This is a genomic window from Sphingosinicella sp. (assembly GCF_013911755.1).
Classification (GTDB): domain Bacteria; phylum Pseudomonadota; class Alphaproteobacteria; order Sphingomonadales; family Sphingomonadaceae; genus Sphingosinicella.
The window spans coordinates 53,745-110,094 of sequence record NZ_JACESP010000001.1; the positions used below are offsets into that span (position 1 = coordinate 53,745).

Annotated in this window: 54 protein-coding genes (2 of these 54 only partly in view); 30 read left to right on the top strand and 24 right to left on the bottom strand. The window is 66.1% G+C overall.

Annotation, left to right across the window (positions count from 1 at the left end; genetic code table 11):
• From fliR to H2052_RS00360, 5 genes are all read left to right on the top strand, one after another.
• Positions 1–315: the final stretch of a flagellar biosynthetic protein FliR gene (fliR, locus tag H2052_RS00340; RefSeq protein ID WP_293776530.1), read on the top strand. Its footprint begins 465 nt before the window's first position; 315 of the gene's 780 nt are visible here — the last part of the coding sequence; its start codon lies beyond the left edge, outside the window; the stop codon is at positions 313–315.
• A 3-nt stretch (positions 316–318) separates the two neighbouring features.
• Positions 319–1,446 (top strand): flagellar type III secretion system protein FlhB, encoded by a 1,128-nt coding sequence (locus H2052_RS00345; RefSeq protein WP_293776532.1) that lies wholly within the window; start codon positions 319–321, stop codon positions 1,444–1,446.
• Between the two features lie 109 nt (positions 1,447–1,555).
• A complete protein-coding gene (gene fliD / locus H2052_RS00350; protein WP_293776535.1) occupies positions 1,556–3,541 on the top strand; it encodes a flagellar filament capping protein FliD in 1,986 nt (661 codons plus the stop codon).
• Positions 3,541–3,924, top strand: a complete 384-nt coding sequence (gene fliS / locus H2052_RS00355; protein ID WP_293776538.1) for a flagellar export chaperone FliS — start codon at positions 3,541–3,543, stop codon at positions 3,922–3,924. Before fliD ends, fliS begins: the two co-directional genes overlap by 1 nt.
• Entirely contained in the window at positions 3,921–4,238 is a 318-nt protein-coding gene (locus H2052_RS00360; protein ID WP_293776541.1) for a hypothetical protein, read from the top strand. The genes fliS and H2052_RS00360 overlap by 4 nt, the downstream gene beginning before the upstream one ends.
• On the opposite strand, the gene H2052_RS00365 is transcribed toward H2052_RS00360, so the two are convergent.
• From H2052_RS00365 to H2052_RS00380, 4 genes are all read right to left on the bottom strand, one after another.
• Positions 4,235–5,368, bottom strand: a complete 1,134-nt coding sequence (locus H2052_RS00365; protein WP_293776544.1) for a sigma-54 dependent transcriptional regulator — start codon at positions 5,366–5,368, stop codon at positions 4,235–4,237. The genes H2052_RS00360 and H2052_RS00365 overlap by 4 nt on opposite strands.
• A 160-nt stretch (positions 5,369–5,528) precedes the next feature.
• Positions 5,529–6,290 (bottom strand): molybdopterin-binding protein, encoded by a 762-nt coding sequence (locus tag H2052_RS00370; protein ID WP_293776547.1) that lies wholly within the window; start codon positions 6,288–6,290, stop codon positions 5,529–5,531.
• On the bottom strand, positions 6,287–7,078 hold the full coding sequence (locus tag H2052_RS00375; protein ID WP_293776549.1) for a cytochrome b/b6 domain-containing protein: 792 nt from the start codon (positions 7,076–7,078) through the stop codon (positions 6,287–6,289). The genes H2052_RS00370 and H2052_RS00375 overlap by 4 nt, the downstream gene beginning before the upstream one ends.
• Position 7,079: 1 nt before the next feature.
• A complete protein-coding gene (locus tag H2052_RS00380; protein WP_293776552.1) occupies positions 7,080–7,976 on the bottom strand; it encodes a hypothetical protein in 897 nt (298 codons plus the stop codon).
• Positions 7,977–8,056: 80 nt separating this feature from the next.
• Here H2052_RS00380 and H2052_RS00385 point away from each other — a divergent pair, with 80 nt between their 5' ends.
• From H2052_RS00385 to H2052_RS00410, 6 genes are all read left to right on the top strand, one after another.
• Complete coding sequence (locus H2052_RS00385) at positions 8,057–9,244, top strand: toxic anion resistance protein (RefSeq protein ID WP_293776555.1); 1,188 nt, start codon at positions 8,057–8,059, stop codon at positions 9,242–9,244.
• Positions 9,245–9,247: 3 nt separating this feature from the next.
• Positions 9,248–9,961 (top strand): hypothetical protein, encoded by a 714-nt coding sequence (locus H2052_RS00390; RefSeq protein WP_293776557.1) that lies wholly within the window; start codon positions 9,248–9,250, stop codon positions 9,959–9,961.
• A gap of 78 nt (positions 9,962–10,039) precedes the next feature.
• A complete protein-coding gene (locus H2052_RS00395; RefSeq protein WP_293776559.1) occupies positions 10,040–11,332 on the top strand; it encodes an acyl-CoA dehydrogenase family protein in 1,293 nt (430 codons plus the stop codon).
• Positions 11,333–11,827, top strand: coding sequence for an NAD(P)H-dependent oxidoreductase (locus tag H2052_RS00400; RefSeq protein WP_293776561.1), 495 nt, complete (start codon positions 11,333–11,335; stop codon positions 11,825–11,827).
• 9 nt (positions 11,828–11,836) lie between these two features.
• A complete protein-coding gene (locus H2052_RS00405; protein ID WP_366484144.1) occupies positions 11,837–12,610 on the top strand; it encodes an SDR family NAD(P)-dependent oxidoreductase in 774 nt (257 codons plus the stop codon).
• Positions 12,611–12,671: 61 nt separating this feature from the next.
• Positions 12,672–12,962, top strand: a complete 291-nt coding sequence (locus tag H2052_RS00410; RefSeq protein WP_293776568.1) for a hypothetical protein — start codon at positions 12,672–12,674, stop codon at positions 12,960–12,962.
• Here H2052_RS00410 and H2052_RS00415 read toward each other — a convergent pair.
• Entirely contained in the window at positions 12,947–14,815 is a 1,869-nt protein-coding gene (locus H2052_RS00415; protein WP_293776571.1) for an NAD(P)/FAD-dependent oxidoreductase, read from the bottom strand. The genes H2052_RS00410 and H2052_RS00415 overlap by 16 nt on opposite strands.
• Before the next feature lie 147 nt (positions 14,816–14,962).
• Here H2052_RS00415 and H2052_RS00420 point away from each other — a divergent pair, with 147 nt between their 5' ends.
• Positions 14,963–15,904 (top strand): hydroxymethylglutaryl-CoA lyase, encoded by a 942-nt coding sequence (locus tag H2052_RS00420; protein WP_293776574.1) that lies wholly within the window; start codon positions 14,963–14,965, stop codon positions 15,902–15,904.
• On the opposite strand, the gene H2052_RS00425 is transcribed toward H2052_RS00420, so the two are convergent.
• Genes H2052_RS00425 through H2052_RS00435 form a run of 3 tightly spaced genes read right to left on the bottom strand, consistent with a single transcriptional unit; the run spans position 15,892 to position 18,503 of the window.
• Complete coding sequence (locus tag H2052_RS00425) at positions 15,892–17,220, bottom strand: MFS transporter (protein ID WP_293776577.1); 1,329 nt, start codon at positions 17,218–17,220, stop codon at positions 15,892–15,894. The two genes, H2052_RS00420 and H2052_RS00425, sit on opposite strands and share 13 nt — an antisense overlap.
• Positions 17,187–18,059, bottom strand: coding sequence for a DMT family transporter (locus H2052_RS00430; protein WP_293776580.1), 873 nt, complete (start codon positions 18,057–18,059; stop codon positions 17,187–17,189). The genes H2052_RS00425 and H2052_RS00430 overlap by 34 nt, the downstream gene beginning before the upstream one ends.
• A gap of 60 nt (positions 18,060–18,119) precedes the next feature.
• The gene (locus tag H2052_RS00435; protein ID WP_293776583.1) at positions 18,120–18,503 is read right to left on the bottom strand and encodes a hypothetical protein; all 384 of its coding nucleotides are present in this window, start codon (positions 18,501–18,503) and stop codon (positions 18,120–18,122) included.
• 197 nt (positions 18,504–18,700) lie between these two features.
• Here H2052_RS00435 and H2052_RS00440 point away from each other — a divergent pair, with 197 nt between their 5' ends.
• The 4 genes from H2052_RS00440 to H2052_RS00455 all read left to right on the top strand — a co-directional run bounded on the left by H2052_RS00440 (position 18,701) and on the right by H2052_RS00455 (position 23,420).
• Complete coding sequence (locus H2052_RS00440) at positions 18,701–19,285, top strand: urate hydroxylase PuuD (protein WP_293776586.1); 585 nt, start codon at positions 18,701–18,703, stop codon at positions 19,283–19,285.
• 154 nt (positions 19,286–19,439) lie between these two features.
• On the top strand, positions 19,440–21,143 hold the full coding sequence (locus H2052_RS00445) for an EAL domain-containing protein (RefSeq protein ID WP_293776588.1): 1,704 nt from the start codon (positions 19,440–19,442) through the stop codon (positions 21,141–21,143).
• Complete coding sequence (locus tag H2052_RS00450; protein WP_293776590.1) at positions 21,140–22,675, top strand: ATP-binding protein; 1,536 nt, start codon at positions 21,140–21,142, stop codon at positions 22,673–22,675. The genes H2052_RS00445 and H2052_RS00450 overlap by 4 nt, the downstream gene beginning before the upstream one ends.
• A gap of 10 nt (positions 22,676–22,685) precedes the next feature.
• Positions 22,686–23,420, top strand: a complete 735-nt coding sequence (locus H2052_RS00455; RefSeq protein WP_293776592.1) for a response regulator — start codon at positions 22,686–22,688, stop codon at positions 23,418–23,420.
• Here H2052_RS00455 and H2052_RS00460 read toward each other — a convergent pair.
• The 8 genes from H2052_RS00460 to H2052_RS00495 form a co-directional block, all read right to left on the bottom strand.
• Positions 23,417–24,391, bottom strand: coding sequence for a zinc transporter ZntB (locus tag H2052_RS00460; protein ID WP_293776595.1), 975 nt, complete (start codon positions 24,389–24,391; stop codon positions 23,417–23,419). The genes H2052_RS00455 and H2052_RS00460 overlap by 4 nt on opposite strands.
• Positions 24,388–25,164, bottom strand: coding sequence for a siroheme synthase (locus H2052_RS00465; RefSeq protein ID WP_293776597.1), 777 nt, complete (start codon positions 25,162–25,164; stop codon positions 24,388–24,390). Before H2052_RS00465 ends, H2052_RS00460 begins: the two co-directional genes overlap by 4 nt.
• Before the next feature lie 49 nt (positions 25,165–25,213).
• Positions 25,214–25,969, bottom strand: coding sequence for a phosphoadenylyl-sulfate reductase (locus H2052_RS00470; RefSeq protein ID WP_293776600.1), 756 nt, complete (start codon positions 25,967–25,969; stop codon positions 25,214–25,216).
• Positions 25,962–26,387, bottom strand: coding sequence for a DUF934 domain-containing protein (locus tag H2052_RS00475; RefSeq protein ID WP_293776603.1), 426 nt, complete (start codon positions 26,385–26,387; stop codon positions 25,962–25,964). The genes H2052_RS00470 and H2052_RS00475 overlap by 8 nt, the downstream gene beginning before the upstream one ends.
• The gene (locus tag H2052_RS00480) at positions 26,380–28,014 is read right to left on the bottom strand and encodes a nitrite/sulfite reductase (RefSeq protein ID WP_293776606.1); all 1,635 of its coding nucleotides are present in this window, start codon (positions 28,012–28,014) and stop codon (positions 26,380–26,382) included. Before H2052_RS00480 ends, H2052_RS00475 begins: the two co-directional genes overlap by 8 nt.
• A complete protein-coding gene (locus tag H2052_RS00485) occupies positions 28,014–28,310 on the bottom strand; it encodes a DUF2849 domain-containing protein (RefSeq protein WP_293776608.1) in 297 nt (98 codons plus the stop codon). Before H2052_RS00485 ends, H2052_RS00480 begins: the two co-directional genes overlap by 1 nt.
• Positions 28,307–29,053, bottom strand: a complete 747-nt coding sequence (cobA, locus tag H2052_RS00490) for a uroporphyrinogen-III C-methyltransferase (RefSeq protein WP_293776610.1) — start codon at positions 29,051–29,053, stop codon at positions 28,307–28,309. Before cobA ends, H2052_RS00485 begins: the two co-directional genes overlap by 4 nt.
• Positions 29,054–29,143: 90 nt before the next feature.
• A complete protein-coding gene (locus H2052_RS00495; RefSeq protein ID WP_293776613.1) occupies positions 29,144–29,902 on the bottom strand; it encodes an enoyl-CoA hydratase in 759 nt (252 codons plus the stop codon).
• 100 nt (positions 29,903–30,002) lie between these two features.
• Here H2052_RS00495 and H2052_RS00500 point away from each other — a divergent pair, with 100 nt between their 5' ends.
• The 5 genes from H2052_RS00500 to H2052_RS00520 all read left to right on the top strand — a co-directional run bounded on the left by H2052_RS00500 (position 30,003) and on the right by H2052_RS00520 (position 36,675).
• On the top strand, positions 30,003–31,649 hold the full coding sequence (locus tag H2052_RS00500) for a thiamine pyrophosphate-binding protein (protein ID WP_293776616.1): 1,647 nt from the start codon (positions 30,003–30,005) through the stop codon (positions 31,647–31,649).
• Positions 31,646–32,875, top strand: a complete 1,230-nt coding sequence (locus H2052_RS00505) for a hydrolase (RefSeq protein ID WP_293776619.1) — start codon at positions 31,646–31,648, stop codon at positions 32,873–32,875. Before H2052_RS00500 ends, H2052_RS00505 begins: the two co-directional genes overlap by 4 nt.
• An 86-nt stretch (positions 32,876–32,961) precedes the next feature.
• Complete coding sequence (locus tag H2052_RS00510; protein WP_293776622.1) at positions 32,962–33,981, top strand: arginine N-succinyltransferase; 1,020 nt, start codon at positions 32,962–32,964, stop codon at positions 33,979–33,981.
• Positions 33,968–35,401, top strand: a complete 1,434-nt coding sequence (gene astD, locus H2052_RS00515; RefSeq protein ID WP_293776625.1) for a succinylglutamate-semialdehyde dehydrogenase — start codon at positions 33,968–33,970, stop codon at positions 35,399–35,401. The genes H2052_RS00510 and astD overlap by 14 nt, the downstream gene beginning before the upstream one ends.
• Positions 35,398–36,675, top strand: a complete 1,278-nt coding sequence (locus H2052_RS00520) for an N-succinylarginine dihydrolase (protein WP_293776628.1) — start codon at positions 35,398–35,400, stop codon at positions 36,673–36,675. Before astD ends, H2052_RS00520 begins: the two co-directional genes overlap by 4 nt.
• On the opposite strand, the gene H2052_RS00525 is transcribed toward H2052_RS00520, so the two are convergent.
• The 3 genes from H2052_RS00525 to H2052_RS00535 form a co-directional block, all read right to left on the bottom strand.
• Positions 36,654–38,042 carry a protein adenylyltransferase SelO family protein gene (locus H2052_RS00525; protein ID WP_293776630.1) on the bottom strand — a complete coding sequence of 463 codons (1,389 nt, stop codon included), beginning with the start codon at positions 38,040–38,042 and terminating at the stop codon, positions 36,654–36,656. The genes H2052_RS00520 and H2052_RS00525 overlap by 22 nt on opposite strands.
• Complete coding sequence (locus H2052_RS00530) at positions 38,039–38,692, bottom strand: TetR/AcrR family transcriptional regulator (protein ID WP_293776632.1); 654 nt, start codon at positions 38,690–38,692, stop codon at positions 38,039–38,041. Before H2052_RS00530 ends, H2052_RS00525 begins: the two co-directional genes overlap by 4 nt.
• A 71-nt stretch (positions 38,693–38,763) precedes the next feature.
• Entirely contained in the window at positions 38,764–40,506 is a 1,743-nt protein-coding gene (locus H2052_RS00535) for a hypothetical protein (RefSeq protein WP_293776635.1), read from the bottom strand.
• Between the two features lie 110 nt (positions 40,507–40,616).
• Between H2052_RS00535 and H2052_RS00540 the strand changes: the two genes are divergently transcribed.
• Together H2052_RS00540 and H2052_RS00545 are read left to right on the top strand one after the other, a co-directional pair.
• Positions 40,617–41,771 carry a glycosyltransferase family 4 protein gene (locus H2052_RS00540; protein WP_293776637.1) on the top strand — a complete coding sequence of 385 codons (1,155 nt, stop codon included), beginning with the start codon at positions 40,617–40,619 and terminating at the stop codon, positions 41,769–41,771.
• Positions 41,768–42,847 (top strand): potassium channel family protein, encoded by a 1,080-nt coding sequence (locus H2052_RS00545; protein ID WP_293776638.1) that lies wholly within the window; start codon positions 41,768–41,770, stop codon positions 42,845–42,847. The genes H2052_RS00540 and H2052_RS00545 overlap by 4 nt, the downstream gene beginning before the upstream one ends.
• Before the next feature lie 4 nt (positions 42,848–42,851).
• Here H2052_RS00545 and H2052_RS00550 read toward each other — a convergent pair whose 3' ends face one another.
• Positions 42,852–43,139, bottom strand: coding sequence for a PilZ domain-containing protein (locus tag H2052_RS00550; protein ID WP_293776640.1), 288 nt, complete (start codon positions 43,137–43,139; stop codon positions 42,852–42,854).
• A gap of 468 nt (positions 43,140–43,607) precedes the next feature.
• Here H2052_RS00550 and H2052_RS00555 point away from each other — a divergent pair, with 468 nt between their 5' ends.
• On the top strand, positions 43,608–45,230 hold the full coding sequence (locus tag H2052_RS00555; protein ID WP_293776643.1) for a hypothetical protein: 1,623 nt from the start codon (positions 43,608–43,610) through the stop codon (positions 45,228–45,230).
• Between the two features lie 3 nt (positions 45,231–45,233).
• Here the strand turns inward: H2052_RS00555 and H2052_RS00560 are convergent, their stop codons facing one another.
• Entirely contained in the window at positions 45,234–46,985 is a 1,752-nt protein-coding gene (locus tag H2052_RS00560) for a DUF885 family protein (RefSeq protein ID WP_293776646.1), read from the bottom strand.
• Between the two features lie 63 nt (positions 46,986–47,048).
• Here H2052_RS00560 and H2052_RS00565 point away from each other — a divergent pair, with 63 nt between their 5' ends.
• Positions 47,049–48,386: a peptide MFS transporter gene (locus H2052_RS00565; RefSeq protein WP_293776648.1), complete on the top strand. Its 1,338-nt coding sequence runs from the start codon at positions 47,049–47,051 to the stop codon at positions 48,384–48,386.
• Here H2052_RS00565 and H2052_RS00570 read toward each other — a convergent pair.
• Positions 48,383–49,354 carry a GlxA family transcriptional regulator gene (locus H2052_RS00570; protein WP_293776650.1) on the bottom strand — a complete coding sequence of 324 codons (972 nt, stop codon included), beginning with the start codon at positions 49,352–49,354 and terminating at the stop codon, positions 48,383–48,385. The two genes, H2052_RS00565 and H2052_RS00570, sit on opposite strands and share 4 nt — an antisense overlap.
• 114 nt (positions 49,355–49,468) lie before the next feature.
• Between H2052_RS00570 and H2052_RS00575 the strand changes: the two genes are divergently transcribed.
• A complete protein-coding gene (locus H2052_RS00575) occupies positions 49,469–50,296 on the top strand; it encodes an alpha/beta hydrolase (protein WP_293776652.1) in 828 nt (275 codons plus the stop codon).
• A gap of 53 nt (positions 50,297–50,349) precedes the next feature.
• Here H2052_RS00575 and H2052_RS00580 read toward each other — a convergent pair whose 3' ends face one another.
• Complete coding sequence (locus H2052_RS00580; protein ID WP_293776654.1) at positions 50,350–51,033, bottom strand: DJ-1/PfpI family protein; 684 nt, start codon at positions 51,031–51,033, stop codon at positions 50,350–50,352.
• Positions 51,034–51,114: 81 nt separating this feature from the next.
• On the opposite strand from H2052_RS00580, the gene H2052_RS00585 reads away from it, so the two are divergent.
• Positions 51,115–52,080 carry a helix-turn-helix domain-containing protein gene (locus tag H2052_RS00585; RefSeq protein WP_293776657.1) on the top strand — a complete coding sequence of 322 codons (966 nt, stop codon included), beginning with the start codon at positions 51,115–51,117 and terminating at the stop codon, positions 52,078–52,080.
• Here H2052_RS00585 and H2052_RS00590 read toward each other — a convergent pair.
• Positions 52,052–53,122, bottom strand: coding sequence for a beta-N-acetylglucosaminidase domain-containing protein (locus H2052_RS00590; RefSeq protein WP_293776660.1), 1,071 nt, complete (start codon positions 53,120–53,122; stop codon positions 52,052–52,054). The two genes, H2052_RS00585 and H2052_RS00590, sit on opposite strands and share 29 nt — an antisense overlap.
• Before the next feature lie 30 nt (positions 53,123–53,152).
• On the opposite strand from H2052_RS00590, the gene chrA reads away from it, so the two are divergent.
• The 3 genes in view from chrA to scpA are tightly spaced (at most 39 nt apart) and all read left to right on the top strand, a layout consistent with a single transcriptional unit that may run on beyond the window.
• Positions 53,153–54,487: a chromate efflux transporter gene (gene chrA / locus H2052_RS00595; RefSeq protein ID WP_293776662.1), complete on the top strand. Its 1,335-nt coding sequence runs from the start codon at positions 53,153–53,155 to the stop codon at positions 54,485–54,487.
• A 39-nt stretch (positions 54,488–54,526) separates the two neighbouring features.
• The gene (locus tag H2052_RS00600) at positions 54,527–55,225 is read left to right on the top strand and encodes a hypothetical protein (protein WP_293776664.1); all 699 of its coding nucleotides are present in this window, start codon (positions 54,527–54,529) and stop codon (positions 55,223–55,225) included.
• A 29-nt stretch (positions 55,226–55,254) separates the two neighbouring features.
• Positions 55,255–56,350, top strand: the 5' portion of a protein-coding gene (scpA, locus tag H2052_RS00605; protein WP_293776666.1) for a methylmalonyl-CoA mutase. Its footprint extends 1,061 nt past the window's final position; 1,096 of the gene's 2,157 nt are visible here — the first part of the coding sequence; the start codon lies at positions 55,255–55,257; its stop codon lies off the right edge, out of view.

Consider the following 56,350-nt stretch of genomic DNA (forward strand, 5'->3'; position numbering starts at 1 on the left):
GCCTTGATGCCGCTCGGCGGTGATTGGCTGACGCGCGATCATTTCTGGGCGATCGTGAAGTTCGGCGGCTTCGTGTTCGCGGGCGGGCTCGCCATCGCGCTGCCGGTGGGCTTCGCGCTGTTCGCGCTCAACCTGCTCGTGGGTGTGCTGACACGCACGGCGCCGCAGCTCAACATCTTCGCGGTCGGTCTGCCGCTGACGCTGATGACCGGCTTCGTTGTGCTCGCCATTGCGTTCCCGGCGATGAGCGACCTCATGCAATCCGCCGCGAACACGGGCCTCGACGAGGCGCAGACGTGGCTGGGAGGGCGGTAGGCCGTGGCCGATAAACCCGAACAGGACCAGCAAACCGAGGCCCCGACCGAGAAGCGCAAACGCGACGCGGCGGAAAAGGGCGATGTCCTTCGCTCGCGCGAGCTGACCACCGCGCTCGTCATGCTCATCGGCGCAGGCTATCTGGCGCTTGCGGGTGGCTGGATGGTCTCAAGCCTCGAAACCATGCTGAAAACGGGCCTCCTCGGGCTGAAGCACGGCGGCACCAACTTCCAGCCCGCTGCGATGACCTGGGCGCTCGCCAAGGTTGTCGCGTTTCCGCTTGCCGGATTGCTGCTCACCTGCTTCACGGCCGCGCTCGCGAGCCAGGCGCTGCTCGGCACGTTCCAGTTCAACATGTCGCTCATCGCGCCCAAGGCCTCGCGCATGAACCCGATGAACTACGTGAAGCGCACCTTCGGTATGCAGGGCCTCACCGAGCTCGGCAAATCGATCCTGAAAGTCGTGCTCGTCGGCGCGATCGGCTGGTGGATGCTGTCCGATTATGCGCGCGATATGGCCGCGCTCGGCGCGGAAGACGTGATCGGCGCGATCACGCACACCGGGCATCTCGCGATCGCGTTCCTGCTCATCCTGTCGGCCGGACTCGTCTTGGTTGCCGGGGTCGATATTCCGCTGCAGGCGATCCAGCTGATGCGCAAGCTCAAGATGTCGCGGCAGGAGATCAAGGACGAGGTCAAGCAGACCGAAGGTTCGCCCGAGGTGAAGATGCAGATTCGCCGCCGTCAGCGTGAAGCCACACGCAACAACATGCGTGCGGGAATGAGCCAAGCTCACGTCGTGCTGACGAACCCGACGCACTTTGCCGTCGCGCTCCGCTACGACAAGACCCGCGACCTCGCGCCTGTCGTCGTCGCGAAGGGCAAGGATCTTGTCGCCGAGGTGATTCGCGAGCTTGCGGCGGACAATGACGTGCCTGTGCTCAGCTATCCGCTGCTCGCCCGCGCCGTCTTCTTCACCTCGAAAATCGGGCAGGAAATCCGCGACGATCTCTACGTTGCCGTCGCCGGCGTGCTGGCGTTCGTATTCAGCGTGGAGCGCGACCGCCTGACCCAGCCCGAAATCGACGTACCGGAAGGTGCGCGCTTCGACGAGAAGGGGCAGCCGCTATGATCGAGAAACCTGCGAATCTTTACCGATTATTCCCTAAATCCAGCGCAAAACCGGTCGTGAACAGATTGAGCGGATGGCGCGCGTCCGCACGAACGAGAAGGCAGGTCCAATGTCCATTCTGACGGCGCTCGGCAGCGGGTCGGGCATCGATACGCAAAAGCTTATCGCTGATCTCGTCGCCGCGCAGCGCGCAGGCAGCGACAAGGCCCTGACCGCGCGGCAGACGGCGGTTGACGCCAAGATTTCCAGCCTCTCCACGATCAGCTCGGCGCTCAGCGCCTTCTCGACGGCGCTTGGCTCGCTGGTCAGCAGCGGCGCACTCGGCCGCCAGGTGATCAGCAGCGACACATCATCGATCGCGCTTTCGCTCACCGGTTCGTCGAGCCCGCCGTCGCTGTCGCACACGATCGAGGCGACGCAGCTCGCGCAGCGGCAGACGGTCGCGTCGGGAGCGGTTGCCGATCGCAACGCGCCGATCGGCGAGGGCACGCTCACGATTAGTTTCGGCACGCTTACCGGCACGTTCCCCACCCCGGCGGGCTTCACCGCGGGCACGGCCGCGCCCCTTACCATCGCGATCGGGCCGGAAAACAACAGCCTCGTCGGGCTCCAGCAGGCGATCAACGCGTCGAACGCCGGCGTCACTGCCTCGATCGTCGAGGATTCAAGCGGCGCCCGCCTCGTGCTGCGCGGCGAAACCGGCGCGGAGAAGGCGTTCGCGATAGACGGCAGCGCAGGCCTTGAGGCCTTCGAGTTCGGCCCCGGCACCGCGGGGATGACATGGACGGCGCAGGCGAAGAACGCCGTCGTCGTGATCGACGGCATCACCGTCGAGCGGCCGACGAACAGCATCTCGGACCTTGTCTCGGGCCTCAAGCTCGACCTCAAGAAGGTCACCGACGGTCCCGTGACGATTTCCAGCGATTATGATGCGACGACGCTGAAGACGGCGGTCGGCAACTATGTGGATGTCTACAACCAGCTGATCTCGATGCTCGCCGAGGAAACCCGGCCCGGCAAGGAGGGCGGCGCCGCGGGCGCGCTCGCGGGCGACCGCACGACGCGCGATCTGAAGCGTATGCTCGCCGATCTCAGCACGAAGACGCTGCTGACGGACGGCGGCGGCCCGTCGAGCCTCTCGGAGATCGGCATCAAGACCAACCGCGACGGCACGCTCAGCATTGATGATAAGGCGCTCACGAAAGCGGTGACCAATCATCCGGGCCGCGTCCACGACATGTTCGTGCCCGGGCAGACCAGCAGTTCCGCGCTCGTCGAGATCGCAAACAGCCTCGGCGCAGCGAAGCCGGGCACCTATGCCGTCACCGATATCGTCGCGGCGACCTCGGGCAAGCTGAACGGCGCGGCCGCGCCTTCGGCATTCGACGTGCCGGTCGTCATCGATGCGACGAACAAGAGTTTCACGGTCACGCTCGACGGCCGCACCTCGCTCGCCATCAACCTCCCTGAAGGCAGCTATGCGACCGGTGCGGCGCTCGCCGCGGCGTTCCAGACCGCCATCAACGATGATTCGGTACTGAAGTCGTTCGGTCTGTCGCTGACGGCCGCGTGGGACGGATCGGCCTTCACCTTCACCTCGAAAGGCGTGGGCAGCACCTCGGGCGTCACGCTCGTTGGCCTCGACGGCACGCTTGCGGCCACGCTCGGCCTGGACGTGCCGACCGCGACGGCGGGCACGAACGCTTCGGGCAAGATCGACGGCGTCGATGCAATCGGCATCGGCAACCGCCTGATCGCGCCCTCCTCGTCGGCGGCATCCGGCCTTGCCCTCAATATCCTCGGCAGCGCGACGTCGGCGACGATTGTCGTGCGGTCGACGGTTTCCGGGCTGATCTCCGACATGCAGAAGCAGCTTTCCGCGAGCGGAGGCGGCTTCAAGACCACGTCGGAACGCCTGGCGAAGGAAGCCGAGGCGATCGCCGAGGAGCAGGCGCGCGTCGAATCGCGCAGCCTTGCGCTCGAGGAGCGGCTCACGATCCAGTTCGCAGCGATGGAGCGCGCCGTCGCGGCTTTCAAAAGCACGCAGGAATATATGAAACAGCAGATCGACATGTGGACACGGGATCAGGGCTGATGATGCAGGCCCTTCGCGCGCGGCAGCAGTATGCCGCCATCGACACCGCTACCCGCACCGAGCAGGCGAACCCGCACCGCCTGATCGAGATGCTGTACGACGAACTGCTCTCCGCGCTTCGGCAGGCGGGCATCGCGATCGACCGGGGCGATCTCGCTTTGAAGAGCAGCCGCATCAGCCGCGCGCTTTCGATCCTGCACGGTCTCGAATCGAGCCTCGATTTCAATCGCGGCGGCCCGGTCGCGCAATCGCTTTCGTCGGCCTACGGCTATCTCCGCCAGGAGACGATCGCGGCTGGCCGCGACAATGATTCGCGCCGTTTGGCGGCCGCCACGGAGGCCGCTGCCGGCCTTGGAGACGCGTGGCGGCAGATTCGCCCGTGACCGCGATTCCGGCCCTTCTCACCGATCTCGAATCGCTCTCGGGCATGACGGCGCACGCTGCGGCAGGCGGCGACTGGACGGCTGTTGAGCGCTATGAAACGGTTCGCCTCGCACTCGTGCAGACGCTTTCGGGGCTGGCTGCCGATCCTGCGCTGCGGGCAGAGGCGCTCGGCGCGCTGCGTCAGGCCGAATCGCAGGCGGTGACCATCGGCCACGCCATCGATGTCGGTCGCCGTGCGCACGAGCGCAGCGTCCAAGCGCTGCGCCAATCCGGCACAGCGCGCAGACTCTACGGGAAAACGCGTACGGCTTAGGCGACGGCGCGTTCGCCGCGGCCGATCTGGTATTTGCGCATCTTTTCGATGAGCGAGGTGCGCTGGAGGCCAAGGACGCGGGCAGCGTCGGCGACGATGTCGCCGCTCTGTTCCAGCGCCGCGTGAATCAAGGACTGTTCGAGTTTCGCGACGAGCGCGCGCATGTCGCACGTGCCGGCGCCCAGAAGCCCGCGCGGGTCCATGTCGAAGCTGTTGGTGCCATAGGGGCGAAGCGGCACGACAGGGGCAGTTTCCGGCAGGCGCGTGTCGGCTTCCTCCTCGGAAACGCTGGTCGCTTCCCAGAGCGCGGCATCCTCGTTCGCAAGTTCGCGGCGCTCGAGCGTCGCGCCGATCAGCATTTCGACGTCGTCGACGCCGATGTCGCCCTCGCCGAACAGCACGACTGCGCGTTCAACGACGTTGCGCAGCTCGCGGATGTTGCCCGGCCAGCTGTGCTGGCAGAGTGCGCGCAGCGCCGAGGCGTCGAAGCGCAGCTTCGTGCCCGACTGCTTCAGGAAGTGCGCGATCAGCATCGGAATATCTTCGCGGCGATCGGCGAGCGCCGGCAGCTGCAGCGGGAAGATGTTGAGGCGGTAGAAGAGGTCTTCGCGGAAGCGCCCCTCGGCGATCGCTTGCTCCAGGTTCTTGTGCGTGGCGGAGATGACGCGCACGTCAACGGCCATCGTCTTGTTGCTGCCGACGCGCTCGATCTTGCGTTCTTCGAGAACGCGCAGCAGCTTCACCTGCATGTCGGCGGGCATGTCGCCGATCTCGTCGAGGAAAATCGTGCCGCCGTCAGCGGCCTCGAAGCGACCTTTGCGGCTTTGCAGCGCGCCGGTGAAAGCGCCCTTTTCGTGGCCGAAGAGTTCCGATTCGATGAGTTCGCGGGGGATGGCGCCACAGTTCACGGCGACGAATTCGTTGTTCCGACGGGCAGAGGCGAGGTGCAGGCAGCGCGCGACGACCTCCTTGCCGGTGCCGGACGGGCCCGTGACGAGCACGGAAGCCTGCGAACCGGCGAGACGCATGATGAGGTTTCGAACCCTGACGATCGCTTCACTGCGACCGATAAGCAGCGTTTCCAGTTCGGCCATACCGCCGCCCGCTGCAGCCCCCGTTGCAACCGTCATCATGTTCCCCCTCGGCGACACCCCTGCCGCCGTGAAACAGGGTGTAACAGTGAAATGGTTAACGAAATTTATACATGGAATCCTTAATTCTCAATGCATTGTAAATTTCACTGGTTCGTTACGAAAGCGCAGCATTCCGGCCGTTTCTGACGTGTAACGGTTAAATTCCGGCGTACCATTCGTAGCCCACACGGTCTTCCCAATAACCGCCCTTCCCGCTGCCGGTGTTAGCAAAGGTTGACGCGACCTCAACGCGCGTCACGAACTTGGCGTGCTTGTAGCCGAGCTGCCGTTCGACCCTCAGGCGCAGCGGCGCACCGTGGCCGATAGGCAGCGGGGCATCGTTCATACCCCAGGCGAGAATCGTCTGCGGGTGGAAGGCATCGATGAGGTCGATCGATTCATAGTAGCGCGTGCCGCGGAAATCGTCGGCGCAGTGGAAGATCACATAACGCGCGCCGTCCCGAAGCCCGGCGCCGTCGAGCAGCGTTTTCAGCGGCACGCCGGTCCACTTGCCGATCGCGCTCCACCCCTCCACACAATCGTGCCGCGTGATCTGCGTGCGTGCGGGGAGGGCGCGGATCGCGCCCAGCGACAGGGCCAGCGGGCGCTCGACCAGCCCGTCGACAACGAGCCGCCAGTCCGCAAAGCCGTTCGCCGCATGGCGCGCATAGGCTGGGTCAGCGGGCAGCGTGTTGCCGTTCATGCGAAACACGGGTGACATCTCCGCCGCGCTGAACTCGCGTGCGAGCGCCTCACGGCTGCTGATCAGCCTTTGCGCGCGCATTGTAAGCTTTTCGGCGCTGAACAGGGCCTCTCGGAAGCCTTCGCTCTGGCCGAGCCGGTCGCAGCCCGAAACCGCGAGGCCGGCGCCGGCAACGAGACTCCCGACGAGTCCGCGACGGGTAACAAGGTGTTTCATGGCGTATCATCCGGTATGCGGTGGCGGCCGGTGATCATCGACCTGATCCCGTTCAAGGGGCCCGAGAGCAGCACCATCAGCAAATGCACGGCGATGAAGGCGGCGATCAGCGCCGCGCTGATGAAATGCACCGATCGCGCCGATTGCCGCCCGCCGAACAGGTCGACGAGCCAGGGCCACGCCGCGTCCATCGCGGGCGACATGGCAAGACCGCTCAGCACCATCGCGGGCAGCAGGGCGAACAGCGTGCCCGCATAAGCGAGCTTCTGCAGCACGTTGTAGCGGAGCGCCGCCTCGCCGCGCGGGAAGCGAAGCCGGGCGTGGGCCTTGATGTCCTGCCACAGGTGGGCGGGCGCAAGCTCCCGCCTGCCTGGCAGAAGCTCAGCGGCATGGCGGCTGGCGACCGTCCAGACGAGGTACAGGCTCCCCGCGACGGCGAGCAGCCATGCGAACGCGATGTGCCAGCGCCGGGCGAGCGCCAGATTGTAATTGGACGGGATCGTCGCCCAGTGCGGGAAGGCAAGCGCGCGCGAGACGCCGTTCGGGTCGGTCCAGCGCCCGAGCACGCCGGTCGTCTCGACGCGCAGATCGCCGACACGCAGCACGCCGGATGTGCGCGTCGCGTAGATTTCCAGCCAGGCCGGGTCCGGATTGGCGCCGTATGCGCCCCAGTAGAGGCGCGGGTGCGCGTTGAAGATCATCAGGCCGCTCATCAGCAGCACGAACACCGCGATCGCATTCGTCCAGTGCCAGAGCCTGACGGGCAACCTGTGGCGGCGGACGATCACGCTACCAGCCCTTTGCCGCGATCCAGTAAGGACCGGTGCAGGCGCGCGGGATGCCTTCCAGCAGGTAGCCGGGCGGCGGCGGTTCGGTGGTGCCGCCGCCGGAAAGCGACACGGCGCTTCCGACCGCGAGCGTGCGGCCCGCCGCGCCGTCACGCACGACGAGCTTGCCGCCCTCTTCGGAAAGCCGGGCGGAGGAGGGCCAGAGCACGAGGCGGCTCTCGCCGGCTTCGCTGCCGACGCGCAGGCACCCGTCCTTCACGAACAGCGTGCCCGTGAAAAGCGCCCGCATCGCGGCGCCCGAAGGATCGCGCGCCTGCGGGAAATGGGTGACGGCACCCAGCGTCTGCGGGCGCGGGATGCTGTCGTCGCCGACGACATCGAGCACTACCGCTGGCGACAGCTTCAGTCGGCCCGCGGCGATGGCGGCCTTTGCCGCCGCATCGTCGACGACATGGAGGAGGACGCGGTTCGCCTCGATGTCCCGCTCAGTACCGACAAGCGCCAGCCCGGCGGCCTGGAACGCGTCTTTCGCTTCGGTTTCGGCGGCGGTGAGGTCTGCGAGCGAATAGTCGACGCTGCGCGCCACAAAGGCGTCGTCCCCGACGTAGCGTTTCAGCTTTGCGGCGGCATCGCCCTTGAACAGCACAACGGCCTGCGCCTTCGGCTCGTGCTCGAGATAGAGGCCCGCGAAATCCGGGTCGGAGCGCACGCGGAGCTGGAACACGGCGAGTCGGTCCGCAAGCCGCATCCGTGCCTCCGCCTCTTCAAGGCTGATGCCGAGCGTGCGCGACAGGTGCAGCGCGGAATCCGCCGCGCTTGTCGGCTCGGGCTGCTGCGCGGCCGCGCTCGCGGCGAGCAGTGCAAGCGGGGGCAGTGTCAGGCGGTACAGGCTGTTCACGGCGTCCTCTTGTATTATGTGGCTAACACACCCAATATGGTGGTAAGCATAGGACAGGAAACGGATCATTAGGAGCGGTAATGCAAACCGAAACCGAGCTGAAGCTTCAGGCCCCCGATCCCGTGATCGCCGTGGCGCCCGAAAAAGCAGCGGGACTCGTGCCGATCAGCGACGAGAAAAAGACCAAGCTTGAAGCCACAGTCGACAGCTTCGTCGACGATCTGCTGGCGCAGGATGCGAACAGCCCCGCCTTCGGCAAGCTTGTCGATGAGGTGACGGCGCTCGGCCGCCGCGAAATCGCCGAGGCCGCGCAGCAATCGAACCGCTTCCTCGATCGCCCGGTGAAGGCGATCAATGCCGAGGGCAATATCGGCAAGGACCTCGTCGCGCTGCGCCGCACGGTCGAAGACCTCGATCCGGGCACGGACGGCAAGAAACTCGCCCCCCGCAAGATTCTCGGCATCATTCCCTTCGGCAGCCGCGCCAACCGCTATTTCGACAAGTACCGCTCAGCGCAGAGCCACATTTCGGGCATCCTCGACAACCTGTCGAACAGCCGCGAGGAGCTGTTCCGCGACAATGCCGCGATCGACGTCGAGCGCCAGAACCTCTGGAAGACGATGGAGAAGCTCGAGCAGATGATCCACGTCTCGAAGACGCTGGACGCGAAGCTTGAGGCGGCTGCGGCGGAGCTTGAGGTTTCCGACCCGGCGAAGGCCAAGGCGATCCGCGAAAGCGCGCTGTTCTACGCGCGCCAGCGGACGACCGACCTTCTCACGCAGATGGCGGTGAGCGTGCAGGGTTATCTCGCGCTCGATCTCGTCAAGAAGAACAATGTCGAGCTGACGAAAGGCGTCGACCGCGCCTCGACGACGACGGTGTCGGCGCTGCGCACGGCCGTCACGGTCGCGCAGGCGCTGACCAGCCAGCGACTTGTCCTCGACCAGATCACGGCGCTCAATACGACGACGGCGGGCGTGATCGATTCGACGAGCACGATGCTCAGGAACCAGACGGGCGAAATCCACAAGCAGGCCGCGTCCGCGACGATCCCGATCGAAACGCTGAAGCGCGCCTTCGAAAACATCTACGCGACGATGGATTCGATCGACACGTTCAAGATGGAAGCGCTGGCCTCGATGAAGGAAACGGTCGAGACGCTGTCGGGCGAGGTCGAGAAGTCGCGCGGCTACATCGCGCGCGCCGAGGGTGCGTCGCAGGCGCAGATCAAGGGCCCGGCGACGACCTTCAAGGCGATCGAGGGCTGACCCGTGGCGCGTGATGTTTCGCAGATGCTGGGCCGTGCCGACGAGGCACTGAAACGCCTTGGCCAGACGCCGGAGGGCCGCGCCGCCGCGCTCAGGCGCACGCAGCGGCACGCAAAATCAGTGGCGCAACGTATCGCCAATGCGGGCATGGCAGCGGGCGGGATCGCGCTGGCCGCGTTGCTTTTCGCGATGTTCATCGCGCCGCTCGGCATAAACGGCTTCCTGCTGCTCGTGCTCGCGGTGGCGGGCGTCGGCGGCTGGCTTCTGCTGCGTCGCCCGCAGGCGGAGATGCCGACCCCGCAGGCCATGAAAAATACCGATCTTGCTGCGATTCCCCGCCGTGTCGAGGCGTGGCTGGAGCGCCAGCGGCGCAGCCTCCCGGCGCGCGCGTCGAAGCTGATCGACGAGATCCTGCTGCGCCTCGAAGTGCTCGGCGAGCAGCTTGGGCAGGTGCCGGCCGGCCAGCCCATCGCGGGCGACGCGCGCCGCCTCATCGGCGAGCATCTGCCGCGCCTCGTCGACACCTACCTCAAGGTGCCGCAGGCCTATCGCACGCCGGGGAGCGAGCCGGAGCAGCAGCTTCTGGAAGGTCTTGTCACCATAGCCGATGAGCTTCGCCGCCTTTCCGAGCAGCTTGTGCGCGGTGATCTCGATGCGCTTGCCGTCGAAGGCAAGTTCCTCGAACAGCGCTACAAGGAAAACGGCACACTTACGTAGAAGTCTGACGGCCTCTCAATCCCGTGCGGTGGACGCGCGCCCCGGCACATGTCTATCTGGCGGGCGAGGAGAGGACCCATGGATTTCGATCTGCCCGCCGAGCTCATCGCCTACCTCGCCGAACTTGACGCCTTCATCGAAGCGGAGATCAGACCGCTCGAGCGCGCGGCCGATAACATCCGCTACTTCGACCACCGCCGCGAATGGGCACGCACCGATTTCGAGAACGGCGGCCTTCCCCACCCCGAATGGGAAGCGCTGCTCGCCGAAGCCCAGCGCCGCGCCGACGCGGCCGGCCACTGGCGCTTCTCCGCACCGAAAAAGTACGGCGGCAGGGAGGGCTCCAACCTCTGGATGGCGGTGATCCGCGAACACTTCGCCGCCAAGGGCCTCGGCCTCCACAACGATCTTCAGAACGAGCACTCGATCGTCGGCAATTTCCCCTTCGTCGCCATGTTCGAGGAATTCGGCACCGAGGCGCAGAAGCAAGAGTTCATCCTCGGCGGCTTCAACCGCGAGCGCATCGTCGCCTTCGGCCTCACCGAGCCCGACCACGGCTCCGACGCGACGCACATGGAAACGCGCGCTGTACCCGAAACGCGCGGCGGCGTGCCCGGCTGGCGCATCGACGGCGAGAAGATGTGGACCACGGGAATGCACGTCGCCACGCATTGCGCGACCTTCGCGCGTACGGACGGCGCGGATGGCGACGCGCGGGGCATCACGTGCCTCCTCGTGCCGTCCGATACGCCGGGCGTGAAGATCGAGGAATATCTCTGGACCTTCAACATGCCGACGGACCATCCGCGCGTGTCGTTCACGAACGTCTGGGTGCCCGAAACCGCTGTGCTCGGCACGCCGGGCGCGGGGCTCGCGCTCGCGCAGTCGTTCGTCCACCAGAACCGCATCCGGCAGGCGGCCTCGTCGCTCGGCGCGGCGGTGTTCTGCATCGAGGAGAGCGTGACATACGCGCGAACGCGCAAGCCCTTCGGCAAGCCGCTCGCGGAAAACCAGGCGATCCAGTTCCCGCTCGTCGAACTCGCGACGCAGGCCGAGATGCTGCGGCTGCTGATCCGCAAGACCGCGTGGGAGATGGACCGGATGCCGCACAAGGCGATCGAGCGCGCGCTTTCGGACCGCGTTTCCATGTGCAACTATTGGGCGAACCGGCTCGTCTGCGAGGCGGCGGATCGCGCCATGCAGGTGCACGGCGGCATCGGCTATTCGCGGCACAAGCCGTTCGAGCACATTTACCGCCACCACCGCCGCTACCGCATCACAGAAGGGGCCGAAGAAATTCAGATGCGCAAGGTCGCGGCGTTCCTGTTCGGCTACATGGGGCCGCGGAAGGCCGCGTTCGCGGGCGCGTAAATGACGAAGCGGCTCCTCATCGTCTGGCACTCCATGACCGGCGGTACGCGTCAGATGGCCCACGCGGCGGCGCAGGGCGCGCGCCGGGAGGAGGACGTGGCGGTTGTGCTGAAACCGGCCCTCGAGGCCAGCCCCGACGACCTGCTCGCGGCGGACGGTTACATCTTCGCGTGCCCGGAAAACCTCGCCGCGATCGCGGGCGTGATGAAGGCATTCTTCGACCGCTGTTACTATCCCGCGCTCGGCCGCATCGAGGGTCGGCCCTACGTAACGCTCGTCTGCGCAGGCACGGACGGGACGAACGCCATACGCCAGATCGAACGGATCGCAACCGGCTGGCGGCTGAAACCCGCCGCCGATCCGCGCATCGTGCTGACCCATGCCGACACGCCCGAAGCGATCCTCGCACCAAAGGTGATAGGTCCGGACGATCTTGAGGCGTGCCGGGATATGGGCCATGCGCTGGCGGCGGGCCTTGCGATGGGCATAGTGTAGGGGATGGTGATGGCGGGCTTTTCTTTCGATCTCTCGGGGCGCATCGCGCTGGTGACCGGTGCGTCTTCAGGCTTCGGGGCCCGGTTCGCACGGCAGCTCGCGGCAAGCGGCGCCAAGGTCGCGCTCGGCGCGCGGCGCGTCGATATGCTGAGCGCTCTTGCCGATGAGATCGCGGGCGCGGGCGGCGAAGCGCTCGCGGTGGAGATGGATGTCTCGAACGAGGCCTCCGTGATCGCGGCCTACGACCGCATCGAGGGCGTGTTCGGCACGCCGGACAGCATCATCGCCAATGCCGGCATGAACGTCGAAGGCCCGGCGACCGAGCTCGCGGTGGAGAACTTCAATCGCGTGATGGGTGTGAACCTCACCGGCGTGTTCCTCACCGTCCGCGAGGGCGCGCGTCGGCTGATGGCGGCGGGCGCGCGTGAGCGCGGGCACGGCCGCATCGTCATCGTCTCGTCGATCACCGCGAACGCGGTGGAGCCCGGCCTTGCCGCTTACTCCGCTTCGAAGGCTGCCGTGCAGCAGATGGGCAAGGTGCTTGCGCGCGACTGGGTGCGGCAGGGCATCAACGTCAATTCGATCTGCCCCGGCTATGCACGCACCGAGCTCAACAGCGAGTGGTTCGACACCGAACCCGGGCAGAAGCACATCGCCAAGTTTCCCCGCCGCCGCCTGATGGCGGAGGACAGCCTCGACGCGATGCTGCTCTACCTCGCTTCGGACGCAAGCGCGGCGATCACCGGTTCCAGCTTCACTCTCGATGATGGCCAGTCGCTGTAGGGGCTGAACCTTCGGGCCGCGCGTTCGTTTCAGCGTGGGGGCACCGCGAAGGAGAAGTCCCGTGCCGCTCGAAGTCTTTCCCCTGGCGCTCCTCGCCGCGATCCTCATCACATTCGCGGCGGGCACCTATCTGCTGATCCACTTCCGCGCGCTCGCGCGCCTTTTGCCGAGCCGTCATCTGGTGCCGGGGCCGAAAACCTCGCGAGCGCCGCCGCAATCGCGGGGCCTGGTGATTGCCGCGCTCATCGCCTTCAATGTCGGCTGGATCGCCAGCGTCGCGATCTGGAGCTTTACCGCGTCAGGCGAAGCGAATGACGCCGTGGTTTCTGTGCACGGTCAGGCAAGTTCGTAGTCTGACGGATCCGGCCTCAGTGTCGCCGCCCAGTAGTCGACAAGCGCGAACGGCCAGTTCTGGCTGACACGGCCGGTGGCATTCTTGTACCAGCTCGAAACCCCCGGTTGGCCCCATGCCATCCGCGCGTTCCCTGCATCGACGCGGGTATTGAACACATCGTGCACGTCTTCGCGCACATCGAGCGTTCTCGCGCCTACTTCACCGAGCATCCCCAGCGCGCGAACGACGTACCGCACCGAACATTCCGAAAAGAAGATGATGCTGCCGTTGACGACGATGTTGGTGTTCGGCCCGTAGAGCATGAAGAAGTTCGGGAAGCCCGGCACGGTCATGCCGAGATAGGCGCGCGCGTCGCCCTGCCAGCGCTCGTGGAGCTCGATCCCGTCCCGGCCCACAACCTTGAACGTCGACAGGAAGTCGCTCGCCTTGAAGCCGGTGCCGTAGATGATCACGTCGTATTCGTGGGTTTTCCCGTCCGCCGTCTCGATGCCCGTCTCGGTGATACGCGCGATCGGGGTTTGTTCGAGCTGCACGTTGTCGCGGCGCAGCGCGGCGATCCACACGCCATTGTCGCGAAGACTGCGTTTGCCGCCGATCGGATAGTCCGGGATCACGGCGGAGAGGAGATCGGGCCGCCCCTCACACTGCAGGCCGATCTGCTGCACCAGCGCATTCCGGAGTTCGAGATTCATCGCGCCGATCGTGCCCGGCGGGCCGTTCCATGCGTCATCCGCCTTCACGAACGGCAGGATGCCGTCGGTCATCATCCAGAACAGCCAGAATCTGTACCACTTCTCGTAGAAGGGCACGTTTTCGAGCAGCCACTGGACATTGTCGGTGACGGGATCGTGGTAGTTGGGTGTCGGCCCGCCCCACGGCGGCGTGCGCTGGAACACCGTGAGGTTGCCCACATCCGCCGCGATTTCCGGCACGAACTGATACGCGCTCGCGCCCGTGCCGATCACCGCGACGCGTTTGCCTTTGAGGTCGACGTCATGCCGCCAGCGCGCACTGTGGAATGCCGGGCCCTTGAACGTGCCGACGCCGGGAATGTCGGGAAGGCGCGGCTGGTTGAGCTGCCCCACGGCGCTGATCAGCGCATCGGCTTCGATGCTGCCTGCGTGCTGCCCGGAGAGCGTAAGGCGCCATAGCGCGGCGGCTTCGTCCCACTCCGCGGCGTCCACGCTCGTCCCGAAGCGGATCAGCGGGCGCAGGTCATATTTGTCGGCGATGTCGCGGAAATAGGCGAGCAGGGTCGGCTGCGTTGAATAGTGGGCGGGCCAGTGGTGGTTTGCCTCGAAGGAATAGGAATAGAGGTGGCTCGGGTTGTCGACGCGGCAGCCGGGGTAGGTGTTTTCCAGCCACGTGCCGCCGACGTCCGCGTTCTTTTCGACGATCACCACGTCATGCCCGGCTTGCCGCAGGCGGATCGCGGCGAGAAGTCCCGACATGCCCGCGCCGACGATCGCGACGCGCTTCTTCACCGGCGCAGGCTCGGGCCGCTTGGGATCGGCGCTTTCGAGGCCGAGTTCCTCCATCAGGAAGGGCACGTAGTGCTTCGGGATGTCGGCCCCGGCGATGAAATCCATCATCCGGCGCACGGTCGCGGCATCCGGCGGCGGGGGCAGGGGGGTGCCCGCGAGATGCGCACCGATCGCGTCGGCCGCGCGCTGCCGCACCGCATCCTGCAGAGCGGGCGGCAGGTTGCCTTGCCCGTCGCCGAAGAAATCGTAGGTCGGGCAATTTTCGGGCGTCAGCATGCTTGCATCCCCGGTCAGATGCACGAGCGCGCACATCAGCGACGGGATATGCGCTTCATTAAGCGCGGCTTCGATTCGGCCTCTCGTCATGGCGGTCTCTCCCCAGAGCCGCGCCATCATCGCGCCAAACGATTTTCGGTACAGGCCCCCCAACTTGAGAGCGTGTCGCTTTTGAGAGGGATTGACCTTGCCGACGAAATGCCCAAGTCGGACACTGCGGTTTGCAGGAGAGACGGCATGGCGGACGTGACGATCGTTGAGGTGGGCGCGCGCGACGGCCTTCAGAACGAGCCGGAGATCGTTTCCACTGCCGACAAGCTCGGCCTCATCACGCGCATGATCGATGCAGGCGTGCGGCGCCTCGAAGTCGCGAGCTTCGTCAATCCCAAGCGCGTGCCGCAGATGGCGGACGCTGAAGCTGTGATCGCGGGCCTGCCTGACCGCCGCGATGTCTCCTACATCGGACTTTGCCTCAACAAACGCGGCGTGCTGCGCGCCATCGAAAGCCGCGACGGCAACAAGCGCGGCGTGGACGAGGCGGGCTGCGTACTCGTTGCCTCGAACACGTTCGGCGAGCGCAACCAGGGCCAGACGATCGATCAGGGAATCGCCGAAAATCGCGAGATGCTGCGGCTTGCCCGCGAAAACGGTCTTGTCGCGCAGGTCACGATCTCGGCGTCCTTCGGCTGCCCGTTCGAAGGCTACGTGCCGCCCGAAACCGTTGTGCGCTGCGCCGAGGCGATGGCCGAGGCGGGCGCCGAGGAAATTGCTCTGGCCGACACGATTGGCGTCGGCGTGCCCGCGCAGGTGACGGACCTGTTTGGCCGCGTGCGCGCCGCCGTGGGAGACAGCGTGCGGCTGCGCGCGCACTTCCACAACACGCGCGGCACGGGCATCGCCAACGCCTGGGCCGCCTATTCGGCCGGCGTGAACGTGCTCGATTCCTCGCTCGGCGGCCTCGGCGGCTGCCCATTCGCGCCGAAGGCGACCGGCAATATCTCGACCGAAGACCTGTTGTTCATGCTCGATGGCTCAGGTGTTTCGACCGGTGTCGATCTCGCGGCTGCGATCGCCGTGAACCACTGGTTCGAAACCGTGATGGGTCGGCCGCTGCCCTCGATGGTCGCGAAGGCGGGGCCGGCGCCCGGCGCTTACCCCGCAGCCAACTACTGCGTCTGAACCTCGTCGCGGTCGAGGTCTGAGCCCAGCAGCGGGTTCTTCAGCGAATAGAGCAGCATCGCGAGCAGCAGTACGGCGCTCAGGAGGTATGGCAGAGGCTGCCAGACCTGATAGAGCGCGATGCCGATCGTCGGCGCGATGATGAACGCCGCGCCGTTCACCGCGGTGATCGCGCCCGCCGCGCCGCCCTGATCCTCAAGCCCCACGGCGAGTGACGCGCCCGCGCTGAACCCCGGCCGCGCGAAGCCGTAGCCAAGCGAGGCGATCGCGAACGATAGCACGATTCCGTAGAAATCGGTCGAAACCGCGAGCAGGATCGAGCCCGCGGCGGCAAGGCCAGCCCCCCAGCGCAGCAGCAGCTTCGGCCCGAGGTGAAACATCGGGATCAGCGCCCATTGCGCGAGCAGCGTCGCGGCGGCAGCGGCCATCAGCGCGATGCCGATGAAGGTTTGCGCTTCGATCGGCGGCAGACCGAGCCGGTCGATGATGAAGAAGCCGAGCGACTGGCCGCTCGCCGCTTGCGCGTTGCCGATGGCGAGCCCGTAGATCGAAAACGGCAGGATGCGCGGATCGCGCCACGACAGGCCGCGGTGTGTCCGTGTCCGCGCGCCGTGGGTGCTGCGCGGGCCGGTCGCGACGGTCGGCTCGAGGTTGGCGATCGGCCGTTCCTCGCCTGCGCTCGGCGCATCGGCGGGAAGGCGGCGGGAGACGATGATGAGCGTGATCAGCGCGAACGCCGCGAAAGCGAACATCGGCCCCGAAAGCGTGACAACCGGCAGCACGAAGAACGGCGCCACCGCCGGTCCCACGATCGTGCCCAGCCCGAATGCGGAGGCCAGCACGGAAAGCGCGCGCGTGCGCTCCGAGGGCGTGGTCCGCGAGGCGACATAAGCCTGCGCCGCCGGATTGGACGCCGAACCGAACAGACCGAACAGCGAACGCGCCGCGGCGAATATGATGAACACGGCAATCGGCGCGATCAGGTGCTTGAGGCCGGCGAGAATCACGAACGCGCAGATCAGCTTGGAGATGAAATAGCCGCCGAGCCCCAGTAAAATCAGTGCTTTGCGGCCGTAGCGGTCCGAGGCGTCGGCCCAGCGCGGCGCGGCGAAGGTCCACATCAGCGCCGAAAACGAGAAGATTGTCGCAACGAGCAGGTCGGGGATGCCGAGTTCGCGCCCAATGGTGGGCAGTACCGATTGCAACGCGGTGTTGCCGGCAGCCACCACGAACAGCACGAGGAACAGCAGCGCGAAATCGCTGCGAAGGCCGCCCGACGGGTTCATGCGGCGATCGCCTTCCGCCGGCCCGACCATGCTGTCATCAGGCAGGCGCCCGCCACGATCGCACCGCCGAGCACGACCTGCGCGCGCACGTGTTCGTCGAACAGCCACCAGCCGAACAGCGCCCCCCAGCCGAGCGCGGTATATTCGAGGACCACCAGTTTCTGCGCTTCGGCGCGCGCGTAAGCAAAAGCGAGGAGCAGGGTGCCGCCCGTACCGAGCGCGCCCATCAGCGCGAACAGCGGGAGCGCGCCGGGGGCAGGCAGCGGCGCTGCGAACAGCGCGAAGGGCGCTGTGTAGAGCGCCGGAAAGGCGGCGGCGAGGACGCTGATGACCTGCGGATCGTCGCGCGTTGCCCGCTGCCTGAGCAGAACGATGGAGAGCGCGTAGAGCACTGCCGACACGAACACGGCTGCGACCCCTTCGGTGCGGTTGGGCATCGGCACAGGGACATGGCTGGTTACCGTCACCAGAACGCCGCCAAACCCCACGAGACACGCCGCCACACTCATCGCGCGCATCCGCTCGCCGAGCAGAACGCGGGCGATGAGTGGCACCAGCAAGGGCGCGATGAAGGAGATCGCGATCGCCTCGGCGATCGGGATCGCCCAGAGGCCGTAGAAGAACAGGTATGCTGCGGCGGCGATCACGAGCCCGCGCACGGCATGGCCCTGCAAGGTCTCGCGCGAGAACGCGACCTTGCCGAGGCGCAGCAACGGCAGCGCGATGAGCGTGCCTGCGACGTAACGCATGAAGGTGACGGTGATGATGGCATGCGTCTGTGCGCCGAGCTTGATCGCACCGTCCATGGCGCACAGCAGTGCGATGGCCAGAAAGGCGAGCAGCATCGGCGGGGCGGAGGATGGGCGCATGTTCTCGCTGCTTGCCGAGGCGCGGCGGGTGATGTCAATCCGCGCGAAGTGCGAGGGCGGCTATTTCCGGGGCTTCGGCGGGCAGCGCGTCTTGTCGCCGTTCACGCAGGCCTGCCAGTCGGCGATTTCGCGCTGACGCTGGTCATAGGCGGCCCGCGCGGCCTCGTACTCCGCCTGCGCCTGTGCCGTACGCGCGGTCGCGGCCTGATGCTCGCGCATCTGTGCCTGGTACGCGGCCTGCGCGGCGGCATACCCGGCATCGCTGGCATCCGTGCGCGCCTTCACCTCCGCGTTCAGCCGCTTGCGGGCGCTGATTGCGGCGGCTTCGTCGGGCGCGGCGGTTTCATCGGCAGCCCGGGGCGGAGCGGCAGGCGCCGGTTCGGGCACAGCCACGGGCTGCAGCACCTGCGCGGCCATCAGGAGCGCGACATGGAGCAGGATCATCAGTCTTCCTTTCGGATCAGCGGCACCCCGTCCGTTCGGCCAGTGTTGCCGGAAAAGCCGTTTATCATCACCTGAACGCTTCTACCTTCAACAATTTCAGCGTAGTTATGTTTCTCAATCACACTGTGGGACGGACCTCTGCTGCGATCGCGGCGCGCATCAGGGTCGAAACAGGGAACGCCGCGGGGGAACTGCTGATGGGCAAAATTCTTGAAAATCTGCATCTTACGCTGGGTCTGGGGCTGGTCCTGGCGATCGCCCTGATCTTCGGGCTGCATGGCGATTTCGCCGCCAACGGTGCGCTTTTCGGGCAGACCGTGCTGCGCTGGCTGCACGTGTTCGCGGGCATCACGTGGATCGGGCTGCTCTACTATTTCAACTTCGTCCAGATCCCGACGATGCCGGCGATCCCGGCCGAACAGAAGCCGGCGGTGAGCAAGCACATCGCCCCCAAGGCGCTGTTCTTCTTCCGCTGGGGCGCGGCGTTCACGGTGCTGTTCGGCCTGCTTCTGGCCGGTCACCTCGGTTACCTCGTCGAGGCGCTGACGCTGCAACCGTCGTTTCAGCTGATCGGCATCGGCATGTGGCTGGCGCTCATCATGGCGTTCAACGTCTGGTTCATCATCTGGCCGAACCAGAAGAAGGCGCTGGGCATCGTGCCTGCGGAAGACGCGGCAAAGGCGAAGGCCGCACGCGTCGCGATGCTGACCAGCCGCATCAACACGCTGCTGTCGATCCCGATGCTCTATGCGATGGCGGCCTACCAGTCCTGGCCGATCTGAGCCGGGCACGCGGCGCATGGCCACGTAAGAGGGGGCGGTCCTTTGGGACCGCCCTTTTCGTTCAGGCAGCGTGGCTTAGAGAATGTTTACCTTATCCTGCGAGTGTCTCCTGAGCCTCGCGCACAGGTCCGCGCGGGGGCACGGAGTATTCGGATTGTTCGAAACACAGCTGCGCATCCGTTCGCTTGTCTATGCCGGCGCGGCCTCCGCCGTGATCGCCTTGCTCGTGTTCGCCTACAGCCTTGGCTGGCCGCCGAGCCTGCCGTCGGCGGGCTCGCTCGTCGTTCTCGCCGGTGTCGTGATCGCCAGTGCCGCGGTTGTCTTCGCGGCGGTGCATTATACGCTGGCGCCGGTCGTGATCGCGGTCGAGAAGATCACCGATTTCGTGCGTCCCCGCCGCGATGGCGACGTTCCGCCGCCGATCCCGCGCACAGTGCGCCGCACGCTCCCCAAGCTGACCGCGGCGATCGAGCTGTTCAAGAAGCGCATCCAGACCAATATCGATACGATCCAGCAGACCGCCCTGCAGGATCCCGTCACCGATCTTCCCAATCGCCTGAGCTTCCGCCGCACCGTCGAGCGCCACCTGCGCAGCATGGCGCGCCGGGAAGGTGCGAAAAGCGCGATCCTGTTCATCGATCTCGATCGCTTCAAGTCGGTGAACGACAGCCTCGGCCACGCGCAGGGCGATGTGCTGCTGGCGATGTTCGCGGCGCGGATGCGCGTGCTGCTTTCCGCCGAATCGAACCGCCGCGGCCCGGGCTGCGGAGAGGCTGTGCTGGCGCGTCTTGCCGGCGACGAATTCACCGTTCTTCTCCCCGATGCGGCGGGGCCTGCCGATGCCACAAAGCTCGCGCGGCAGATCCTGCGCGCCATGCAGGAGCCGTTCGAGTTCGCGGGCCAGTCGATCGTGATCGGCGCCAGCATCGGCATCTGCATCGCGCCCGACGACGGCGAGACTTACGAAACGCTCACCCGCAACGCCGACACGGCGATGTATTACGCGAAGGACAGCGGACGGAATCAGTATCACCTGTTCGAAGCCGCGATGCACGAGCGCGTGCGCGACCGGCTGCAGCTCGAATCGATGCTGCGCGCGGCGATCGCGGGCGGGCAGTTCGAACTGCACATGCAGCCGCAGATCAATGCGGAAAGCGGCGAGCTCGTCTCGGCGGAGGCGCTCATCCGCTGGCGCCACCCGGACAAGACACTGCGCGCGCCCGCGTCGTTCATCGATATCGCCGAGGATAGCGGCCTCATCGTCGACGTCGGCCGCTGGGTGATCGCGGAAGCCGCGCGGATCGTCGGCGAATGGCACGCCCGCGGCGACAAGCTCAAGCTCAGCGTCAATGTCTCGCCGCAGCAGGTGGAGCGCACCGATTTCGTGCGCCATGTCCGCGCGTGCATCGAAGCCTCGTCGGCGCCGCCCGAGATGCTCGAAATCGAGATTACCGAATCGACCGTGATGTCGTCCGATCCTGTGATCGTCGATCGCCTCGCCGAAGTGCGCGCGCTCGGCATCAGCATCGCCATCGACGATTTCGGCACGGGCTATTCGAACCTCGCGCGCCTCAAGGATCTGCCGATCGATCGGCTGAAAATCGATCGCTCGCTCGTGAAGGATGTCGCCACCAGCGCGGATTCTCGCACGATCATTCAGGCGATCGTCAGCCTTGCCGGCGGGCTTGGCTACGAGTGCGTTGCCGAAGGCGTCGAAAGCGAGATTCAGGCCGATATCCTCAGCGTCATCGGCTGTGAAATCCTGCAGGGCTACTGGATTTCGAAGCCGATCCCGCTCGCCGAATTCGAAACCTGGCGCGAGGCGCATGAGCCGGAGCATCTCGGAGCAGCGCTTTGACGAATGCGAAGGTGCGCTCGGGCTTCAGGGCACGGCTTGAGCGTCTGCCCTTCCGCGTCAAGCTTGCCGCGGCGGTTCTGTTCGCGTGTACGGTGGCGCTCGCGCTCGCCAGTTCGGTGTTCGCCTATCTCCAGTATCAAACCGTCGTCGCGGCCACCTACAAGATCCAGGAACTGACCACGCAGGGCGTCGCCAGCATCGCGGCGGGGCCGATCCTCGCCGGCGATACGGAGGAGACGCTGCGCGTGCTGCGCCAGCTCGATTCGGTGGAGGTGATCCGGCAGGTGCGCGTGCGCGACGTTTCGGGCAAGGATATCATCACGCTGAAGCGTACTGCGCCCGCTCCCAAGGGGCGAAGGGCAGTCTCTTCGGCGCCGATCGTGGCGAAGGGCAAGATGCTCGGCTCGATCGAAATCACCACGGTCCAGAAGTTCGAGACCAAGCCTTCGTTCGCCTATCTGTTCGCCGTCATAGGGATCATCGCTGTCGCGTTCCTCGTCTCGCTCTTCTTCGCGGCGGGGATCAGCGTGCTGCTGTTCCGACCGCTCAAGGTGATGACGCTCGCCATGGAACGCATTCGCGACAGCGGCGACTATAGCCAGCGCGTCGAGCGGTTGGGCGACGACGAGACGCGCCGCGTCATCGATTCGCTGAACGCCATGCTCGACGAGGTGGAACGCCGCGACCACGAGCTGGCATCGGCCGCGAAGGAGCTTGCCGAAGCGCGCGACGTCGCGCAGCACGCGAACGAGGCGAAATCGCAGTTCCTTGCCAACATGAGCCACGAGCTGCGCACGCCGCTCAACGCGATCATCGGCTATGCCGACGTGCTACATCAGGATCTTGCCGAACAGGGCCAGACGCAGCTGTCGGAGGATGCGCGCTGGATCGACGGTTCGGCACGGCACCTCCTCAGCATGATCAACGAGCTGCTCGACATGGCGAAGATCGAGGCGGGCCGCATGGAGATCGATGTGCACGAGTTCAGTGTGCAGGGGCTCCTCGAAGAGGTCCGCTCGACGCTGGAGCCGCTCGCACAGCAGCAGGGCAACCGTCTTGAGCTGCGCATCGCGCCCGATATCGGCATCGCCGAGCACGATTCCATGAAGCTGCGGCAGTGCCTGATCAACCTCGGCGGCAATGCCTGCAAGTTCACGAAACAGGGCCATGTCATCCTGTCGGCGCGTGCGCTTACCATTGCGCGGCGCGACTGGATCGAAATCAGCGTTTCGGATTCGGGGATCGGCATGACGCCGGAGCAGATCGACAAGCTGTTCAAGCCCTTCGTGCAGGCGGACGCCTCGACGACGCGCCGTTTCGGCGGCACAGGCCTTGGCCTTGCCATCACCGCGCGGCTTGCCGAGCTGATGGGCGCGCGGCTTACGGTGGATAGCCTCCCCGGCGTCGGCTCCACATTCAACCTGCGCCTGCCGCGCAAGCATCAGGAATCCCTGCGCGAATGGGACGATGCGACGGGCTCGCAAAAAGGGTCAATTAATAATCAACCAAATTCTGAGACCATGGCGGCATAAAGAACAAGACATGGGCGTATCAATGACAGTGAATGCGGGAGACCGGAACGGTTGTCGAATCCTCGTGGTGGATGACGTGGAGGCGAACCGTTCGGTGGTGTGCAGGCGGCTTGAACGCCTGAATTATACGGTGGTCTCCGCGGAAAGCGGTGAAGCGGCGCTGCAGCTCATCGAGAAATCGCCGCCCGATCTCGTGCTGCTCGACTACATGATGCCCAACATGAACGGTATCGATGTGCTGCGCGAGCTGCGCACCAATTCGCGCGTCAGCGAGGTGCCAGTCATCATGCTCACCGCGCGCGCCGACGCGCAGACCGTCGTCGCCTCGCTCGAAGCGGGTGCCGACGACTATGTCTCGAAGCCGATCGATTTCGACGTGCTTGCCGCGCGCATCGAAGCACAGCTCCAGCGTCGTCAGCACGCCGCCAACCTGAAGCTCGCCAACGCCAAGCTCGACGAGCGGGTCACGCGCCGTGCGATCGAACTTTCGGAACTCGAGGAACAGCTCGAACTCGAAAGCGAACAGCGCCGCGTTCTGCAGAGCGAGGTCGAACGCCTGATCGCGGACCGCAAGGCCGTGCTCACCGGGGGCATCAACCCCGATCTGATCGAGCCGCCGCTGCAGCGCATCGCGCAGATCGCGGCGAGCCTTGCGGATCCCGGCCGCGCCGACATGCCGGTGAACCCGGCGGCGATCGCGGAAATCGCCGCGCTCGCGCGTCAGGCGCTGGGCGCCGTCCGCTAGCGGAACCAGCCCTTTACGCGCAGCCAGGCGAGAACCCCGACGCCGAGCGCCACGTTGAAGCCGACAATGGCATAGAAAGCCCACGCTTTGTCGGCGTAGGGGATGCCCGCGACGTTCATGCCGATAAGGCCCGTGATGAACGTGAGTGGCAGGAATACCGCCGAGACGATGGACAGCACGAGCGTGCGGTTTCCGACCGCTTCCTGCCGAAGATCGGAGAGCTGGTCGGAAAGCACCGCCGCCTGATCGCGCACGGCGTCGATCTCCTCGATGATCCGCGAAACACTGTTCGCCGCCGCCGAAAGATTGATGCGGTCGCTCTCATCAAAGAATGCGAAGGGTCCGCTTGCGAGCTGCGTGAGCGCGTCGCGCTGGGGGGAAATGAAGCGGCGCAGGCCGATCGCCGTGCGGCGCACCTTGCCGATGCGCGGACGCAGATGTCGACGCCGTTCGTCGATCACGTCTTCTTCGAGCAAGTCGAGGCTCTGCGAAAGATCGTCGAGCGTGTGGTCGAGCCGCCGGATCAGCACGTCGGCAAGCTCCACGATGAAATCGCCGGCATCGCGCACCGCGCGGTCGCGCAGCACATGTTCCATGTCGGCGATGGCGAGCAGCGGACGAAAATTGATGCTGAGAACTTCGCCTGCCGTCACCCAAAGGCGGATCGAGACGAGATCGTCGGGATCGGCGTCGGGGTTCTCGTTGACGCCGCGCAGGATCACGAGTGCGCCTTCGGCGATCTTGGCGGTGCGGGGCCGGGTTTCGAGTTCCAGCAGCGACCAGACTGCCGCTTCGGGGACGCCGGATCGCTTTTCCAGCCATTCGCGGCACGCCGTGTCGTTGCCGTCGATATGGCGCCATAGCAGCGCGCAGCTTGGAGCCTCGCTGGCGTCCGGCGGCGCATCGAGGCGTGTCGCCGTGCCGTCCGGCATGATCGTGTAAGCGAAACTGCCGTTCTCGTCCGCGCTCACGATGCTCTCCGCAGGATGATGGTAAGGCCTGGCCTGTCTCCGATGACGTCTTCGGTCAGCCGGACCGCGTCGCGTCGGCTCCTGTCGAGGATCGCTGTCGGCACATCGTTCCCATGGACGATCGTGTCGGCACGGGAGAGAAGCCGGAGCTGCCGGAGCGTCAGGTCGTCGGGGTCGTCGCTTGCAAGCACGATCTCGTGGCGTTCGGCGTCGCGCGTGTCACTGAGCGCGAGCGCAGCGTCAATCCGCGCGTCCGGATCGGGAACATCGCGCAAGGGGTCGAGCGCGCCGCCCGATGCGAGCAGCCGGTCCCAGAACCGTCGCCGCCCCGATGGTGTCGGCCGCGCGTCCGCCACGCGCGCGCGCGCGGCGCGGATGCTCCGGGCAAGATCGCCGAGCGCGGCGGGGAGCATTGCTTCCAGCCGTTCGCGCAGCGCCTTGGCAAGCGTCGCCGAGGCCCCGCCCGTGCCGATCGCGACGATCACGGGCGAGCGGTCGATGATCGCGGGCACGGTGAAGTCGCAAAGGTCGGGGCGGTCGACGACGTTCACCAGCAGCCCCTGCGCGTGCAGCACAGCGACGTCGGCGGGCCCGGCGTCCGCCGCAATGAAGGCGATGCGCGCGGCATCGGGGTCGCTGGTAATGACGCCGCCCGCCGCTTCGATCAGGCGCCGTTTTGCCTCCGCCGCTTCGCCGTCGCCGACGAGGAGCACGGACATGCCCTTCAGGTTCAGGAAAACGGGAAGCTGGTCCATCGGCGGCAGGAATGCCACGCCTTCGCGGGGCTGGGAAGCCTTTGGGGCTATGCGTCCCTTCGCCCTCCTAGAAGCTCGGCAGTTCGCTCACGTTGTCGGTGTGGATGCCGCACTCGGTCTTGTCCCAGCCGCGCCAGCGCCCCGCGCGCGGGTCTTCGCCCGGCTTCACGACGCTCGTGCACGGCTGGCAGCCGATCGAGAGGTAGCCTTCGGCCTCCAGCGGATGGCGCGGCAGGTCGCGCTCCGCGAAGTACGCCTCAAGGTCGGCCTTCACCCAGTCGCCGAGCGGGTTCAGCTTCAGGCGTCCATCCTCGATCTCGAAGCGGGGAATGTTGGCGCGCGTCTGTGACTGGAACGCCTTGCGGCCGGAAATCCAGCTGTCGAGGCCCTGTTTGGCGCGCGCGAGCGGCTCCACCTTGCGGATCGCGCAGCAGCCGTCCGGGTCGTAGGACCAGCGCAGGCCGGTCGCGTCCTTCGCTTCGAGCACGGCGGCATCGGGCGTCACGACGTCGCGATGGGTCATCCCCAGCCGGTCGAGCAGCTGCACGCGGTAGCGCTCGGTTTCCGGGAACATCTTGAGCGTGTCGACGAACACAACGGGCACAGTGGGATCGACGCGTGCGATGAGATCCAGAAGCACCGCGCTTTCCGTGCCGAACGAGGAAACGACCGCCGTCTTGCCGAGCAGCTTTTCCTCGAACACCGTGCGCAGCATTTCGAGCGTGTCGACACCCGCGAAGCGTGCGTTCAGAGCGTCGGCGTCTTCCTGCGTGTAGGCAGGACGCACGTCGATGGTATCGAGCTTGCGGGCCGCATCAGCCATGACGAAGAGCCCATACCGGCGAACGTCCGTCCGCCGCCTTCTGATAGACGTTCTCGTAGCGCGACAGCGCGCGGCCGAGTGCATCGGTGTCGATGTCGGCTTCGGGCGCGAAGCTGTCGAAGCCGCAGCGGTGCATGAACGGGATCTGGTCGACGAGCACGTCGCCCGCCGCCCGCAGTTCCCCCGTGTACCCGGCTTCGCGCAGGATACGCGCCGCCGAATAGCCCCGCCCGTCGCGGAACTTGGGGAACGCGATTTCGATCAGGGCAAGCTGACCGAGATGCGGGATGAGCTTGCGCGCATCTTCGTCCGATTCCAGTCGTACGGCCGTGGCGTTGGACTGGCCGAGGAAAGCGTCCAGCGTCACCGCCGGTTCCTCGTGCGCGGCGTCGTCGCGGAAGCGCAGTGCGTTATCCATAGATCGCCTCCTTGAACGGGTCCATGCCGACGCGGCGGTAGGTATCGAGGAAGCGTTCGCCCTCGGTGCGGAGCGTGCGGTATTTCTCCACCGTGCGCTCGATCGCATCGACGATACCGTCCTCGTCGAAGCCGGGGCCGGTGATGCGGCCGAGGCTCGCGTCTTCCGCGCCCGATCCGCCAAGCAGCAGCTGATAATTCTCCGTGCCCTTGCGGTCGACGCCGAGGATGCCGATGTGCCCGGCGTGATGATGCCCGCAGGCATTGATGCAGCCCGAAATTTTGAGCTTCAATTCGCCGAGATCGCGCTGCCGGTCGAGGCCCTCGAAACGCTTCGCGATCTTCTGCGCGACCGGGATCGAACGCGCGTTCGCAAGGCTGCAATAATCAAGACCGGGGCAGGCGATGATGTCGCTGATGAGATCGAGGTTCGCGCTCGCGAGATCGGCCGCAACCAGCTTCTGCCAGATCGTGTAGAGATCGGCCTTCTTCACATGCGGCAGCACGATATTCTGCGCGTGCGTGACGCGAAGCTCGTCGAAGCTGTAGGTTTCCGCGAGGTCCGCCATCAGGTCGATCTGCGCGGACGACGCATCGCCCGGAATGCCGCCGACCGGCTTCAGGCTGATATTGACGATCGCATAGCCCGGTTGCTTGTGCGCCTTCACGTTCTGGTCGAGCCACACCGCGAAATCGGGATCGGAGCGATCGACCGTATCGCCAATGCCGGTTTCGAACGCCGGCGGCGCGAACTGCGCGGCGATGCGCTCGAACTCCCCGGCGGGCGGATCGAGGCCGAGCGTTTTCACATGCGCCCATTCCTCTTCCACCTGACGCGCGTATTCCGCCGCGCCGAGTTCGTGGACGAGGATCTTGATGCGCGCCTTGTAGATGTTGTCGCGGCGCCCGTAGCGATTGTAGACGCGCAGGCACGCCTCCAGATAGCTGAGGAAATCGCCCGTCGGCAGGAATTCGCGGATCACCGGCGCGACCATCGGCGTGCGGCCCATGCCGCCGCCCACGAACACGCGGAAGCCGAGCTCGCCCGCATCATTGTTGTAAAGCTGCAGCCCGATGTCGTGCAGCTTGATCGCCGCGCGGTCTTCGTCCGCCGCGACGATCGCGATCTTGAACTTGCGCGGCAGATAGCTGAATTCCGGGTGGAACGTCGACCACTGACGCAGCAGCTCCGCCCACGGGCGCGGGTCCGTCACCTCGTCGGCGGCGGCGCCGGCGAACTGGTCCGACGTCGTGTTGCGGATGCAGTTGCCGCTCGTCTGGATCGCGTGCATCTCGACGCTCGCAAGGTCGGCGAGAATGTCGGGCGCGTCTTCCAGCTTGATCCAGTTGTACTGAATGTTCTGGCGCGTGGTGAAATGGCCGTAGTCGCGGTCGTACTTGCGCGCGATGTGCGCGAGCATCCGCATCTGGCGGCTGTCCATCGTGCCATAAGGGATCGCAACGCGCAGCATGTAGGCATGAAGCTGCAGGTAAAGCCCGTTCATCAGCCGCAGCGGCTTGAACTGGTCCTCGCTGATCTCGCCCGCAAGACGCCGCTGCACCTGGTCGCGGAACTCCTCGACGCGGGCATCGACGATCGACTGATCAAATTCGTCGTACTTGTACATCAGATCACCCAGCTTCCCGCCTTCGGATCGGCGGGCTTGATATTGAGGTCGAGCCGCACGGTGGGGCCGAGCGCGCGAATACGGTCCTTGATGTGGCCGGGGCGGGGGCCTTCGGGCGTTTGCTCGCCGTCGATCACATAAGGCGCGTTCACGCGGCGCGCGGCTTCCTCGGCGGCGGCGATCGCCTCGCCGTGGCCATCCACATCGACCGCCTCGGCGACATGGCGCGACCAGTCGCTGCCCGTCCACCAGACGACATCGCCGGTCTTGAGATCGTTTCCGGTAAGCAGCTTCACGCCTGCATCTCCAGTTTTCTGATGTCCACGTCCGCACCAAGCGCGGCGACCGCGCCCACGACGATGAGCGCCGGGCTCTTTACCGCATTCCGCGTTACCGTCCCTTCGAGATCGGCGAGGATGCTGCGAATGACGCGCGCACCCGGCAATGTCCCGCGTTCCAAGATCGCGACCGGCACGTCCGGCGTCAGCCCATCCCCCATCAGTTTCTCGGCGATGGCGGCAGCGGTGGCGACGCCCATGTAGATCACCAGCGTGCGGCCCTTGCCCGCAAGCCCCGCCCAATTCTGTTCGGTGAGGCCCTTGCACTGCCCGGCGACGAAACTCACGATCGAGGCGTGATCGCGGTGCGTGAGCGGCATCAGCGCTTCGGCCGCCGCGCCGAGCGGCGAGGAAATGCCGGGGACGACCTCCACGGGCACGCCCGCGGCGCGCGCGGCTTCCACTTCCTCGCCGCCGCGCCCGAAGATGAACGGATCGCCGCCCTTCAGGCGCACGACGGTGTTTCCGGCCTTCGCCTCGGCGACGAGCAGCGCGTTGATGTCGTCCTGCGCCATCGTGTGGCGCGCGCGCCGCTTGGCGACGCTGATGCGGCGGGCGTCATGCGGCGCCAGGGCAAGCACGCGCGCATCGACAAGCCCGTCGTGCACGACGACATCGGCAAGGCCGAGCGCCCGCGCAGCGCGCAGCGTCAGCAGGTCCGGATCACCCGGCCCGGCGCCGACAAGAATGAGTTTGCCCATGGTCATGGCCGCTAGATGGTCTGCCCGCGCGCGAAGGCCAAGCAAGGCTTTCTTTGGGTGCGCCAAGCGGGGCTTGGCAGCGCGCGGAAATCAGCCGAAATTCGGCGGACGCTTCTGCATGAAGGCGGTGGCGGCTTCCATGAACTCCGGCGATTTCAGCCGCTCGGTGAAAAGCTCGCTCTCCAGGAGCAGGCGCGCGGCGGTTTCGTCGCGATTCCGGCGCAGCAGGCCCTTGGTCAGCCGAACCGCCTCGGGCGCCTTCGCGGCGATGCCCTGCGCGATGCGCCGCGCTTCGGTTTCAAGCTCCGCGTGGGGGGCGAGACGGGCGGCAAGGCCGATCTTCACCGCCTCTTCGCCGGAAATCCGCCGTCCGGTCAGGAACATGTCGCTCGCCAGCGCCGTGCCGACGACCTGGGGCAGCAGTAGCGACGATCCCGCTTCCGGTACCAGCGCGAGGTCCACGAAGGGCGTCTGCAACATGGCGTTTTCGGACACCACGACGAGGTCGCAGTGCAGCAGCATCGTCGTGCCGACGCCGACGGCAACGCCGCCCACCGCCGCCATCAGCGGCTTTTCCGCGTTCAGGATCGATCGCAGGAAGCGCGCGACCGGCGTGTCCGTCCCGCGCGGCGGATTCGACTGGAAATCGACGAGGTCGTTGCCCGATGTGAACGCCTCGCCCGCGCCGGTCAGCAGCACCACGCGGATGCCGTCGTCGGTTTGCGCGCCGTCGATCGCGTCCGCCATCGCCGCGTACATGGCGTGCGTCAGCGCGTTCTTCTTCTCCGGGCGGTTCATGGTGACGACGAGGACGCGGCCGTCGCGTTCGATGCGGATATGATCGGTCATGCCGGGCTCAATGCCGGAAACGCGCGGCAGTTGATAGCTACGAGAGGGGAGAGGCTTCGCACGGCTTGACTTCGCTCCCCCACACGGGCACCGATCCCCCATGCCGAGCGTGGCCGCAACCATCGCCGAAACTCTCGTCCATCAGGGCGTCAGCCACGTATTCTGCGTTCCGGGCGAATCCTACCTCGCCGTGCTCGACGCGCTGCACGACGTGCAGGACAGGATCGCGCTCATCACCTGCCGCCACGAAGCTGCCGCCGCCAACATGGCGGAAGCCTACGGCAAGCTGAACGGCAGGCCCGGCGTCGCGATGGTGACGCGCGGGCCGGGCGCGACGCACGCCTCGATCGGCGTGCACACGGCATTTCAGGATTCGACGCCGATGCTGCTGTTCGTCGGCGACGTCGGCACCGACATGATCGGGCGCGAGGCGTTTCAGGAGGTTGATTACCGCCGCATGTTCGGCGCGCTCGCCAAGGGTGTGTTCGTGCTCGACCGCGCCGACCGCGCGCACGAAATCGTCGCCTCGGCCTATGCGCTCAGCCTGTCGGGGCGGCCCGGCCCGGTGGTGGTTGCGCTGCCGGAGGATGTTCTCGTCGAGGAGGCGCAGGCGGCCGTCACCGCGCGCATCGAGCCGCCGCAGGCCTCGCCCGATGCGTCTGCCATTGCGGCGCTCGCCAACATGCTCGACGCCGCAGAACGCCCGCTGCTCTGGCTCGGCGGGCCGGGCTGGACCGCCGAGGATGTGGCCGCTGTGCAGAGCTTCGCTGAAAGCGCGAATCTTCCCGTCATCACCTCATGGCGCCGCAAGGACCGTTTCGACAACGCGCACCCGATCTACGTGGGCGAACTGGGGCTCGGTTCGAACCCCAAGCTCATCGAGCGCGTCAAATCCGCCGATCTCATCATCGCGCTCGGCACGCGGCTCGGCGAGGTGGCGAGCCAGGGCTACACGTTGCCCGCAGTGCCGACCCCCGCACAGAGCCTCGTCCATATCCATCCCGATGCCGATACGCTGGGGCGCGTCCGCCGTCCGGCGCTTGCGATCCAGTCGTCGATCCGGCTCGCCTGCGCGGCGCTCGGCGAACTCGGCTTCGCGATCGATGGTTCGCGCTGGGCGGATTGGACCCGCGCCGCGCGCGCCGATTATGAGGCATGGGTGCAACCGACGTCCGTTGTAAACGGTGTTAACATGGCCGAAGTAATCGGCCATCTCGATGCCACGCTCGGCGCCGACACGATCTATTGCAACGGCGCGGGCAACTTCGCCGGGTGGCTGCACCGCTTCCATCAGCATCGCCGCATCGGCACGCAGCTTGCGCCAACATCGGGCGCGATGGGCTACGGCGTTCCCGCCGGGATCGCCGCGAAGCTGCTCCAGCCGGAGCGCGAGGTCGTGGTGCTCGCGGGCGACGGCGACTTCCTGATGTCGGGCAATGAGCTCATCACCGCCGCGCGCTACGGCGCCAATGTGCTGTTCATTGTCGTCGACAATGGCCAGTATGGCACGATCCGGATGCATCAGGCGCGCGATTATCCGGGGCGGCAATCGGGCACCGCGCTCGTGAACCCCGATTTCGCCGCCTTCGCGCGCAGCTTCGGCTGTCACGGTGAAACCGTCGATCGCACCGAAGACTTCCCCGCCGCGCTCGTCCGCGCCCGCGTAAGCGGCGTCCCTGCGCTCATCGCGGTGAAGACCGACCCGCGTGAGATCGCCCCCGGAAGACGGCTGGGCGACGACGCATGACCCGGCTCACGGATGCCGAAGCGGGGGCGCTCGCGTTCCTCGACGATGCCCACGCGCCCATGCTCGCGGCGATTGAAAGCTGGGCGGCGATCAACACCGGCAGTCGCAATCTTGCGGGCCTCGCGCACTATGCCGATGTGCTCGCCGAAGCCTTCGCGCCGCTCGGCGGCGAGATCCGCCGCGTGCCGCCCGCGCCCGTCGAGGCGGTGGACGCCGCGGGCCGCACCTATGCGCTTGCGCACGGCGACAACCTCCACATCGTCATGGACCGCCCGGCGAACAAGCGCGTGCTGCTGACCGGGCACATGGACACGGTGTTTCCTGTCGATCACCCGTTTCAGGCGCTGCGCTGGCTGGCCGACGGCGTGTTGAACGGGCCGGGCGTCGCCGACATGAAGGGCGGTATCGCCGTCATGCTCTGGGCGCTCCGCTGCTTCGAAGCGTCGCCCTTCGCCCGTCAGCTCGGCTGGGAAATCATCCTCAACAGCGACGAGGAGGTGTCCTCGCTCGGCTCTGCGCCGCTGCTCGCCGAAACCGGACGGCGCTGCCAGATCGGCCTCACCTTCGAGCCGTCCTCGCTCCCTGACGGCACGCTCGCGGGCGCGCGCAAAGGCAGCGGCAACTTCTCCGCAGCCATTGCGGGTAGGGCCGCGCACGCGGGCCGCAATCCCGAAGAGGGCCGCAACGCCATCATCGCCGCCGCCGACCTCGCGCTCCGGCTTGATGCCATGAAGGGCCCGACGCTCTCCGTGAACGTCGCCAAGCTGGACGGCGGCGGCCCCAACAACGTCGTGCCCGATACCGCCGTGCTGCGCTGGAACATGCGTCCCTCGACCTTCGAGGATCAGCACCGCGCTTCGCACGCCGTCGCCGATGCGATCAGTGCGGTGGCTGCCGCGCACGACGTTTCGATCCGGCTTTCGGGCAGCTTCGCGCGCCCGCCCAAACCGATGGACGCGCACCAGCAGAAGCTCTTCGATCTCGTTCGCGCCTGCGGCCTCGATCTTGGTCTCGACATCGGCTGGCGCGACACCGGCGGCGTCTGCGACGGCAATAATCTCGCCGCGGCGGGGCTTGCGGTCGTCGATACGCTTGGAGTACGAGGTGGCTCGATCCATTCGGATCAAGAGTATCTGCTTACCGCGTCCCTTGTTGAAAGGGCGCGGCTGTCGGCACTGATCCTGATGCGTCTCGCGCAGGGTGCCTGGGACGGCCACGGGGCCTGATCGGCACCGGCGCCGATCGCCGGAACGATATCGTCCCCGATACACGACCACACGTGTTAAGGCGCGCCCGCGCCGGGGGAGTATATATGGTCTGGTTCATTCGGCCCGCGCGCGCGGACGATGTCGATGCCCTGCTCGTGCTTGCCGAGCAGACAGGCGGAGGCTTCACCAACCTGCCGCCGGACCGGGACGCGCTTGCGCGCCGCATCGGCTGGAGCTGCGAGAGCTTCGCGCGGGACGGTGCGCTTCCGCAGGACGAGCTCTACATGCTGCTGATGGAGGAGGCCGAGACGGGCCGCATCGGCGGCAGCGCGATGATCTTCTCGCGCCTCGGCGGCGAATGGCCGTTTTACACCTACAAGATCGCCACCGTGAACCAGACCTCGAAGGAACTGGGGCGCAACATCACGATGGAGGTGCTGCACCTCACCAACGACTTCAACGGCGCTGCCGAAGTCGGCGGCCTCTTCCTGCTGCCGGAGCTTCGCGCCGAGGGACTCGGTCGCCTTCTCGCGCGCAGCCGCTACCTCTTCATGGCGCGCCACCGCGAGCGCTTCCCGACCCGCGTCGTCGCCGAGCTTCGCGGCTGGCACCACCCGGACGGCAGTTCGCCGTTCTGGGACGGGCTCGGCCGCAAGTTCTTCGAAATGCCGTTTCAGGAGGCTGACCGCTTCAATTCGCTCCACGGCAACCAGTTCATCGCCGACCTGATGCCTCGATATCCGATCTACACCGCGCTCCTCTCCGAAGAGGCGCGCGCGGTGATCGGAAAGCCGCACGACACCGGCGTCCCGGCGCTGAAGCTGCTCGAAAAAGAGGGCTTCATCTACGAAGGCTATATAGACATCTTCGACGGCGGTCCCACCGTCTTCGCCTACATTGACAACATCCGCACCGTGCAGCAGTGCCGCTCGCTCCCGGTCGCCGATCCCGCGCCCGGCGAGAACGGCCCGGTAAGCGCGCTCCTCGCAAAAGGCACGCTGCAGGACTTCCGCGCCTGGCAGAGCCGCGCCGCCGAAACACCGCAGGGCCTTTCGCTCACAGCAGACGAAATCCGGCTGCACGGCCTTCGCCCCGGAGAAATGATCAGCCATGTCCCAGCCTGAACTCGTCTCGACCGATCCGTCCACCGGCGAGGTCGTGTGGCGCGGGCCGGTCGCCAGCCTTGAGGATGTGAACCGCGCCGTCGTGTCGGCGCGCGCCGCGCAGCCGGGGTGGGAGGCGGTGCGCCTCTCGGAGCGCGTCGAGCTGATGCGCAAGTACCAGAACATCGTGCGCGATCGCGGCGAAGATCTCGCGGCGATGATTGCGCGCGAGACCGGCAAGCCGCTGTGGGAAACGAAGACAGAGGTGCAGAGCGTCATCGGCAAGGTCGATATCTCGCTCAGCGCCTATCAGGAGCGCACGGGCAACCGGAAGAAGGAGGGCGAGGGCTTCACACAGCAGCTTCGTCACCGCCCGCACGGTGTGCTCGCGGTGCTCGGCCCCTACAATTTCCCCGCGCATTTGCCGAACGGCCACATCGTGCCTGCGCTGCTCGCGGGCAATGCCGTGGTGTTGAAACCGTCGGAGCTGACCCCCGGCACAGCGGCACTGATGCGCGAATGCTGGATGCAGGCGGGGCTGCCCGAAGGCGCGCTGGAGATCGTGCAGGGCGGCGGCGATGTCGGCCGCGCGCTCGCTGGGCACGAAGGCATCGACGGGCTGCTGTTCACGGGAAGCGCCACGACAGGCCATGCGCTCGCCCGCCAGTTCGCCGAAACGCCGCACAGAATCCTCGCGCTCGAAATGGGCGGCAATAACCCGCTTATCGTGTGGGACGTGCGCGATACGGACCTTCCCGCCGCCGCTGCGCTTATCGTGCAGTCCGCGTTTCTCTCCGCCGGGCAGCGCTGCACCTGCGCGCGCCGCCTGATCGTGGAGGAGGGCAAGCACGAGGCGCTCATCGAGCAGGTGACGGCGCTCATGGACAAGCTCATCGTCGGCGCGCCGTTCGATGAACCGCAGCCGTTCATGGGGCCGGTGGGTGACAATCGCGCTGCTGATCGGCTTCTGGATCAGGTCGCGGGGCTCAAGGCGGGTGGCGCGGTCGCCATCCGCCCGCTGACGCGAATGACACCGGACCGGCCATTCCTTACCCCTGCGTTTCTTGACGTGACCGATGTGCCCCACCGCCCCGACGAGGAAATGTTCGGCCCCGTGCTGCAGCTGATCCGGGTGCCGGATTTCTCCGCCGCGATGATGGAGGCGAATGCCACGCGCTTCGGCCTGTCCGCCGGACTTATCGGCGGCGATCAGGCACTTTACGACCGCTTCTGGTCGGGCGCCCGCGCGGGCATCGTCAACTGGAACCGGCCGACGAACGGCGCGGCGTCGAACGCCCCGTTCGGCGGCGTTGGGGCGAGCGGAAACCATCGGCCGAGCGCATATTACGCGGCGGACTACTGCGCGTTTCCGGTCGCCAGCCTTGAGGAAGCCAAGGTGCGCGGCGCGATCACGACGGGTTTGAAGGCTGACGACGAATGAACACGGTCGAAGTGAATTTCGACGGGCTGATCGGCCCGACGCACAATTACGCCGGGCTCAGCTTCGGCAATATCGCCAGCGCGAAGAACGCCGGCGGCACGTCGCGGCCGCGCGCAGCCGCGTTGCAGAGCCTCGGCAAGATGCGCTTCCTGATGTCGCTCGGCCTGCGGCAGGGCTTCCTGTTGCCGCACGACCGTCCGAACGCGCCGTGGCTGCGCACGCTCGGCTTTGCGGGCAGCGACGCGGAGGTTTGCGCGGCGGCGTTCGCGGCGGACCCAGTGCTGTTCCGCAATGCCATGTCCGCTTCGGCGACCTGGACCGCGAACGCCGGAACGGTGTCGCCCGCGCCTGATACGGCGGACGGGCGCGTCCATATCACGGCCGCCAACCTCTCCACGATGGCGCATCGCAGCATCGAACACACCGAAACGCACCGGCAGCTCGCCATCGCGTTCGCGGACACGCGGCACTTCGCCGTCCACGCCGCCGTGCCCGGCAGGTTTGGGGACGAAGGTGCGGCGAACTTCATGCGCCTGTGCCCGTCCCATGGTGAGAAGGGCGTCGAGGTGTTCATCTATGGCGAAGACCGGCAGGGCCGCTTTCCGTCACGGCAGGATCGGCGCGCTTCGGAGGCGGTCGCGCGACTGAACGGCGTTCATGGCGCGATCTTCTGGCCGCAGTCCGACGCGGCGATCCAGGCCGGCGCGTTCCATAACGATGTCGTCGCGGTTGCGAACGAGCGCGTGCTGTTCGCGCACGAGCAGGCGTTCGAGAACAAAGAGGCGCTCTATGCGGAGCTGCGCCGCCGCCTGCCCGAGATCGAGATCGTCGAGGTCCCGGCGAGCGCGGTGAGCCTTGAGGATGCGATCGGTTCCTACCTGTTCAATTCGCAGCTCGTCACGCTGCCCTCGGGGGAGATGGTGCTCGTGCTCCCGAAGGAGAGCGAGGAGAATGCGCGCGTGAAGGCGTGGCTGGAAACCATGCTCGCGGGCAACGGTTCGATCCGCGCCTGCCATTTCATCGATGTGCGCGAATCCATGAAAAACGGCGGGGGCCCAGCCTGCCTCCGCCTCCGTGTCGCGGTGAGCGAGGCGGCATTGGCCGCGATCGATCCGCGCTTCCTGCTCGATGGTGCGAAGGCGGATGCGCTCGAACGGCTGATCGAAATGCATTGGCCCGAAAGCATCGCGCCCGACGACCTCGGCAATCCCGCACTTTGGGAAACAGCGTGGGAAGCGCGGCGGGCGCTCCTTCAGCGTCTGGAGCTTGCGTAAGCCTCGCCCATGCGGCGGATGGCGGCGATCTTCGTGTTGAAGGCGCTCCAGTCGTCGGCTTCGTCGATGGGCGCCCAGATCGCTTCCACCTCGTCAATCAGCATCGTGCAGGGTTCGGCGTCCGACCAATAGGGATGCGTGGTGTCCGCAGCGGGTTCGTAGGCCGAAACCGCCGTGCGGAACGGCGCGAAGGCATCGCTTTCGTATACAGTATCCGCCGGGCTCGGTCCGCGCCGCGTGCCGCCGCGCCAGTCGAACCAGAAACGATCGGGCACGATGTGGCTCGCGCCGAGCGCCGCCTCGATGGAAAGCGCCAGCGCTTCATCGGATTTTGCGTCGCGCGGCTTCACGCCGAGCCGCCACAGGTAGCGCTCGGCGAGCGCCGCCTCATAGCGTTCGGGATAGGTCTTCAGCGCCGGAATCAGGCTTTCGGGCGGTGCCACAGTGCGCAGCGCCATCGCGAGCTGGTGCAGGTTCCATTGCAGCGCCTCGGCCTGCCGTCCGAAGCTGTAGAGGCCGAACTGGTCGAAGTAGGCGGCAGTGAAGCCGTCGTCCCAGCGGGGCACGAAGCGCCAGGGGCCGTAGTCGAAGCTCTCGGCGGGAATATTGATGTTGTCGGTGTTGAGCACGCCGTGAACGAAGCCGGCTGCACGCCAGCTGGCAGCGAGCCGCGCCGCGCCTGCCACCGCGTGGTCCATCAGCGCGGCATAGGGATCGGCGTGCGTGCCGCCGACAAAGTGGCGCAGGCAATAGTCGACGAGCGGCGGGATTGCCTCCAGCTGCTTGAGATACGCGAGGCGCTGGAAGGTGCCGTAGCGGATGTGGCTGTGGCTGAGGCGCACAAGCACGGCGGAGCGGGTGGGCGAGGGTTCGTCGCCGCGCGTCAGCGCCTCGCCGGTTTCGATGAGGGAGAAGCTCTTCGAGGTGTAGACGCCGAGCGCTTCGAGCATTTCGGTCGCCAGCACCTCGCGCACGCCGCCCTTCAGCGTCAGCCGGCCGTCCCCGAAACGGCTGTAGGGCGTCTGGCCCGATCCCTTGGTGCCGAAATCGAGCAGCCGGTCGTCCGCATCGCGCAGCTGCGCGAACAGGAAGCCGCGCCCGTCGCCGATGTCGGGGTTGTAGGTGCGGAACTGGTGACCGTGGTAGCGGAGCGCCAGCGGCTGTTCGAGGTTGCCCGGAAGCGGCGCGAAGCGGCCGAAATGCTGCAGCCACGCCTCATCCGTAAGATTGCCGAGGCCTACCGTTTCGGCATGGCGTTGGTTCCGGAAGCGCAGGGTGGTCTGCGGAAAGTCCGCCGCCGCGACGGGATCGTAATAATCACTGCCGAGTTCGAGAATGGCGGGATCCGGACGATACCGGACCGTCATGCCTCGCGCGGGTGCGGCAGGCGGCAGGCGCAGCGCACATAGCGGATGGTCTCCGCCTCGACGCGCTTTCTCAGCGCTTCGTCGGCACCGGGCGCGAAGGCGATGTCGAGCGCGGCGCCGACCGCGGAATAGGTCAGTTCGGCAGCGATCTTCGTGTCGACATCGGTAAGGTCGAACTTCTTCGCCATCGCGCGGTACTGGTTTTCCACCCACGCTGCGACGACCTCGTGCGAGGCGCGGTAGAAAGGTTCGGCATCGGGGTTCGATTTCAGGCCCATCTTGCCGTGGCTCGCCGTGCCCGCACAGTTGGCGTTCACGATGTTTTCCCATGACTTCTGCGTGGTGCAGTAATCGAAGCAGCGCTGGATGGTGATGCCGGGTTCAAGGTCTTCCAGCCGGTCGCCGGCTTCCATCGCGGCACACATGCGCTCGCCGTACATGCGGCCCAGCTCTTCCAGAAGGCTGCGCTTCGAACCGAAATGATAGAAGATCGAGCCTTCCGAAACGTCCGCAGCGCGGGCGATGTCGGCGGTGCCGGTTTTCGCAAAGCCCTGCGTCGAAAACAGGTGGTTCGCCGCTTCCAGCACGCGCTGGCGCGTTTCCGCCGGATCGTATCGCCGCGAACGGCTTTCCGCTACGCGCGTTGCCATAAACCTCGGTATCCTCCCACAGTCGATATGGATGATATGGGAACTTTTGAGTGAGAGTCAAAAGATTCGTGTCAAATGATCTGGCGCTCAAGATGCTGCGCCAGATATTCGAGCGTCGCGATCCGCCGGTAAAGACCGCTGTCGCTGACCGCTTTCATTTTGAAAAATTGCTGCATGTGGGGGAAATGCAGGTCGAGCACGCGGCCGAGGAAGGCGGGCGTGAGCAGCCCGCCGTGCTCATCGCGGATCGGCCCTAAACGGCGACGCACCGCATAGCTGCGCTGACGCAGCCAAGGTGGCCGCACGCGGGTGCCGAGCTCGTTCATGCGGTGCGACAGCGTGGGCGGGTGGTCGAAGCTGTAACCGTAGTCTGAGGGATAGGCCGCAAGGACGGGGTCGATGTGCGTCAGCAGCGCGGCTTCGAAGCGGCCCGCGTTTTTCCAGGCAAGCGGCAATTGCAGCGCGCCTGCGATCACCTCGTGGTCGAAGAACGGCATGAAATAGGCGCCCTGCCGTCCCACGACGCTGATTTCGCGGCCGAAGAACGCGCGGCAGCGCATCCGCGGGTACAGCTGTTCAATGAGCGTGCGGCGCAGCTTGCCCGTTGCGCCTGGCTTCTCGATCGCCTTCAGCGCTTTCACTTCCAGCCGGTCGATGAAGCCTTCGGGGTCGAACGCGTCGGTGACGTCGCTGAGCGTATAGCGCGCGAAGAAGGCCCCCATCACCTGCCGGGCGGTCAGCGCACGGTCGGGGAGGTAGAAGAAGTTGCGGAACACCTCGCCGCATCCGCCGGAAACGGCGAGCTGGCCGCCTTCCTGCCGCTGGTGACGCGCGTAGGCGTTGCCGCCGTTGTCGAACAGCCCGCCATCGGTGACGAGCGCGTCGGTCTCGTGGAAGTTGCGCGCGACGATCGCGGGGAAGTCGTCGGGCGTGATGCTCGCGAATGAGGCCTTCTCGAACGGTTCGAAGCGGAAATGTTCATGATCCGCGATGTGCCGCGCCACCTCGACATCGCCGTCGCCGGGGCTGCCGTAGACATAGACATGCGGGCTGACCCCCGCGTCACGCAGCAGCGCGAGCGCGAGGCGGCTGTCGAGCCCGCCGGAAAGCGGGCACTGCATCCGGTCGCCGAAGGCGTCCGCATAGATGCGCGCCGTACCGCGCAGACGTTCGGCCTGCGCGGCGATGCGCTTTTCAACGGGTGTCGAGGAGATGCGTTCGGGCAGCGGCTTCGACACTGCCGACCGTACGGTCTGCGCGCCCAACTCCATCTGCGCGTCCGGTCCCAGCCGTTTCAGCTCGTTGACGACGGTATCGTCGCCTGTGGGAAACACGTTGAATGCGAACTCGTAGACGCCCTGCGGATCGAAGGTGACGCGGTCGAGGCTTTTCGCGGCAGCGAGGAAGCTCGTCGAGACAATGTTCCAGTCCGCGTCGTGGAAGAGCTGGAAGGCGCCGAAGAAATCGGTGAACGCGAAGGTCCGCCCCGCCTTGTGGACGATCGCGGCGAACTGGCCCGTCGTGTTCGACCAGTCTTCGAACGGAAAGCGGAAGTCGCCGAGCAGCGTGCGGAGCGCCGCCTCGCCGAACTTGCCGTCGTGGATGAGCGTCCCTGCGACCGCGATGAAATCGTCTCCATCGCGGTGGACGCAGACATGGCTGTCGTGGATCGGCGCGGCGTGGAAGCCGGCGTGCGCGGCACTGCGGATCGGCGTGAACCGGGTGAATCCGTGCAGGCGAAACTGCGCCTCGGCGGCGGCGATGCGCGCTTCGTCGGCGTCTCCCGTCACTCGGCACAGATAAAAGCCGCCCATGCCGCTCCGTTTTCCTGTTCGTGTACGCCCAACGAATGCCGCGTGATCGTTAATTTCTCGCGCTTTGTCACGCCTTTATCGGCGTATCAACACTGCTATAAGCCAAAACCATGTCACTCACGCCGCCTTCCAGCCGGCCGCGCCTGCTGCATCTGCATTCGACCTTCGATCTCGGCGGCAAGGAGGCCCGCGCCGTGCGCCTGATGAACGCGTTCGGAGACGCGTTCGTGCACGACATCGTGAGCGCGGTGCCCGAGGCCGTCGGCGCCGCCCGCCAGATCGCGCCGCACGTGGAAGCACGCGTGCTTCAGGATTTCCCGCCGCTCGCCGGACGCCTCACCCTTGCGAAGCTGAAGGCGATCGCCGCGGCGATCATACGCGGCAATTATGACCTCGTGCTGACTTACAATTGGGGGGCGCTCGATGGGGTGATGGCGAACCGCCTGTTCGCGCATCGCCCGCTCGTCCACCACGAGGACGGCTTCAACGACGACGAAGCCCTTCGGCAGAAGCCCGCGCGCGTGCTCTATCGCCGCCTTGCGCTGCCGTCGGCGTCCGCGCTCGTCGTGCCGTCAGAGGTGCTGGAGCGGATCGCACTCGGCCCGTGGAAGCAGCCGCGCGGTCGCGTGGTTCGCATTCCGAACGGCATCGACAGCGCCCTTTTCACCGCACCGCCACCTGCGGGCAGCATTCCCGGCTTCGAGCGGCGCGAAGGCGAGGTCATCGTCGGCACGCTCGCGGGGCTCCGCAAGGTGAAGAACCTGCCACGCCTCGTCCGCGCCTTCGCAGCGGCGACGCGCATTGTCAGCGCCCCCGCGCGCCTCGTCATCGTCGGTGAAGGGCCGGAGCGCGAGGCGATCCTCGCCGCCGCGGCGGACGCGGGTATCGCGGATCGTCTGCTCATGCCCGGCTTCCTCGGCAAGCCCGAGACGTGCGTCGGCCATTTCGACATCTTCGCACTGTCGTCAGACAGCGAGCAGTTTCCCTTGAGCCTCGTCGAGGCGATGGCAGCCGGACTGCCGGCGGTCTCCACCGACGTCGGCGACGTCCGCGCCATCGTTTCCGAACGCAACCGGCCGATGATCGCGCGCGTGGACGACGACATGGTGCTTGGCAGGCTGCTCGCGCGGATGATCGGCGATCCGCTGCTGCGCGCCGAACTTGGAGCCGCGAACCGCGCTCGCGTGGTTGCCGAATATGATGAGGCGGTGATGGTGGAGCGATACCGCGATGTTTATTCCCGCGCGATGACAGGCAGGACATGAAGATCGAGGACCGCCTGCGCCGTGTCATGCGGCCGACGCTGCCGGGCCTGCTGGCGCGCACCCGCGACGACGGCGGAAGACTCAGGCGTCCGCCGAGGCTCTCGCCGCTCGGCAGCCTCGCGGTGCGTGTCTGTATCGTCCTTACGCTGCTCGGCATCGCGCTTGCCGGCCACTGGTTCGATCGCGACGGCTACCGCGACGCGACAGATCCCGAAAACGAGATCAGCTTCATTGATGCGGTGTATTTCACCGCCGTCACCGTAACGACCACGGGCTTCGGCGACATCGTTCCGATCACGGATCGGGCGCGCCTGTTCGATGCGCTGGTGGTCACGCCGATCCGTCTATTCGTGTGGCTGCTGTTCCTCGGCACCGCGTATCAATTCCTCGTCCAGCACATGTGGGAGAAGTGGCGCATGAAAAGCATCCGCGCGCGCCTGACGCAGCACTATGTCGTGGCCGGCTACGGCACCACGGGCACCGCCGCGGTCGATGAACTCGTCGCAAATGGCATCGATCCGCAGCGCATCGTGGTGATCGATCCTTCGCCCGCGCGCGTGGAGGCGGCACTTGCCGTTGGTGTGATGGGGCTCGAAGGCGATGCCACGCGCAACGAAACCCAGTCGCTCGCGCGCATCGAGGCGGCGGAGAGCTTCATCGCCTGCGGCGGCCGCGACGATACGAGCGCGCTTCTTGTGCTCACCGCGCGCCAGCTCAATCCCAAGGTGCGGATCAGCGCGATCATCAAATCCGAAGACAATGAGGATCTCGTCAGGAAGGCGGGCGCCGACACCGTGATCAACCCTGTGACGCTCGGCGGGCACCTGCTCGCGCGTGCGGCGGGCGGCAGTCACGTCGTTGATTATATCAACGATCTCGTGACGGCGGCCGGGCGCGTGCAGCTTGTCGAGCGCCCGGCTCAAGCCGATGAAATCGGAAAACCGCTCGCCTCCTGCGGGGGCGGTCTCGCCGTGCGCATCATTCGCGGCGATCAGGCGATCGGCTTCTGGGAGCCCGGCGCGACAAGCATCGCTGCCGGCGATATCATCCTCGAAATCGTGCCGCTCGCCGCCTGAATTTTCAGGCGATCGCGGCGGCCCTGCCGGCTGGCATTTCGGCGGCGCGTTCAAACACCAGGCCGCAGCGGTTGCCGATCACCCACACGATGCGGGCATCGACCTTGCCGGTGGTCTCGGTTTCGAACCGGATGCGGGTGCCTTCGTCAGGCGGCGTTGGCAGCTCGATCATCGCGCCGCCCAGCGAAATGTTGCGGACAGCAACCGTGCTGCGCCTCCGACCGACCGTGATTGCCCCGGACATGCGGGTGGAAACCCGTCCGCGCGCATCGCCTTTGCTGTCGTCAATCATTCCAACACTCCCCCCAACTTGAAGTAACACTGATGCAACCGTGTGTATTTTTCTGCGTTACCAACATGCACCCCGTCGTATGGCCCCCCGGCCGGTTTGCGGCGGCGACTTCGGAGGACGCAGTCGCCGCCGCCGGGGTGTGACCGTGATCGGTTGAGAGGAACAGGATCACGGTCGAACATGTTGGCGTTCGTTGGAAAAGTAGAACGGATGGGTTGAAGGTCGGGGAGTAAAAACCGGTTGCCGGGATCGCGACTTACGATAGATTTGGCTTTGCGCGGGGCTTTTGAGGGGGCGTTGCCCTCAGCGTCGCGCGGCTGCTTGTAACTGTTACATCGGTGGTTTTGGGAACGGCCAACTTTCTTGTGAAATCAGGCGCATGTGCCTTTAACCGAAAGTTAAGACGTTTCCGGTTCGTAACAACTTGATGAACGACTGCAAGGCGGCGAGGGGGAGGGAGGTCTTTTGATGCACCACGACCCCATTAGGCCGGGCGATGCGCTCCGGCGGAAAGCGGATGCCGAACTCGATGCCATCGAGTCCGATCCGGCATTTCAGCGATCGCCCGTCATGCGTCGACTGCTGCGCTTTCTTGTAACGGAAACGCTTGCGGGGCGTGGCGACAAGCTGAAGTCTTACGCGATCGCCGTGGAGGCGCTTGGGCGCGAACCCAGTTTCGATCCGCAGACCGATTCCTATCCCCGCGTGCAGGTGGCACGCCTCAGAAAATTGCTCGATGCCTACTACGCGCACGCCGCGCCTGTAGGGGACGTGCAGATCCGGGTTCCCAGTGGCGGCTATGCCGTGGAGTTCGTTGGCGGCGCACCCGCCGCCACGGAAAAAATTGTCAAATCGAAAACAGGAATTGCGCATTACGCCATTATCGGCGGCGCCGCATTCGCGCTTTTGCTGGCCGCGATTTTCTTTTGGCGCACCGACGAGAATGTCTGGCGCGTTCGCAATTTTCCAACCATCTATCTCGCGCCGGTCACTGCGCTTGATGTAATGCAGGAACAGCGCGCCGCAGCAATCGATCTAACGGCGGGCCTCAGCGATGGGCTCGACCGATTCACCGCCATAGATGTCGTCAACGCGCCTTCGCCTGCGGTCGATTATCGGCTCGATACCACACTACGCGCCGTCCCCGGCGGAACGCGCATCAACGTCATGCTCACGCAGCTTGATACCGGCCGCGTGGTGTGGTCGCGTTCCGGCCTGCGGGAAGTGATCGAGGGGCGCATATTCGATGTCGATGAGCTTGCGGCGACGCTGAGCGCGCGGCTCGCACAGCCTGCCGGCGTCATTCACGCCGACGGGGATCAGCGGAACATCGACATCAACACGCCCTACGGTTGCTGGCTGGCGCTGCGATCCTATTGGCAGATGATGCCGCCGGAAGACGAACCGGCGGTTCGCGCCTGTGTCATGACATGGGCGGCGGAAAACCCGAAATCGGCGATGGCGCACGGTGCCCGGTCGTGGTTCCTGGCGCAGGATGCGCTGAAGCTGAAAGGCAAGGCGCGGGATGATCTCCTCGCGCAGGCCCATCAAGAGGCGCAGAAGGCGGTGAACCTTCAGCCGAACGATCCGGGCGCGCAATATTCGCTGATGCGAACGGCGCTTTACCTGGGCCGCGAACGGCAAGCCCGCGCGGCTGCGGATCGGGTCGTGTTCCTCAACGGCAACAATCCCGAATTCATGTCCGGGGTCGCCATGTTCAAGATCATGATGGGCGATGCGGATGGCGAAGCCGTGCTGCGCAAGGCGCTGTCTCTCCACGCCAACCCGCCGCAATGGGTGCAGTCGGGCCTGTTCTTCGCTGCTGTCGCGCGGGATGATGGGCCCGCGGCGCTCGCAGCCGCTAAGGAATTACAGGCGCCTGCCGGGACGCCGCTGCAGCATGCGATGATGGCGATGGCGCTCGCCCGCTCGGGGCGGATGGCAGAAGCCCGCGACCATTGGGCAGAGGCGGTGGAGGTCGATCGGCAATATGCCGAAAATCCGGCGCGCATTTTCGATCCCTTGCCGCTTGCGCCTGCGATCCGCGAGCGCAGCCTCCAGTGGCTGATGCGCGCGGCGTCTGCCGCATAGCGTTCAAGCGGCTTTCTGTGCCGTCAGCCATTCGTTGAAATATGCCTCCAACACGTCGAGCGGCACGGCGCCGTTTTCGAGAACCGTGTCGTGGAAGGCGCGGATGTCGAACCTTTCCCCGAGTTCCTTTTCCGCGCGGGCGCGCAGCTCGCGGAACTTGAGTTCGCCGATCTTGTAGGCAAGCGCCTGCCCCGACCAAGTGATGTAGCGGTTAACTTCGGCATCGACGTTCGCAGCCGAAAGTGCCGTGTTCTCCAGCATGAAATCGACCGCCTGTTGCTTCGTCCAGCCCTTCGCATGGATGCCAGTATCGACGACGAGGCGGCACGCGCGCCACATTTCGTAGGAGAGGCGCCCCATGTCTTTCTCGGGCGTGTCGTAAAGCCCCATCTCGATGCCGAGACGTTCCGAATACAGGCCCCAGCCTTCGACGAACGCCGTGAAGAACGCGCCGTGCTTGCGGAAATCATGCAGGTCGAGTTCCTGCTGCAGTGCAATCTGCAGATGGTGGCCGGGCACCGCTTCATGCACGCCGAGCGCTGGGAGTTCGAACAGCGGGCGCTGATCGAGTTCGGTCAGATTGACGCGGTAAACGCCCGCGCGGCCTGCGGCGATCGCGCCAGGCTCGTAATAGGCGGTGGTGTTGCCCGCCGCCTGATCGTCCGGGATCGGCAGCACCGTGTAGGGCAGGCGCGGGAGTTTGCCGAACAGCTTTGGCAGGTGGCCGTCGATTGTCTTCGCGAGCGCGCCCGCGCGCAGCATCAATTCCTCGCCGGTCTTCGCGTAATATTTCGGATCGGTGCGCAGCATCGCGATATAGGCCTTGCGGTCGCCCTTGAAGCCCGACCGCTTCACCACCGCATCCATCTCGGCGCGAATGCGCGCGACCTCGCTGAGCCCGAGCTGGTGAATTTCCTCGGCCGTCTTGTCCGTCGTCGTCTGCTGCTTGATCCGGTAGGCGTAATAGGCCGCGCCGTTCTTTGTCTCGGAAATGCCCATGCTCTTCCGGCATTTGGGGGCATATTCCGACGTGTAGAATTTCAGGAAATCGCGGTAGGCGGGTGTCACAACCGTTTCCACGGCCTTTTCCGCGCGCGCTTTCAGCGCCGTCCAGTCGCGGTCCGCAATCGTCGCCGGCTTCGTGCGGAACGGAAACATGAAACTGCTCTGCGCCGCGCTCGGTGCAATGCGGCCCTCGATGGTCTTTTCGAAACCCTCCATCGGCACGCACGGCTGCGTGAAGCCTTCGGCGATGGCACGGCGCGTGACCGCGATACCGTCGGCGTTCTGTTTGCCGTAGGCCTCAAGGCGGCCGACGTAGCTTTCGTAGTCGGCCTTGTTAAAGAACGGGGAATCGTCGGCAAGGCCTGCGAATGCCATGTGCCAGCCGTAGCGGTTCGTGAACAGCACCGTGCGTTCCTGCCCGAATGCCGCACCTTCGACGCTGCTCTCCAGGCTGCGCTTCAGAATGCGGTAATCGATGCGGTTGGCCTTCGGCAGCGCATCGATGGAAATGGCATTGAGCCGCTTCAGGAATGCCGCATCCGCCGCAAGCCGACGCTCGTATCCCGCAAGCGAGATGTCGTCGAGCTTGCCGTCGCCGCGCCGGTCGCCGAGGCTGGTGGCAAGGCGCGGGTTCTCGGCAAGCGCCATCTGCCAGACGTCGTCGCGCAGCGCCGCGAAGTCGTCGGCGGGCGCGGCCCATGCGCCGGAAGCAACAAGCGACAGGCTGATCGCGGCGAGGCCGAGTTTCATGTGGGTCTCCCGGAGGATATTGTTATACAGCCGCACGATAAGGCCGATGGCGGGGAGTGCAAGATGACGATTTCGGAAGACCGCCGTTTCCTCGGTCACCCCATCGGTCTCGGCTATCTCGCCTTCACGGAGGCGTGGGAGCGCTTCTCCTTCTACGGCATGCAGGCGCTGCTCGTCCTCTACATGACGAAGGAGCTCCTGCTTCCGGGCCATGTCGAAAACGTCGCGCTGTTCCAGCCGTTCAGCGCACTCTACGGGGGAATCCAGGGACAGGCGCTCGCCTCGGCGATCTTCGGCACCTATGCCGCAAGCGTCTACCTCACCCCCATCCTCGGCGGCTTCCTCGCCGATCGCGTGCTCGGCAAAAGGCGCACCGTCCTGCTCGGCGCGATCACGATGGCAGTCGGCCATTTCCTGATGGCGTTCGAAGCCGCCTTCCTGTTCGCGCTGCTCTGCCTCGTGCTCGGCAGCGGCATGTTCAAGGGCAATATCGCAAGCCAGGTCGGCGCGCTCTATGGCCCCGGCGACCTGCGCCGCGCCGACGCCTTCCAGATCTTCTACCTCGGCATCAACGCGGGGGTCATCGCCTCGCCGCTCATCGTCGGCACGCTCGGCGAAACCGTCGGCTGGCATTGGGGCTTCGGCGCGGCGGGTATCGGTATGCTGATCGGCCTCGCCATCTACGTGGCGGGCCAGAAGCATCTGCCGCGCGAGCATTTCGAGCCGCGTGCGGAGGGTGCCGCCGCCCCGCCCAAGCTGCAGAAGGGCGACTGGCCGGCGGTCATCGCGCTCCTTCTGCTCATCCCGGTGCTGGCCGTGGCGATCGTGCCCAACAACCAGATCTTCAACGCCTACCTCGTCTGGGGCGACCAACAGTTCGACTTGGACTTCATGGGCGAGAAGCTGCCGACGACCTGGCTCGTCACGCTGGACGCGGTGGTCAGCGTCAGCTTCCTCGCGCTCGTCGCGCTGTTCTACCGCTGGTACGGCAAGCGCTGGAAAGAGCCCGACGAGATCACCAAGATCATCATCGGTTCGGCCTTCTCGATCGGCGGTATGCTCTGCCTTTACATGGCCGCGGAGACGCAGGGACCGGGCGAGAAGATCGGGCTGGCGTGGCCGGTGGCGTTCCACTTCGTGAACAGCATCGGCTTCGCGCACATGCTGCCGGTCAGCCTCGCACTCTTCGCCAAGCTGGCGCCGAAAGCGATCAACGCCACGGTCATCGGCCTCTACTACCTCGCCTTCTTCACGGCGAACGCGCTCGTCGGGTGGATCGGCGGCTTCTACGAAACGATGCAAACCACTGAGTTCTGGCTGCTCCACGCCGGGCTGGCGGCGGGCGCGGGCGTCGTGTTCGTGGCGTTCAAGCTGCTGATGGGCAGGCGGCTCGCCGGCTAGGCCGCGACCGCCGCGCCGAAGCGCCGCCGGTAGTCGCCGGGCGAAAGGCCGACGCGTTTCTGAAACACCTTGCGAAACGCGCCCGCGTCCTCGTAGCCGACCTCCCATGCGATCCGGTCCACGGGGCGTTTTGAGAACTCCAGCAGTTCGCGCGCCTTGCCGACGCGGAGCTGCTGGCAATATTCGGTTGGCTTCATGCCCGTTGCGGCGCGGAAGCGGCGCAGGAAGGTGCGCTCCTCCATGCCGGCGTGCTCCGCCATCGCGGTGACACTGACGTCCCGGCCGCCCTTGACCTGCAGCCAGTGCTGCACCTTCAGGATCGCCTCGTCGCCGTGCGTCAGCTTCGGCGCGAACGTGCTGTAGTGGCGCTGCTCGCGGCCGACGGGATCGACGAGCAGGTATTGCGCTGTTTCCATCATCACCGACGGGCCGAGGAAACGATCGACGAGACGGAGGCCGAGGTCGGTCCAAGCCATCAGGCCGCCCGCGGTGACGATGTCGCCGTCCTCCACGATCATCTTGTCGGCATCGAGGTTCACGTCCGGGAAACGGCGCCTGAACGGTTCGGCGAAAAGCCAGTGCGTGGTGGCCGTGCGCCCGGCGAGCAGCCCGGTGGCGGCAAGGATGAACGCGCCGCCGCACACCGAGCCGAGCGTTGCGCCCTGCGCGTGCCGATCGAGCAGCCAGCGCGCATAGGGCTCGGTCTCTTCCGGCGTCGGCACTTTCGACAGCGCGCCCGGCACGACGAGCACGGCAGGGCACGAACCGGCATCGGGCATCGTATCGAAACTGCGGCGGAAGCCCTCATCGCCGCGCGCCCAGTGGCTCACCCGCAGGCGCTCGCCCCCGTGCGATTGCGAAAGCTCGCTCGCGATCTGGAACAGATCGCTCATGCCGTGGATCATGCCAAGCTGCGCGCCCGGATAGGTGACGATGCCGATTTCCGCGACTGCGCGATCATTTGTCACTTTTGACCCCTACAATGTCGGTTCCGCCAATCCGCATCCTGCCGCACGCCGCGTAGAACGTCCACCAGAAGCCGACGCGATCGCGGCGGCAGACATTCAGGAAGGAACCTTGTCATGAGCACGATCACCACAAAGGACGGCACCCGCATCTTCTACAAGGACTGGGGTTCGAAGGACGCGCAGCCCATCGTCTTCTCGCATGGCTGGCCGCTGACGGCCGACGCGTGGGACCCCCAGCTCGTGTTCTTCGCCAATGCCGGCTACCGCGTCATCGCCCACGATCGCCGCAGCCATGGCCGGTCCGATCAGGTCTGGCAGAACAACACGATGGATCAGTATGCCGACGACCTCGGCGAACTGATCGAACAGCTGGACCTCAAGAACGTCGTCCTGATCGGCCATTCGACGGGCGGCGGCGAGGTGACGCGCTATGTCGGGCGCCACGGCACGGGTCGGGTCGCGAAGGTTGTGCTGCTCGGTGCGGTGCCGCCGCTGATGCTGAAGACCGAAGCCAATCCCGGCGGGCTGCCGCTCGAAGTGTTCGACGACATCCGCAAGAACACGTTCGGCAACCGCTCGCAGTTCTTCAAGGACATCGTCGTGCCCTTCTACAATTACAACCGCGAGGGCGCCGTGCTTTCCGAAGGCATCCGCGACAACTTCTGGAGGCAGGGCATGATGGGCGGCCTCAAGGGCCAGCTCGACTCGATCAAGGCTTTCTCGGAGAGTGATTTCACCGAGGACCTGAAGAAGATGGACGTGCCCGCGCTCATCATCCACGGCGATGACGACCAGATCGTGCCGATCGGCGCCTCGGCGCTGCTCTCCTCGAAACTGGCGCCCAAAGCGACGCTGAAGATCTACGAAGGCAGCGGCCACGGTATCTCGGAGCAGGACACCGACCGTTTCAACGCCGACGTTCTCGCCTTCATCAAGGGTTGAACCGTCAACAAACGATCAGGCGCCGGCGGGTGGGTCCGCCGGCGCCTTCGTTTTCAGCGCGTGGAAGCGAGGGAGGATATTTCCGTGCGCCGAAGGTCGAAGCCGCGCGCGGTCATCGCCGCGCGCGTCATCTCGAGAATGGGTTTGCGTGCCGTCTCCGGCGTGCCGCCGCCGAGCGGCGCGGGGTCGTATTCAAGCGCGAGCTGGATCATCTCGGCAATGTCGCGGCCGTGCAGCTTCTCGACGATCCGAAAGCCGAAATCGATTCCGGCAGTGACGCCGCCGCCCGAGATGCGGTTCCGGTCCTCGACAACGCGTTCGGCGACGGGAATCGCGCCGAAACCGCTCAGCAGATCGCGCCATGCCCAGTGGCAGCCCGCCTTGTAGCCGGTCATCAGCCCTGCCGCCGCGAGGATCAGCGATCCGGTGCAGACGCTGGTGATGAACTGCGCGCCCTCCGCCTGCTTTCGCAGCCATTCCAGTGCGACGTCATCGTGCATCACCGCCGCGGTGCCGTAGCCGCCCGGCACGCAGATCATGTCGAGCTGAGGGCAATCCTCGAACGTGGCCGTGGGCATGAAGGTGAGGCCGCAATCGTCGTGGATGGGATCGCGCGTCTTCCACACGAAGTGCAGCTTCGCGTCCGGCATTCGCGCCAGCACCTGCGCGGGGCCGGTCATGTCGAGCTGGGTCAGCTCCGGATAGAGCAGGAAGCCGATGTCGAAGGTCTCAGTCATGGCGTGTGTCCTCGGGTTGCCGGGATGCTCCTAGGCATTCGGCGTCTTGGCGGAAATGACAATAATCTGTATATTCATGCCATGCGGACCATCTTCCTTGTTTTCCCCGGGTTTCAACTGCTCGACCTTTCAGGCCCTGCGGCCGTCTTCGGCGGCGCGGCCGAGGGACTGGGAAACGACGCTCAGGTTGTCACGGTGTCGGCCGAGGGCGGAGCGGTGATGTCGAGCTGCGGCGTTGCCGTCGCGACGCTTCCCTTGCCTGCGTTCGATACGCTGGACACGTTGCTCGTGGTCGGCGGCGACAGCCCCGGCCTGCGCGCACTGATGGAGGATCGGCGGACCGGCGAATGGTTCCGGCGAGCCGCTGCCACAGCGCGCCGCTATGGCTCGATCTGTTCGGGCGCGTTCGCGCTCGCGGCCTGGGGGCTCACCGATGGCCGCCGCGTCGCGACGCACTGGAACGGCGCGCATCTGCTTGCCGAAGGCTTCCCCGGCACCGAGGTGGATGCCGATGCGATGTTCGTCGAAGACGGCGCGCTCTGGACCTCCGCGGGTGTGACGGCCGGGATCGACATGGCGCTTGCCATGGTCGAGCGCGACCACGGGCCGCGCCTCGCCAATGGCATTGCGCGGCGGCTGGTGCTCTCGGTGCGCCGGCCCGGCAACCAGTCCCAATATTCGCCGCTGCTCCGCGCGCAGACAAAAGCCGCCGGGCGCTATGCCGATCTCGTCGGCTACATTGCCGCGAACCTCGATCGGAAGCTCGACGTGGAGACGCTCGCCGCGCGCGTTCGCGAAACGCCGCGCAGCTTCCACCGCAACTTCCGCGCGGCGACTGGCAAGACTCCTGCCGCATTCGTTACCGCCGCAAGGCTGGACCGCGCTCGCGCGCTCCTCGGCGAAGGGGCGCCGGTGAAGACCGCCGCCGCCGCGTGTGGTTTTTCCTCGCCGGAGCATTTCACGAAGAGCTTTTCAGGCGCCTTCGGGCTGTCGCCCGCCGCGTGGCGGTCGCTCAACGCTACTGGGTCTGCACCGCTTCGCCAGTGATCAGGTAACCACCTTCGAGGAAGCGGGCCACTTCGTCCGCCGCCGGATGGTCCATCGCCTTGTATTTCGCGCGCAGCGCCGTGCAGCGCTCGCCCGGAATGCGGTCGAGCCCGCTGTCGTTCAGGGTGAGCAGATCGGTTTCGAGCGCAGCGGCGAGGTCGCTACCGTAGCATTGCCGCGCGGCTTCGAGGAACGCGGCGGCATAGCGATAGGCGTCGCCTTGCGCATAGCTCATCGCCAGCGTGATCGCGGGCGCGAGCGTCAGCCGCGGCTGCAGCGCGGGGTTGATCGCGTGTCCTGCCACGCTCTCCGCGATGCCATGCCGCCCGGTGAAGGCGCGCAGATGTAGGAAGCGCGACATGCGCGGACCGTCGTTGACGGGGTAATTGTCCCACAGCACCGGCCTGCGGCGGAGCTGCTCTGACACGCCGTCCAGGTGCCCGCGCGTGAACTCGCGGCTGCACACCTCCTCGCCGGTCCAGAACACGTCCACTGCGGGATCGAGCAGGCGGCCGAGGTCTTCCAGATAATGCGCGGGCCGCGCGCCGAACACGCGGTCGAGCACGGGGTCGTCGCTATAGTAGCTCGGGCACATCAGCACGCGCGCGGGCAGGGTGCTCGCCGCGTGATGCACGATCGCGGCCTGCGTTTCGGCAAGGTCCGGAACGTCGCCGTGCATGTCATCGAAGAGGATCGCAACGATGTCCGGGCGGAGCGCGCCCAAGGCTTTTAGCCGCGCTGTGAGCGCCGCCTTGCCTGCACCGCTCCAGTCGTTGTGAAGCTCGTAGGGGGTCAGGCCGATGCCGAAAGCGACGCCCGCGTTGCGGCAGGCATCCGCGAAATGCGCCAGAGCCTCCATCGTTTCGGCGGGGTGGTCCTCCTGCCATTGGCGGCGCAGGTAAGCGTCCCCCTTCGGGGCGTAGATGAAGAACGAGAAACCGTGCGGGGCGAGACTGCGCATGACATGCTCGCGGTCCGCCCATGTCCAAGGCTCTCCGAAATAGCCTTCGATGAGGCCGAGCGGCGGTGTCGTTCCGGTCATGGCGGGACCCGTGTAGCGGCTTTCGAAAGGATGGCAAAGGCGAGGGGGGCGTGCGACAGAAGCGGCGTGAGCGAGCCCGTCCCCTCCGTTTCGTTTTCGGAAGCCGTGCGCGTCTGGGCGCGGATCGGCGTGCTGTCGTTCGGCGGCCCGGCGGCGCAGATCGCGCTGATGCACCGGATGCTCGTCGATGAGAAGAAATGGGTGGGCGAGGCGCAGTTCCTGCACGCGCTCAACTTCTGCATGTTGCTGCCGGGGCCGGAGGCGCAGCAACTCGCGACCTATGTGGGCTGGCTGCTGCACGGCGTGCGCGGCGGGCTCGTCGCGGGGCTGCTGTTCATCCTGCCGGGGATGCTCGTCATGCTCGGCCTTTCGGTGCTCTACGTCACGCTCGGGCAGGTGCCGGCGGTGGAAGGGCTGCTCTTTGGCCTCAAGGCAGCGGTGCTGATCATCGTCGCGGAGGCGCTCGAACGGGTTGGCCGCCGTGCGCTCGGTTCGGGCGTCGCCCGGCTGCTCGCCGTGCTGGCGTTCGCGGCGCTGTTCCTGTTCGGCGTGCCGTTTCCGGTCGTCGTGCTTGCAGCGGGCCTGATCGGCTACGTCGCCGGGCGGCGCGGCTCCGAACTGTTCGCGCGGGCACCGGGAGATACCGCGCTCGACACAGCGCCGCGCCGCAGTTCGCCGCTTGCGATCGTCAGCCTCGCCGTCCTCTGGTTCGCGCCGCTCGGCCTGCTGTGGCTGCTGCTGCCGGGCAGCGTCTATACGGAGATCGCGCGCTTTTTCTCGTGGCTCGCGGTCATCACCTTCGGCGGTGCCTATGCGGTGCTCTCCTACATGGCCGACGTCGTTGTCGGCAGTTTCGGCTGGATGCGTCCGCACGAGATGATGGACGCGCTCGGCCTTGCCGAAACCACGCCGGGCCCGCTGATCCTCGTCACGCAGTTCGTCGGCTTCCTTGCGGCGTGGCGCGAGGGCGGCGGTTCGGTCGGCGCGGGAGTCCTCGGCGCGCTGCTCACGACATGGGTGACGTTCGCGCCCTGCTTCCTCTGGATCTTCGCGGGTGCGCCCTACATCGAGCGGCTACGCGGCAATCGCGCGCTCGCAAGCGCGCTTGGGGCGATCACGGCGGCGGTTGTGGGCGTCATCGCCAATCTCGGCCTCTGGTTCGCGGTGCATTTCCTCTTCGCGCGCACCGTGCGTCTCGATGCCGGGCCGTTCGACGCCGCGCTGCCGGACTGGGCGAGCCTCGACGTTGCCGCGCTGGCGCTCACGGTGGTGCTCGGCGCCATCGCGTGGCGCTGGAAGATCGGCATCGGCCCGCTGTTGCTGATCGGCATCGGCCTCGGCTTTGCCGTGAGGGTGGTGCTTTAGGAATCGACCCTGCCGACCGGCGGCGATATAGCGCCGGACATGCGCAGCCTGATCTCTTTCATTCTGCTGCTCGCCGCGCCCGCCATCGCGCAGGAGGCGGCGGACGTGCCGGGTGTTCCTGCCGAATGGTTCGCCGCGAAGGAGAGTGCCGCCGCGGCGCGCGCGCCCGATCTCGGTGCGCTCGAACCGGAAGTGCTCGACCGCGCCCGCTGGTCGACGACGACGCAGGCCTGCAAGGCGCTGACCCGCGCCGAGCCCTACGGGCTTCAGCCTGCCACGGCCGACCGGCTGGTGAGCGAGGGGCTGAAGGCGGGGGCATTCGTCGGCGCGTGGACGTTCTATGCGCGCACCGACTGCGCCGAAACGCCGCTGCTGCGCTACCTCTACATCGCCGAAAGCGACGGGCGGAATCTGTTGCTCGTCGTCAATCGCGGCGAAGCGATCTCGACGCCGAGCCAGATGCGCGAGACAAGTAAGCTTGCGGCGAAGGCCGCCTGGGACCGCGCGAAGCAGCAGCAGCCCACGTGCGAGGTGACGAGCGTCGGGATGCGCCAGACGCGGATTGCGGCGACGGACGGCGATCTTTCGCCCATGCAGTTCGGCACGCGCTTCGTGGGCGGCTGGAGCGAGGCGTGGGACTTTGTGGCTTGCGGTCGCCGCGCGACCGTGACAGTCCGATTTGAAGCCGATGGCAAGGGCGGCGCTTCCGCGCGCGTGACGGACGTCACGCTGTCCTGAGCCGGACGCCGGGGATTACGGAGAGTTTGATGACGGACAAGCCGACGCTGGACGCCTGGAAGGCGCTCGCCGACAAGGAAGTGAAGGGCAAGAGCCTCGACTGGCCGACGCCCGAGGGCATCACCGTGAAGCCGCTCTACACGGCGGAAGATGTCACGGTCGATCCCGGCCTGCCCGGCTTCGCGCCGTTCACGCGCGGCGTGCGCGCCTCGATGTACGCGGGCCGTCCGTGGACGATCCGGCAATATGCTGGCTTCTCCACGGCCGAAGAATCGAACGCCTTCTACCGCCGCAACCTCGCCGCCGGGCAGAAGGGCCTGTCGGTGGCCTTCGACCTCGCCACGCACCGGGGCTATGATTCGGATCACCCGCGCGTCGTCGGCGATGTCGGCAAGGCGGGTGTCGCGATCGATTCGGTCGAGGACATGAAGATCCTGTTCGACGGCATCCCGCTCGATCAGATGTCCGTGTCGATGACGATGAACGGCGCGGTGATCCCCATCCTCGCCTTCTTCATCGTTGCGGGCGAGGAGCAGGGCGTCGACCGCAAGCTGCTCGACGGGACCATCCAGAACGACATCCTCAAGGAGTTCATGGTCCGCAACACCTACATCTACCCGCCCGAGCCCTCGATGCGGATCATTTCCGACATCTTCGGCTACACCTCGCGGGAGATGCCGAAGTTCAACAGCATCTCGATTTCCGGCTATCACATGCAGGAAGCCGGCGCGACGCAGGTGCAGGAACTCGCCTTCACCATCGCGGACGGCGCGGAATACGTGCGCTACGGCGTGGCTTCGGGGCTCGATATCGACAAGTTCGCGGGGCGCCTGTCGTTCTTCTTCGCCATCGGCATGAACTTCTTCATGGAAATCGCGAAGCTGCGCGCCGCGCGCGTGCTCTGGCACCGGGTGATGACGAACCTCGGCGCAAAGGACGAGCGCTCGAAGATGCTGCGCACGCATTGCCAGACTTCCGGCGTGTCGCTGACCGAGCAGGACCCCTACAACAACGTCATCCGCACGACGATCGAGGCGATGGCCGCGATGCTGGGCGGCACGCAGTCGCTCCACACCAATGCGCTTGATGAGGCGATCGCGCTGCCCACCGATTTCTCGGCCCGCA

Coding starts and splice junctions, on each gene's coding strand:
- fliD (WP_293776535.1), top strand. CDS start 1,556: ATGTCCATTCTGACGGCGCTCGGCAGCGGGTCGGGCATCGATACGCAA.
- fliS (WP_293776538.1), top strand. CDS start 3,541: ATGATGCAGGCCCTTCGCGCGCGGCAGCAGTATGCCGCCATCGACACC.
- H2052_RS00365 (WP_293776544.1), bottom strand. CDS start 5,368: ATGACGGTTGCAACGGGGGCTGCAGCGGGCGGCGGTATGGCCGAACTG.
- H2052_RS00370 (WP_293776547.1), bottom strand. CDS start 6,290: ATGAAACACCTTGTTACCCGTCGCGGACTCGTCGGGAGTCTCGTTGCC.
- H2052_RS00385 (WP_293776555.1), top strand. CDS start 8,057: ATGCAAACCGAAACCGAGCTGAAGCTTCAGGCCCCCGATCCCGTGATC.
- H2052_RS00395 (WP_293776559.1), top strand. CDS start 10,040: ATGGATTTCGATCTGCCCGCCGAGCTCATCGCCTACCTCGCCGAACTT.
- H2052_RS00400 (WP_293776561.1), top strand. CDS start 11,333: ATGACGAAGCGGCTCCTCATCGTCTGGCACTCCATGACCGGCGGTACG.
- H2052_RS00405 (WP_366484144.1), top strand. CDS start 11,837: ATGGCGGGCTTTTCTTTCGATCTCTCGGGGCGCATCGCGCTGGTGACC.
- H2052_RS00415 (WP_293776571.1), bottom strand. CDS start 14,815: ATGACGAGAGGCCGAATCGAAGCCGCGCTTAATGAAGCGCATATCCCG.
- H2052_RS00420 (WP_293776574.1), top strand. CDS start 14,963: ATGGCGGACGTGACGATCGTTGAGGTGGGCGCGCGCGACGGCCTTCAG.
- H2052_RS00425 (WP_293776577.1), bottom strand. CDS start 17,220: ATGGTCGGGCCGGCGGAAGGCGATCGCCGCATGAACCCGTCGGGCGGC.
- H2052_RS00430 (WP_293776580.1), bottom strand. CDS start 18,059: ATGCGCCCATCCTCCGCCCCGCCGATGCTGCTCGCCTTTCTGGCCATC.
- H2052_RS00435 (WP_293776583.1), bottom strand. CDS start 18,503: ATGATCCTGCTCCATGTCGCGCTCCTGATGGCCGCGCAGGTGCTGCAG.
- H2052_RS00440 (WP_293776586.1), top strand. CDS start 18,701: ATGGGCAAAATTCTTGAAAATCTGCATCTTACGCTGGGTCTGGGGCTG.
- H2052_RS00455 (WP_293776592.1), top strand. CDS start 22,686: ATGGGCGTATCAATGACAGTGAATGCGGGAGACCGGAACGGTTGTCGA.
- H2052_RS00470 (WP_293776600.1), bottom strand. CDS start 25,969: ATGGCTGATGCGGCCCGCAAGCTCGATACCATCGACGTGCGTCCTGCC.
- H2052_RS00475 (WP_293776603.1), bottom strand. CDS start 26,387: ATGGATAACGCACTGCGCTTCCGCGACGACGCCGCGCACGAGGAACCG.
- H2052_RS00480 (WP_293776606.1), bottom strand. CDS start 28,014: ATGTACAAGTACGACGAATTTGATCAGTCGATCGTCGATGCCCGCGTC.
- cobA (WP_293776610.1), bottom strand. CDS start 29,053: ATGGGCAAACTCATTCTTGTCGGCGCCGGGCCGGGTGATCCGGACCTG.
- H2052_RS00495 (WP_293776613.1), bottom strand. CDS start 29,902: ATGACCGATCATATCCGCATCGAACGCGACGGCCGCGTCCTCGTCGTC.
- H2052_RS00500 (WP_293776616.1), top strand. CDS start 30,003: ATGCCGAGCGTGGCCGCAACCATCGCCGAAACTCTCGTCCATCAGGGC.
- H2052_RS00505 (WP_293776619.1), top strand. CDS start 31,646: ATGACCCGGCTCACGGATGCCGAAGCGGGGGCGCTCGCGTTCCTCGAC.
- H2052_RS00510 (WP_293776622.1), top strand. CDS start 32,962: ATGGTCTGGTTCATTCGGCCCGCGCGCGCGGACGATGTCGATGCCCTG.
- astD (WP_293776625.1), top strand. CDS start 33,968: ATGTCCCAGCCTGAACTCGTCTCGACCGATCCGTCCACCGGCGAGGTC.
- H2052_RS00520 (WP_293776628.1), top strand. CDS start 35,398: ATGAACACGGTCGAAGTGAATTTCGACGGGCTGATCGGCCCGACGCAC.
- H2052_RS00525 (WP_293776630.1), bottom strand. CDS start 38,042: ATGACGGTCCGGTATCGTCCGGATCCCGCCATTCTCGAACTCGGCAGT.
- H2052_RS00530 (WP_293776632.1), bottom strand. CDS start 38,692: ATGGCAACGCGCGTAGCGGAAAGCCGTTCGCGGCGATACGATCCGGCG.
- H2052_RS00535 (WP_293776635.1), bottom strand. CDS start 40,506: ATGGGCGGCTTTTATCTGTGCCGAGTGACGGGAGACGCCGACGAAGCG.
- H2052_RS00540 (WP_293776637.1), top strand. CDS start 40,617: ATGTCACTCACGCCGCCTTCCAGCCGGCCGCGCCTGCTGCATCTGCAT.
- H2052_RS00545 (WP_293776638.1), top strand. CDS start 41,768: ATGAAGATCGAGGACCGCCTGCGCCGTGTCATGCGGCCGACGCTGCCG.
- H2052_RS00550 (WP_293776640.1), bottom strand. CDS start 43,139: ATGATTGACGACAGCAAAGGCGATGCGCGCGGACGGGTTTCCACCCGC.
- H2052_RS00555 (WP_293776643.1), top strand. CDS start 43,608: ATGCACCACGACCCCATTAGGCCGGGCGATGCGCTCCGGCGGAAAGCG.
- H2052_RS00560 (WP_293776646.1), bottom strand. CDS start 46,985: ATGAAACTCGGCCTCGCCGCGATCAGCCTGTCGCTTGTTGCTTCCGGC.
- H2052_RS00565 (WP_293776648.1), top strand. CDS start 47,049: ATGACGATTTCGGAAGACCGCCGTTTCCTCGGTCACCCCATCGGTCTC.
- H2052_RS00575 (WP_293776652.1), top strand. CDS start 49,469: ATGAGCACGATCACCACAAAGGACGGCACCCGCATCTTCTACAAGGAC.
- H2052_RS00580 (WP_293776654.1), bottom strand. CDS start 51,033: ATGACTGAGACCTTCGACATCGGCTTCCTGCTCTATCCGGAGCTGACC.
- H2052_RS00585 (WP_293776657.1), top strand. CDS start 51,115: ATGCGGACCATCTTCCTTGTTTTCCCCGGGTTTCAACTGCTCGACCTT.
- H2052_RS00590 (WP_293776660.1), bottom strand. CDS start 53,122: ATGACCGGAACGACACCGCCGCTCGGCCTCATCGAAGGCTATTTCGGA.
- chrA (WP_293776662.1), top strand. CDS start 53,153: ATGGCAAAGGCGAGGGGGGCGTGCGACAGAAGCGGCGTGAGCGAGCCC.
- H2052_RS00600 (WP_293776664.1), top strand. CDS start 54,527: ATGCGCAGCCTGATCTCTTTCATTCTGCTGCTCGCCGCGCCCGCCATC.